The organism is Psychrobacter cryohalolentis K5 (assembly GCF_000013905.1).
Taxonomy (GTDB): Bacteria; Pseudomonadota; Gammaproteobacteria; order Pseudomonadales; family Moraxellaceae; genus Psychrobacter; species Psychrobacter cryohalolentis.
In genome coordinates this window covers 2,133,841-2,191,511 of sequence record NC_007969.1, presented here as the reverse complement: position 1 = coordinate 2,191,511, position 57,671 = coordinate 2,133,841, and the positions used below count along the sequence as shown (strand labels likewise).

49 protein-coding genes, 3 tRNA genes and 2 pseudogenes (2 of these 54 only partly in view) are annotated in these 57,671 nt (G+C 43.3%); 26 read left to right on the top strand and 28 right to left on the bottom strand.

Annotated features, from left to right (window positions below; genetic code table 11):
* Positions 1-740: the 5' portion of a HupE/UreJ family protein gene (locus PCRYO_RS09055; protein WP_011514091.1), read on the bottom strand. The gene continues 1 nt to the left of window position 1, outside the view; the window shows 740 of its 741 coding nt (coding positions 1-740); its start codon is at positions 738-740; its stop codon straddles the left edge of the window (only 2 of its three bases are visible, at positions 1-2).
* Between the two features lie 262 nt (positions 741-1,002).
* Here PCRYO_RS09055 and PCRYO_RS09050 point away from each other — a divergent pair, with 262 nt between their 5' ends.
* The 5 genes and pseudogenes from PCRYO_RS09050 (at position 1,003) to PCRYO_RS09035 (ending at position 6,863) form a co-directional block, all read left to right on the top strand.
* Complete coding sequence (locus PCRYO_RS09050) at positions 1,003-1,281, top strand: metal-sensing transcriptional repressor (RefSeq protein ID WP_011514090.1); 279 nt, start codon at positions 1,003-1,005, stop codon at positions 1,279-1,281.
* Positions 1,282-1,320: 39 nt separating this feature from the next.
* Positions 1,321-2,643, top strand: a complete 1,323-nt coding sequence (locus PCRYO_RS09045) for an MFS transporter (protein ID WP_011514089.1) — start codon at positions 1,321-1,323, stop codon at positions 2,641-2,643.
* 333 nt (positions 2,644-2,976) lie between these two features.
* Positions 2,977-3,099 (top strand): annotated as a pseudogene (locus PCRYO_RS13515) (transposase); the annotation flags it as partial.
* A gap of 437 nt (positions 3,100-3,536) precedes the next feature.
* Positions 3,537-5,894, top strand: a complete 2,358-nt coding sequence (locus tag PCRYO_RS09040; RefSeq protein WP_011514088.1) for a sensor histidine kinase — start codon at positions 3,537-3,539, stop codon at positions 5,892-5,894.
* Between the two features lie 33 nt (positions 5,895-5,927).
* Positions 5,928-6,863, top strand: coding sequence for a response regulator (locus PCRYO_RS09035; protein ID WP_011514087.1), 936 nt, complete (start codon positions 5,928-5,930; stop codon positions 6,861-6,863).
* 9 nt (positions 6,864-6,872) lie between these two features.
* Here PCRYO_RS09035 and PCRYO_RS09030 read toward each other — a convergent pair whose 3' ends face one another.
* Positions 6,873-7,091, bottom strand: coding sequence for a DDE-type integrase/transposase/recombinase (locus PCRYO_RS09030; RefSeq protein WP_011514086.1), 219 nt, complete (start codon positions 7,089-7,091; stop codon positions 6,873-6,875).
* Positions 7,092-7,287: 196 nt separating this feature from the next.
* Here PCRYO_RS09030 and PCRYO_RS09025 point away from each other — a divergent pair, with 196 nt between their 5' ends.
* Positions 7,288-7,620: a hypothetical protein gene (locus tag PCRYO_RS09025; protein WP_011514085.1), complete on the top strand. Its 333-nt coding sequence runs from the start codon at positions 7,288-7,290 to the stop codon at positions 7,618-7,620.
* Between the two features lie 252 nt (positions 7,621-7,872).
* Here PCRYO_RS09025 and PCRYO_RS13185 read toward each other — a convergent pair.
* The 4 genes and pseudogenes from PCRYO_RS13185 to PCRYO_RS13420 all read right to left on the bottom strand — a co-directional run.
* A pseudogene (locus tag PCRYO_RS13185) lies at positions 7,873-7,997 on the bottom strand (IS3 family transposase); the annotation flags it as partial.
* A gap of 58 nt (positions 7,998-8,055) precedes the next feature.
* Entirely contained in the window at positions 8,056-8,388 is a 333-nt protein-coding gene (locus PCRYO_RS09020; RefSeq protein ID WP_041753176.1) for a hypothetical protein, read from the bottom strand.
* A 28-nt stretch (positions 8,389-8,416) separates the two neighbouring features.
* Positions 8,417-8,677, bottom strand: a complete 261-nt coding sequence (locus tag PCRYO_RS09015) for a hypothetical protein (protein ID WP_041753175.1) — start codon at positions 8,675-8,677, stop codon at positions 8,417-8,419.
* Between the two features lie 288 nt (positions 8,678-8,965).
* A complete protein-coding gene (locus tag PCRYO_RS13420; RefSeq protein ID WP_264623020.1) occupies positions 8,966-9,088 on the bottom strand; it encodes a hypothetical protein in 123 nt (40 codons plus the stop codon).
* A 45-nt stretch (positions 9,089-9,133) separates the two neighbouring features.
* Here PCRYO_RS13420 and PCRYO_RS09005 point away from each other — a divergent pair, with 45 nt between their 5' ends.
* Complete coding sequence (locus PCRYO_RS09005) at positions 9,134-9,316, top strand: helix-turn-helix domain-containing protein (RefSeq protein WP_049751814.1); 183 nt, start codon at positions 9,134-9,136, stop codon at positions 9,314-9,316.
* 231 nt (positions 9,317-9,547) lie between these two features.
* Here PCRYO_RS09005 and PCRYO_RS09000 read toward each other — a convergent pair.
* Positions 9,548-9,624: transfer RNA gene (locus PCRYO_RS09000), tRNA-Val, on the bottom strand.
* A 300-nt stretch (positions 9,625-9,924) separates the two neighbouring features.
* On the opposite strand from PCRYO_RS09000, the gene PCRYO_RS08995 reads away from it, so the two are divergent.
* Positions 9,925-10,917, top strand: coding sequence for a glutathione S-transferase family protein (locus PCRYO_RS08995; protein WP_011514082.1), 993 nt, complete (start codon positions 9,925-9,927; stop codon positions 10,915-10,917).
* A gap of 241 nt (positions 10,918-11,158) precedes the next feature.
* Here the strand turns inward: PCRYO_RS08995 and hemB are convergent, their stop codons facing one another.
* The 5 genes from hemB to PCRYO_RS08970 form a co-directional block, all read right to left on the bottom strand.
* Positions 11,159-12,166, bottom strand: a complete 1,008-nt coding sequence (gene hemB / locus PCRYO_RS08990) for a porphobilinogen synthase (RefSeq protein ID WP_011514081.1) — start codon at positions 12,164-12,166, stop codon at positions 11,159-11,161.
* A gap of 255 nt (positions 12,167-12,421) precedes the next feature.
* Positions 12,422-14,224, bottom strand: a complete 1,803-nt coding sequence (locus PCRYO_RS08985) for an efflux transporter outer membrane subunit (RefSeq protein WP_011514080.1) — start codon at positions 14,222-14,224, stop codon at positions 12,422-12,424.
* Positions 14,221-17,523 carry an efflux RND transporter permease subunit gene (locus tag PCRYO_RS08980; RefSeq protein ID WP_011514079.1) on the bottom strand — a complete coding sequence of 1,101 codons (3,303 nt, stop codon included), beginning with the start codon at positions 17,521-17,523 and terminating at the stop codon, positions 14,221-14,223. The genes PCRYO_RS08985 and PCRYO_RS08980 overlap by 4 nt, the downstream gene beginning before the upstream one ends.
* A gap of 35 nt (positions 17,524-17,558) precedes the next feature.
* Positions 17,559-18,905: an efflux RND transporter periplasmic adaptor subunit gene (locus PCRYO_RS08975; protein WP_011514078.1), complete on the bottom strand. Its 1,347-nt coding sequence runs from the start codon at positions 18,903-18,905 to the stop codon at positions 17,559-17,561.
* 547 nt (positions 18,906-19,452) lie between these two features.
* On the bottom strand, positions 19,453-20,382 hold the full coding sequence (locus tag PCRYO_RS08970; protein WP_406626822.1) for a polyprenyl synthetase family protein: 930 nt from the start codon (positions 20,380-20,382) through the stop codon (positions 19,453-19,455).
* Between the two features lie 686 nt (positions 20,383-21,068).
* Between PCRYO_RS08970 and rplU the strand changes: the two genes are divergently transcribed.
* The 3 genes from rplU to lolA all read left to right on the top strand — a co-directional run bounded on the left by rplU (position 21,069) and on the right by lolA (position 22,785).
* Positions 21,069-21,380, top strand: coding sequence for a 50S ribosomal protein L21 (gene rplU, locus PCRYO_RS08965; protein ID WP_011280837.1), 312 nt, complete (start codon positions 21,069-21,071; stop codon positions 21,378-21,380).
* A 94-nt stretch (positions 21,381-21,474) separates the two neighbouring features.
* Positions 21,475-21,732 carry a 50S ribosomal protein L27 gene (gene rpmA / locus PCRYO_RS08960; protein WP_010199200.1) on the top strand — a complete coding sequence of 86 codons (258 nt, stop codon included), beginning with the start codon at positions 21,475-21,477 and terminating at the stop codon, positions 21,730-21,732.
* A 351-nt stretch (positions 21,733-22,083) separates the two neighbouring features.
* Positions 22,084-22,785 carry an outer membrane lipoprotein chaperone LolA gene (gene lolA, locus PCRYO_RS08955; RefSeq protein ID WP_011514076.1) on the top strand — a complete coding sequence of 234 codons (702 nt, stop codon included), beginning with the start codon at positions 22,084-22,086 and terminating at the stop codon, positions 22,783-22,785.
* 108 nt (positions 22,786-22,893) lie between these two features.
* Here the strand turns inward: lolA and scpB are convergent, their stop codons facing one another.
* The 8 genes from scpB to mrdA form a co-directional block, all read right to left on the bottom strand.
* The gene (scpB, locus tag PCRYO_RS08950) at positions 22,894-23,454 is read right to left on the bottom strand and encodes an SMC-Scp complex subunit ScpB (RefSeq protein ID WP_011514075.1); all 561 of its coding nucleotides are present in this window, start codon (positions 23,452-23,454) and stop codon (positions 22,894-22,896) included.
* A 57-nt stretch (positions 23,455-23,511) separates the two neighbouring features.
* The gene (locus PCRYO_RS08945) at positions 23,512-24,378 is read right to left on the bottom strand and encodes a segregation and condensation protein A (RefSeq protein WP_011514074.1); all 867 of its coding nucleotides are present in this window, start codon (positions 24,376-24,378) and stop codon (positions 23,512-23,514) included.
* Positions 24,379-24,410: 32 nt separating this feature from the next.
* The gene (gene trpS / locus PCRYO_RS08940; protein WP_011514073.1) at positions 24,411-25,496 is read right to left on the bottom strand and encodes a tryptophan--tRNA ligase; all 1,086 of its coding nucleotides are present in this window, start codon (positions 25,494-25,496) and stop codon (positions 24,411-24,413) included.
* A gap of 125 nt (positions 25,497-25,621) precedes the next feature.
* The gene (locus PCRYO_RS08935) at positions 25,622-26,713 is read right to left on the bottom strand and encodes a lipid A biosynthesis acyltransferase (RefSeq protein WP_011514072.1); all 1,092 of its coding nucleotides are present in this window, start codon (positions 26,711-26,713) and stop codon (positions 25,622-25,624) included.
* Between the two features lie 264 nt (positions 26,714-26,977).
* Positions 26,978-27,364, bottom strand: a complete 387-nt coding sequence (gene rpsI, locus PCRYO_RS08930) for a 30S ribosomal protein S9 (RefSeq protein ID WP_011514071.1) — start codon at positions 27,362-27,364, stop codon at positions 26,978-26,980.
* Between the two features lie 10 nt (positions 27,365-27,374).
* On the bottom strand, positions 27,375-27,803 hold the full coding sequence (gene rplM / locus PCRYO_RS08925; protein WP_010199223.1) for a 50S ribosomal protein L13: 429 nt from the start codon (positions 27,801-27,803) through the stop codon (positions 27,375-27,377).
* A 211-nt stretch (positions 27,804-28,014) separates the two neighbouring features.
* Positions 28,015-28,701, bottom strand: a complete 687-nt coding sequence (rsmD, locus tag PCRYO_RS08920) for a 16S rRNA (guanine(966)-N(2))-methyltransferase RsmD (RefSeq protein ID WP_011514070.1) — start codon at positions 28,699-28,701, stop codon at positions 28,015-28,017.
* Between the two features lie 36 nt (positions 28,702-28,737).
* Positions 28,738-30,726 carry a penicillin-binding protein 2 gene (gene mrdA, locus PCRYO_RS08915; RefSeq protein ID WP_011514069.1) on the bottom strand — a complete coding sequence of 663 codons (1,989 nt, stop codon included), beginning with the start codon at positions 30,724-30,726 and terminating at the stop codon, positions 28,738-28,740.
* A gap of 624 nt (positions 30,727-31,350) precedes the next feature.
* On the opposite strand from mrdA, the gene PCRYO_RS08910 reads away from it, so the two are divergent.
* From PCRYO_RS08910 to adk, 6 genes are all read left to right on the top strand, one after another.
* Complete coding sequence (locus PCRYO_RS08910; protein ID WP_011514068.1) at positions 31,351-32,685, top strand: membrane protein; 1,335 nt, start codon at positions 31,351-31,353, stop codon at positions 32,683-32,685.
* 240 nt (positions 32,686-32,925) lie between these two features.
* On the top strand, positions 32,926-34,971 hold the full coding sequence (locus PCRYO_RS08905) for a heme lyase CcmF/NrfE family subunit (protein WP_011514067.1): 2,046 nt from the start codon (positions 32,926-32,928) through the stop codon (positions 34,969-34,971).
* 1 nt (position 34,972) lies between these two features.
* Positions 34,973-35,623 (top strand): DsbE family thiol:disulfide interchange protein, encoded by a 651-nt coding sequence (locus tag PCRYO_RS08900; RefSeq protein WP_011514066.1) that lies wholly within the window; start codon positions 34,973-34,975, stop codon positions 35,621-35,623.
* Positions 35,620-36,186 carry a cytochrome c-type biogenesis protein gene (locus PCRYO_RS08895; RefSeq protein WP_011514065.1) on the top strand — a complete coding sequence of 189 codons (567 nt, stop codon included), beginning with the start codon at positions 35,620-35,622 and terminating at the stop codon, positions 36,184-36,186. The genes PCRYO_RS08900 and PCRYO_RS08895 overlap by 4 nt, the downstream gene beginning before the upstream one ends.
* A complete protein-coding gene (gene ccmI / locus PCRYO_RS08890) occupies positions 36,183-37,463 on the top strand; it encodes a c-type cytochrome biogenesis protein CcmI (RefSeq protein WP_011514064.1) in 1,281 nt (426 codons plus the stop codon). The genes PCRYO_RS08895 and ccmI overlap by 4 nt, the downstream gene beginning before the upstream one ends.
* Before the next feature lie 222 nt (positions 37,464-37,685).
* On the top strand, positions 37,686-38,339 hold the full coding sequence (gene adk, locus PCRYO_RS08885) for an adenylate kinase (protein ID WP_187289141.1): 654 nt from the start codon (positions 37,686-37,688) through the stop codon (positions 38,337-38,339).
* Between the two features lie 244 nt (positions 38,340-38,583).
* Here adk and secB read toward each other — a convergent pair whose 3' ends face one another.
* From secB to rsgA, 4 genes are all read right to left on the bottom strand, one after another.
* Complete coding sequence (secB, locus tag PCRYO_RS08880) at positions 38,584-39,036, bottom strand: protein-export chaperone SecB (protein WP_011514062.1); 453 nt, start codon at positions 39,034-39,036, stop codon at positions 38,584-38,586.
* Between the two features lie 197 nt (positions 39,037-39,233).
* Positions 39,234-39,497, bottom strand: a complete 264-nt coding sequence (gene grxC / locus PCRYO_RS08875) for a glutaredoxin 3 (protein WP_011280820.1) — start codon at positions 39,495-39,497, stop codon at positions 39,234-39,236.
* A 291-nt stretch (positions 39,498-39,788) separates the two neighbouring features.
* Positions 39,789-40,244, bottom strand: a complete 456-nt coding sequence (locus tag PCRYO_RS08870) for a rhodanese-like domain-containing protein (RefSeq protein ID WP_011514061.1) — start codon at positions 40,242-40,244, stop codon at positions 39,789-39,791.
* Positions 40,245-40,391: 147 nt separating this feature from the next.
* Positions 40,392-41,495, bottom strand: a complete 1,104-nt coding sequence (gene rsgA / locus PCRYO_RS08865) for a ribosome small subunit-dependent GTPase A (RefSeq protein WP_011514060.1) — start codon at positions 41,493-41,495, stop codon at positions 40,392-40,394.
* Between the two features lie 251 nt (positions 41,496-41,746).
* Between rsgA and orn the strand changes: the two genes are divergently transcribed.
* On the top strand, positions 41,747-42,334 hold the full coding sequence (gene orn / locus PCRYO_RS08860; protein WP_011514059.1) for an oligoribonuclease: 588 nt from the start codon (positions 41,747-41,749) through the stop codon (positions 42,332-42,334).
* A gap of 64 nt (positions 42,335-42,398) precedes the next feature.
* Here orn and PCRYO_RS08855 read toward each other — a convergent pair whose 3' ends face one another.
* The 3 genes from PCRYO_RS08855 to PCRYO_RS08845 form a co-directional block, all read right to left on the bottom strand.
* Entirely contained in the window at positions 42,399-42,749 is a 351-nt protein-coding gene (locus tag PCRYO_RS08855; protein WP_011514058.1) for a pyridoxal-phosphate dependent enzyme, read from the bottom strand.
* A 413-nt stretch (positions 42,750-43,162) separates the two neighbouring features.
* A tRNA-Asp gene (locus tag PCRYO_RS08850) sits at positions 43,163-43,239 on the bottom strand.
* Positions 43,240-43,304: 65 nt separating this feature from the next.
* Positions 43,305-43,380 (bottom strand) — tRNA-Val (locus PCRYO_RS08845).
* A gap of 281 nt (positions 43,381-43,661) precedes the next feature.
* Here PCRYO_RS08845 and PCRYO_RS08840 point away from each other — a divergent pair.
* The 7 genes from PCRYO_RS08840 to PCRYO_RS08810 all read left to right on the top strand — a co-directional run bounded on the left by PCRYO_RS08840 (position 43,662) and on the right by PCRYO_RS08810 (position 54,035).
* Positions 43,662-45,305 (top strand): cardiolipin synthase, encoded by a 1,644-nt coding sequence (locus PCRYO_RS08840; RefSeq protein WP_041753169.1) that lies wholly within the window; start codon positions 43,662-43,664, stop codon positions 45,303-45,305.
* Positions 45,306-45,407: 102 nt separating this feature from the next.
* Positions 45,408-46,907 carry a tetratricopeptide repeat protein gene (locus PCRYO_RS08835; protein ID WP_011514056.1) on the top strand — a complete coding sequence of 500 codons (1,500 nt, stop codon included), beginning with the start codon at positions 45,408-45,410 and terminating at the stop codon, positions 46,905-46,907.
* A gap of 122 nt (positions 46,908-47,029) precedes the next feature.
* Entirely contained in the window at positions 47,030-48,625 is a 1,596-nt protein-coding gene (locus PCRYO_RS08830; protein WP_011514055.1) for a 3-deoxy-D-manno-octulosonic acid transferase, read from the top strand.
* 8 nt (positions 48,626-48,633) lie between these two features.
* Positions 48,634-49,377 carry a 16S rRNA (uracil(1498)-N(3))-methyltransferase gene (locus PCRYO_RS08825; RefSeq protein WP_011514054.1) on the top strand — a complete coding sequence of 248 codons (744 nt, stop codon included), beginning with the start codon at positions 48,634-48,636 and terminating at the stop codon, positions 49,375-49,377.
* A gap of 261 nt (positions 49,378-49,638) precedes the next feature.
* Complete coding sequence (locus PCRYO_RS08820) at positions 49,639-50,763, top strand: Fe(3+) ABC transporter substrate-binding protein (protein ID WP_011514053.1); 1,125 nt, start codon at positions 49,639-49,641, stop codon at positions 50,761-50,763.
* Between the two features lie 69 nt (positions 50,764-50,832).
* On the top strand, positions 50,833-52,518 hold the full coding sequence (locus tag PCRYO_RS08815) for an ABC transporter permease (RefSeq protein WP_011514052.1): 1,686 nt from the start codon (positions 50,833-50,835) through the stop codon (positions 52,516-52,518).
* A gap of 257 nt (positions 52,519-52,775) precedes the next feature.
* Positions 52,776-54,035 carry an ABC transporter ATP-binding protein gene (locus PCRYO_RS08810; RefSeq protein WP_406626782.1) on the top strand — a complete coding sequence of 420 codons (1,260 nt, stop codon included), beginning with the start codon at positions 52,776-52,778 and terminating at the stop codon, positions 54,033-54,035.
* Positions 54,036-54,108: 73 nt separating this feature from the next.
* Here PCRYO_RS08810 and PCRYO_RS08805 read toward each other — a convergent pair whose 3' ends face one another.
* A complete protein-coding gene (locus tag PCRYO_RS08805; protein ID WP_011514050.1) occupies positions 54,109-54,996 on the bottom strand; it encodes a methyltransferase domain-containing protein in 888 nt (295 codons plus the stop codon).
* A gap of 507 nt (positions 54,997-55,503) precedes the next feature.
* Between PCRYO_RS08805 and gyrA the strand changes: the two genes are divergently transcribed.
* Positions 55,504-57,671, top strand: the 5' portion of a protein-coding gene (gyrA, locus tag PCRYO_RS08800; protein ID WP_011514049.1) for a DNA gyrase subunit A. 619 nt of this gene lie beyond the right edge of the window; 2,168 of the gene's 2,787 nt are visible here — the first part of the coding sequence; it begins with the start codon at positions 55,504-55,506; its stop codon lies off the right edge, out of view.

The window sequence follows — 57,671 nt, the reverse complement described above, 5'->3', positions numbered from 1 at the left end:
TATTGAGACATTAAATAGCCAGTGAGCTGCATGCCCACTAAAATAAATCCTGCGCTCATCATGGCAACGTTGGCGGTATAGGCGTTACGGATGAAACTTGACGTGCGTCGCCAGTAGCTCATACCAATCAATATGATCGCTAGAGCCAGTAGTTGCCCAATTTCCACACCCATGTTAAATGCGAGCAGGTTAGGAAGTAGACCGTCAGGTGACATCTCATATTCAAGAATTTTAGTTGATAACCCAAAGCCATGGAAAAGGCCAAATATAAGCACTGCTATTTTGGTGTTTGGTTGATACCCGAACCATGTTTGATACGCGCCAATGTTATCTAAAGCTTTGTAAACAACAGAGAGACCAATAATGGCATCAATCAGATAACTGTTCATACCGATGTTGAAGTACACGCCTAAAATCATCGTTGTGGAATGACCTAGTGCAAATAGGCTCACATAGATACCAATGTGCTTCATACGGTAGAGAAAAAAGATGACCCCGAAGAGAAACAGTATGTGGTCATACCCCGTTATCATATGCTTAGCGCCCAAGTACATAAAGGGTAAAATATTGACTCCTGAAATCTCCTGAATATATCCTTTATCCCCTGCGGTTACAGCATGAGCAAGCGCTTCATTGCTGCCAGTAAGAATACAAATAAGAAGTACTGAGAACACTAACAGACGGGTCTGCCAAGTCGCCCATAGCGAGCTTGAAAGCCTATTTAAAACATGGCTATACATTAAGAATCCTGTGGTCTGAAAATAATGAATGTGTTGCGTGATGCAATGCGATAAGAACAGTTAATCCTAACCAATGGAGTAAGTATGATTTGTGTTACTAAGCATTTTTTTATGGACTAGTAAGTAAAATCGTGAATTTTTCGAATGCAAACTAAGCGATTAAGGAGTAAGATACTATCCCCTAGGGGGGGATAATGTCAACCGTAAAAACTCAAGTCTTATAGGGTATAATTGCGCTCTCTAGAGGAAGGATACTGTCATTATGAAAAAACCGCACATACACGCTTCTCATCCAGCCGTTATCACACGCCTTAAAAAAGCGAATGGTCATCTAAGCAGTACGATAGAGATGTTGGTTGAGGGTCGAACCTGCCTTGATGTAGCCCAACAGTTGCAAGCGGTAGAGAACGCAATTCACCAAGCCAAGAAAATTTTAATCCAAGACCATTTAGATCATTGCCTTGAAGATTTGTTAGGGTCTGTTGATAAAGATCAGCAGAATTCTATCGAGGAGTTTAAGGAGATAACCCGTTACCTATAAGATCAATCGACTGATCTAAAGAAGCATTGGAGACATTGGATGCTCAGTATCTTTGCAAACCGAACTTATCGCCATTTATTTGCCGCGCAAGTGATTGCTCTGATTGGCACAGGTTTAGCTACTGTAGCGCTTGGGCTACTAGCTTTTGATTTGGCTGGTAATAATGCTGGGGTCGTTATGGGAACTGCATTGGCCATCAAGATGGTTGCTTATGTTGGTATTGCACCAATTGCAGCAGCCTTTGCCGAACGGCTGCCCAAACGCACGATGCTGGCAACGCTGGACGTGATACGAGCGGGTGTAGCACTGCTTTTACCATTTGTCTCCCAGATTTGGGAGGTTTACGTGCTGATCTTTGTATTGCAATCTGCCTCAGCAGCATTCACGCCGACCTTTCAAGCCACTATTCCTGATGTTCTGCCTGATGAAGCAGATTACACCAAAGCCTTATCGCTCTCACGCCTTGCGTACGATATGGAGAGTCTGGTCAGTCCTATGTTAGCGGCAGCCTTGCTGACAGTAATGAGCTTTCACAATCTGTTTACGGGAACGGTGCTGGGATTTTTAGCGTCTGCCTTATTGGTCGTATCGGTCACGCTACCAGCGCATGCTATGCCAGCGCGTCGTAGCATTTATGATAGAACCACACGCGGTATTCGTATCTATTTAGCTACCCCTCGACTGCGCGGATTACTCGCGGTCAACGTTGCTGTGTCTGCCGCTGCGTCTATGGTCTTTGTGAATACAGTGGTAATCATTCAGGGTGGGATGGGACTGACTCAGAGCGCAGTCGCATTAGCATTGGCAAGCTTTGGTGCAGGCTCTATGATTGCTGCATTGGCTTTGCCAAGCCTACTGGTTAAGCTGACAGACCGTAGGGTCATGTTAAGCGGTGTAGGGTTGTTAGTGGTGGGTATGTTTGCTGGTACATTGATGATGGGACAAAACTCGCTTATGGCCTTATGGTTCGTGCTAGGTTTGGGTTATTCTGCTGCCCAAACTCCCTCTGGACGCTTGCTATGGCGATCCTCACATCAGGAAGATCGTCCTGCATTGTTTGCCGCTCAGTTTGCTTTATCTCATGTGAGTTGGTTAGTATTTTATCCTTTGGCTGGTTGGCTAGGTGCTCGCTACAGTATGACGGTAGCTTTTGCGGTATTAGGCTGTGCTGCTGCACTAGCAGTATGGGCGGCTTTTAGAGTCTGGCCGTCTATTGATTTAACAGAGATTGAACACGAGCATTCGGATTTGCCAGAAGGTCATGCTCATGCTACTGGATCTCCTACACCCAATGGGATACGTCATACCCATCCTTTCGTAGTCGATGACTATCATCCTCGTTGGCCAAGCTCAGGTCGTTGATTTTGAATCAGTACATGAAGGTTCGCCATTTTATATTGAAAATTACACTGCTATGTACACTGAGCTACCATAAATAACTTTGACTACTGATATAGATAGCCTACAGCTAAACATTTGAGTCCTCACTAGGGTACCGAAATCACTGAATAACATAATACTTGTTATGGTGCTTTAATTGGGTTCAATTCCCTATATGGGAATCGAAATTCTAGTGTTGGATGTGAATTTAATGGCTATGAGGTCGATAGCATGGGTCATCATCATTAAGCTTTATTATTAAAATTTCCTAAGTTAGTTTCTACAGTATTGTCAGCATAGGTCAATAACGCAAGCTTTCATAAACGCGTGCAAAAGCTAATTAATAGGCACGGCGATCGCCTGTTATTTTTACCACCATATAGCCCTGATCTAAATCCTATCCAGAAGAAGTGGGCACAAGCTAAATTTCTACGCTAAGGATGGATAGAGAATAATCTACCTAAACTATTTCATGATATGGGCTGTATCGATTTTATATTAAACTGACTATAGTCGCTTCTCTTCTCCATGGTCCAATTAGAGTGGGCTTTCCCATAATAAGGACTGTCTCTTTAGCTATATTTTTTTCCTTATCTAAAGCAATAATGGCATTGCCAAGCCTGACGTAGGCTCGCAATAAGCGGAATGTCGTTTATGCTAAAAAAGTCGCAAAAATAAACAATGAAGAAATCATATAGCTGCTGCGTATAGACAGATAATAGCTACCATACGGTAAAACACGATTATTGTCATCGTATTGTCATAACGGCATCGTATTCTTGAGCTCACTATAAATAGCGGTTGCGTATCACTCATATCTTTAGTCATTCACTGATTTGTTGATAACAGTTAGCGCATAGATATCAGGTGTGTTTATGAAGGTTGTTGATCGGTTTGGTAGTATCTCCACCCGTATACTGATTATTTTAACATTGGCTTTTTTACTCATTATTTTGCTGGTGTACTGGGTCATCGAAACCCAAGCTAAGCCGCGCATACTGGAGATGACCTCAGAGACAGTGGTTGAAACAGGTAATGAAGCCATCAATAGCATTATGGCGAGTATCAACCATGTCGACGGATTGGCCAAAGCCACCAGTACGATGGCGGGCGGGTTACCAAAACAAGACGCTCTTTATAAAGAAACCTTTGGTAATCTCATGCAACAAATCGATCAACGGATTGTAGGCGGTGGCGTATGGTTTGATCCAAATATGTACGCTGAGGGTAGAGAGCGGCAGTCATTTGTGTGGGCGCGCGATAGCTCAGGCAATATGCAGCCATTAGCGCGCTATAATCAAGCGCGCCAAACCCCGAATCCCTATTATCGTGATTGGTGGTACATTCCTGCAATGTACGCGCGTCATGATCACTGTGTTTGGAGTCGTGCCTATGTCGATCCGATGAGTAATCAGCCGATGATGACGTGTGCCAAGGCATTATACGATAGTCGCAATCAGGCTTTTGATGGAGTGGTGAGTTTCAATCTGCTATTAGACAACCTCGGTGAGGCGATGAAAAAGTGGCAAGATAAGCTCGGTGGTTATGTCTTTTTAGTAGACTTGGATAATCGGTTTTTGACCTTTCCTGATCAATCTATGGTTACGCAAGCGACTGAAGATAATCCCCAAGGCGAAATGGTAACCGCGTATCAATTGGCCGAGAAACATCCTAGCTTTGCCCCTATTGCGGACAGTCTAGATAGTATTAATCAGACACTGATAGATGAGGCAGTAACTAAAGATGAAAGCCGCTATACGCTCGCTGCTCGTAGTATTCTAAGTACGACCAATCTGGATAAAATCAGCGAGCAAGAGTCCAAATTGCTCTCAGCATTATTGCTGTTAAATATCGACCAAACGTTTAATTTGGTAGACAGTCATTTGGTCGACACCATCGCTGTGCCCAATGATTTTGTGTTGCAGCAGCCCGCCACCGCCTTCGTGTTTCGCATGCCTTTTACGTATTGGAAGATGGTCATTGTCAAGCCTGATAATGACCTGATGAGCGTGGCAAATGCGCTGTCCAATAAACTGATTCAAGCCATGCTGCTGGGTTTCATTCCTATCTTGTTGTTGACCGCTTGGGTGTTTCGTCGCTACTTTACGCGGCCGCTAAAGCACATGGCCCAGTCAGTGGCTGATATGGGGTTGTTGATTGAACAAAAAAAATATCAACAATTAAGCGCGCATAAACTGCCTTATTCAAATGTCAGCGAGATTCAAATTATTAGTGAGCAGACCAATCAGCTGATTGATCGCGTCGTCGAGAATGAAGGCGCACTTGCTGAAATCAATGTACATCTAGAAAAACAAGTCGCCGCCCGCACACAAGATTTACAGCAAGCCATGGATGAATTAAAAACCTCGCAAGTGCATCTGGTGCGTTCTGAAAAAATGGCTACGCTTGGCCAAATGGTGGCAGGTGTGGCGCATGAGGTCAACACGCCGCTCGGCTACGTGCGTAGTAACATGGAATTGGTTGGCGATAATCTCATTCGTTTTGATGAGTTGCTACAACATACTGATCAATTATTGCAGGTCTTAAAAGCGCCAACTATCAATCAAGAACAAGTCGAGCAACTGATAGAGCAAACCTTACAATGCTGTGAGGAAATTAAAGAAGATGAGGTCAGTGAAGATTTGGCCGATTTGATTAAAGATGGACTTTATGGCGTTGATCAGATTGCCGAGCTGGTCGTCAGCTTACGCGACTTTTCTCGAATTGATGAATCTAAGGTAAAGGATGTCGATATTAATGATTGCATCAATACCTCATTGATTATGGCGCGCAATAATTTAAAAACTCTAGACGTCAAAACCAATCTAGCCGAACTACCGCCGATTCAATGCAACCCTTCACAGGTCAACCAAGTATTATTGAACCTATTTAATAATGCCGCCCAAGCCATGCCAGCTGATCATAAAGGGACATTGCAAGTCAGCTCTTCTATTGATAACGTGCAGCAGCACATTATCGTGAGTGTCAAAGACAATGGTGTCGGTATCCAAGAAAATACGCTGGCGAAGATTTTTGAGCCATTTTTTACTACCAAAAAAGCAGGCGATGGCACGGGGCTAGGGTTAGCTATTACGGCACAAATCATCGAGCAACATGGTGGATACATCGAGGTTAGCTCAATCGTTAGCGAGGGCACGATGTTTACTATTAGGTTGCCGATACAGTCTAGCGCTCATGAACCTAAACCTTCACAAGCTTTATTTGAAAGTTGAGAGACTTCCCATCACTTATTTAAAGAGAGCGTCATGCAAAAACCAAAAATCGCTTTTATCGATGATGAGCCACGCATTTTACGCAGTTTAAAAATGCATTTTCGCCAGTCACATGATGTATTTATCACTACTGATGCTAGCGAATTGATGAAGTATGTTAGCGAGCATGATGTACAAGTGGTCATCAGCGACCAACGTATGCCAGATAAGCAAGGTACAGAAGTGTTGCGTGATATCAAAGCGGCCTCACCAAATACACTACGTATTTTGCTGACCGGTTATGCTGATTTGAATGCAGTGATTGACTCTGTGAATGAGGGCGAAATTTATCGTTATATCACAAAGCCATGGCAAAATGATGAGCTTAAACAAATCGTCAATAAAGCCACAGAAATTGCTCAGCAAACGCAAGAAATCACCCAAAACACTATGCAAGGTAATGACACTCAAAAAGTTAGTGGTGGCACTGGTAGCAATCGTAATATATTGGTATTAGATGACGACGAGAGCGTCTATCAGCAAATAAAAAGTCATGTTAAGAGCGCTTATACCGTGAGTTGGGCCAGTAACCTTGAACAGGCAGCAAGGTTATTACAAAAAAAACGCTTTGGCGTCACTATTACGGATTCGACACTCAATAAAGAAAATATTACCCCCATTGTTTATGCTTTAAAGAATATTCAGCCAGATTTGATGGTTCTTATGTTGACTGAATTCAAAGATGCCCATATGGTCATTGATTTAATTAATAAAGGTCAAGTATATCGCTGTCTACCACGGCCGACCAACTTCTCTATCATGAGTATCAGTCTGGATCGCGCTTTTGATCATCATGAAAGATTGCTAGAACAGCCGATACTGGCGGCTCGCCATCATGTCGAGGAGGTAACAGAATCGGAGGCTTTGAATTTTTCTGAAAGACTTAAGGGTTTCTTTGCTAAGTTCAGAGGTTGGCGCATTATTAGATAGAATATAGCCTCAGATATAATCAATAATGGCACTCCTAGCTTCAGCGAATGTCTGACTGGTGTGATATGCCATCTGTAGCGCCTTAGCGGTCAGCATACTGTCAGGGCAGTCTGATACAGTAAAGCCCATCATATGCTGGGCATATAAATCTAAAACAACGGCTAGATAGCACCAGCCGCTTTTGATACGAATATAAGTCACGTCGCCCGTCCAAATTTGATTGGGCATAGTTGGGCTAAAATTGAGGTTCAATAGGTTCTCATGGGCTTTATACGCGTCCCTGTTGAGCGTCCGGCAATACTGGAACGGTTCAGTTGAAAGCTGTAATTAATTACATTAATTGTGATGATGTCATTAGTTTGTCACATCAGAAATCTAGTATAGCGAGTTATAAACTCTTAAGTACAAGACAGCGGGAAAGATAATGTTCGCCACAAAAAAGCAAAGTGATATACAAGTTAGTCAGCAAAGTTTTGACGCTATCATGATGTTAGCAATCACTACGGTCTCAGATAATATTGGTAGTGCACCTACCGCCGATACGCCCTTGTTTGATGAGGCGCACGAAGCCTATTGTGCCCAGCTTTTGCAGAGTATCATTGGGTGGCAAGAAGAGAACAATCAAGACCGATTAGTTGATGCCAATGCTACCCAAAGTTACGATTATGCTAAGCGTGAGGCATTGATAAAAGTTGCAGAGACGAAGCTCTACAACGCACTACATAAGGATGATTGTATTAATAAGGAGATGATGTAGTTGTATGTTAACCAAGTTAATAAACTATAAAAAATAAAGCAAGGAAGAGCGTGTTTGTCTAGGTGTTATGATATGACTTAAGCCACGCCGCACTACTGTAGTGTTATATTTTCTATACTGTATGAGTTTCACTAAGTATAGCTAAGCAAGTCCTAAACGAAAGATACCTCTCTGGTTCTTTCGTTTTTTTTATGTTGAGGCGATAATGACCCCTGCCGTCAAATCTGTAGAGTTAAACTTGGGAGATTTTAGTTACGCAGCTTGATGATAAAAGTTAAACCACAACTGTCTTGGCGATCGATAGCCTAAACTCTTTGAGTCCTAGTCTGATTATAGTACAGCTCTATATATTGTGTGATCTCGTTGATCGCTGTAAATCACTTATAAAAGACCGCTAAACTAGTTAAGTTTATTACAACCTATTCATATATAGTACTAAATACTTTGCCGTCCAAACCCTTTTAAGAATTTATCAACGGTTGCTGCCATAGGGCTATCATTAGACATAAGTATGTGTTTATGGGCAATTTGTCGTGATTGAGGTAATACGAATGTCGCGCCGTTGCTATATTCTTGACATACTTTTGGATATATTTGCTGCCAAGAGGGATGGGTAACGGTTTCTGCTTTATTTTTTATGTCTGAAAAGCCAATCCTTCGAGCCGTCTCATAAACCACAGCATGGACATACTTTTGCTGAGCGGCATCAAGATAAGCGTGGCGACTGTTTGGATAGTCTTGCTCACTTGCATCCGCTAATGCCAGCAAGTCACGTGCTGAGCTTGGTGGCCATTCTTCAAGGATAGAGCGCTGCCGAGCTCTTACCAGTTGGCTGAAAATGCATGATGACCGTTGCCCATAATATGGCTTTGTGTATAGGATAGTCCTTAGCTTTTGCTTTATTACCAAAGTTTAGCTGCCATTCACCAAACAACCTCACCAGCTCTTTGGTTATTTCTCGCATCTGTTGATTACCATCAATAGCATCGTCATCATGCCATGCGGTCGAAGTAAGTATCAACGTCTTGTTGTCCTTGATCAAGTATGGCGTTAGCATGGCGCAGATACTCCTTGGGCATTACTTTTATCATAAGCAGGCTTAGAGTTTTGACTGTCACTGCTTTCATTTTTACCTCACCGAGCAGCAGCACCTTTTTTACCTAGTTTTGATTTTATTTTCCTATTATTTGTCGCGGTTTCTTTTTTATCATTAAGATATGAGCTGAATAATAGCTCGCCATTGCTTTCAAAAAGCTGAATACTCAAAAGCAATTTGATAAATATTTTAGATTTATTAGCAGATAGACCAGTGATTGTAGCAATGATTTTGTCATCATGTGGTACCTCACAATTCTTCCAGTAATCCATCACAAGTAAATACAAAGCGTGTGGTCATGGCGAGCGTCTCACCAATATAAACAGGCAACCAAATGCCCACATCATCTGAATTGATAGGTATGGTAATCATCCCAATCATAAGACATTTATCAAATAGAATTAAGCTGCGTGCAGAATGAAAGTTGCAGATTTGATAAGAATAACGGGTATCAGTAAATCGACTATGCCCAAAATTTATAATGAACAAACTTTAAGGATAGACTTCGAGACTATGGATAAAATTTGTGAGGCATTGGAGATTGGAGTGGGTGGTTTGTTCACTTACGTACCCAACGAGTCGGTAGAGAAAGAGAAGTAAATTAATTTTAAGAACGTTTTAGGCAAACTAGAGTGAAGGTCAAAAATGCTATTTTAAAAGACAGGTAGAATTGATAGAAGGCACAATTTAGGCACATAGATTTTTTGATGCAGTTTGGCTATGGCTATAATTGGGCAAGTTTTGATCAAGCCTAGCTTTATATTTCACCTACAGCCCATATTTTACGGACAAAAAAAGCCCCAGTCGTTAGACCGGGGCTTTCTAAATATTTGGTAGGCATAAGCAGACTCGAACTGCTGACCTCTACCATGTCAAGGTAGCGCTCTAACCAACTGAGCTATACGCCTATTTAGGTTGAGTATTCTATCAAGTTTCCACTATTTTGCAAGCCTTTTTTATAATAAAACTGCCTTATTATTGTGATCTTGCGATTTAGCTTTGTATCGACAGTCAAATAAGGATTTTTATGTATTTTTAATTGCTATAATAGAATTATAATTTAGTTTTTATTGTCAATAGCGATGAGTCGCTTCGTACTGGGCAATCTAGTAACACTATTGCAGATAATAGAAAACAACGCTGATGATAATCGAATAGTATCTAATAAAGTTAAGTTAAGTTAACAGTGAAAGGGTTAGGAGCACCGTATGGGTTTATTGGTCGATGGGTACTGGCAGGATAAATGGTATGATACAGCATCTAACGGTGGACGCTTTGAGCGAGAAGATGCAGGCTTTAGAAATTGGGTAACGTTAGATGGTAGTGTTGGTCCATCGGGTCAAGGTGGCTTTCAAGCCGAAGCCAACCGTTATCATTTATATGTCTCTTTGGCATGTCCATGGGCAAATCGCACCACGATTTACCACAGACTCAAAGGTCTAGAAGATATTATTTCGATGTCTGTGGTTCATCCTTTTATGGGCGATAAAGGTTGGACGTTTGCAGAGGGTGTAGGTGTTATCGCTGACCCTATTATCAATGCAAGTTATTTATATGAAGTTTATCTCGCGGCAAAGCCAAATTATACGGGGCGGGTGACAGTACCAGTATTATGGGATAAAAAGATCAATACCATCGTCAGCAATGAATCTGCTGAGATCATTCGTATGTTTAACTCAGCTTTTGATGGCGTTGGGGCAGTAGCTGGCGATTTTTTACCATCCGATGCAATAATAGACATTGATGAGATAAATACGTTTGTTTATGATGCTATCAATAATGGCGTCTATAAAGCTGGTTTTGCGAGCACGCAAGCTGCTTATACAGAAGCGGTCGTTGCGCTATTCGCTGCGCTAGATACGTTAGAGGTGCGTTTGGCAGACCAACGTTACTTAATAGGTAACACAATAACTGAGGCGGATTGGCGCTTATTCACGACCTTAGTGCGTTTTGATGCCGTTTATGTTGGACATTTTAAATGTAATATTCGCCGCATCGTTGATTATCCCAATCTTTGGGGCTATCTGTGTGATTTGTATCAAGTATCGGGTATTAAAGACACCGTGAATATGGAACATATCAAAGCACATTATTACACCAGCCACGCAACGATTAATCCAACTGGAGTGATACCGGCTGGTCCTGTTATTGACTTTGATAAGCCGCATGGGCGGGCACATTTATCGAGTGCTATTTTATAAAATGCTGTTTGAGTTTTTGTGATAAAGAAATAAAAAACCGTACCCGCTGCTATAAAGTCGTGGGTACGGTTTTTTTAGTCTAGTCGGTCCTAAATAAAAGAAATACAAATATAATAAGGTACTACTGGGGTTAATTTTTCTTGCTTGCTGTGCCTACGCAGACAGAGGCTGCGAATAATTAGACCCAGTAGTTCTGTACCCTTTTAAAAGTGGATTAACTATATATAAAAATATGCTGAAATTAAGCGTTATTCAGCTGTCTTGCCGCTTCTAATGCAAAATAGGTCAAGATACCATCGGCACCTGCACGGCGGAAGCCAATGAGTGATTCTAAAATCACCGCATCCGTGAGCCAGCCGTTTTGAATCGCTGCCATATGCATGGCATATTCACCAGAGACTTGGTATGCAAACGTTGGTACACCAAAGGTATTTTTGACTTCACGGATTAAATCCAAGTATGGCTGACCCGGTTTAATCATCACCATATCCGCGCCTTCATTAATGTCCATGGCAACTTCGTGTAGCGCTTCAGCACGATTACCAAAGTCCATCTGATACTGCTTCTTATGCCCACCTTTTAAATTGCCCGCACTACCGACCGCATCACGGAATGGACCGTAATAAGCAGAAGCGTATTTTGCTGAATACGCCATGATAGCGGTATTCACAAAACCTTCAGCTTCAAAGGCATCACGCATGGCTTTGATACGACCATCCATCATGTCACTGGGTGAGATGATATCAGCGCCAGCACGTGCATGGACGAGCGCTTGCTTGACCAATACTTCAACCGTTGCATCATTTACGACATAGCCTGAGTTATCCAGCAAGCCATCTTGACCGTGTGAGGTATAAGGGTCCAATGCCACATCGGTCATGACGACCATCTCTGACACAGCATCTTTGACCGCTTTTACCGCACGTGCAGTGAGAGCGTTTTCATCATAAGCAGACCTACCATCAGGGGTTTTTAGTGAGTTATCAATTACTGGGAAGATATCGATGGTCGTGACGCCTTCACTTAACAAGTCTTTGGCGTGCTTAATGAGCAGGTCTATCGATAAGCGCTCAACCCCCGGCATACTAGCGATTTTTTGACGCTCGTTAGTACCTTCTAATACAAAAACGGGCGCGATAAAGTGCTTGGGATGCAGCTCAACTTCACGAATCATCGCCCGTATATTGTCGTTATAACGCAAACGACGTAGGCGAGTTTCAGGGAATTGGCGGTTAAAAGTATAAGTCATATTGTTTCCTTATCTGAATGGCAATCACGGTTATTTTTTTAATTACTGAGATTTTTAATGAGGTTTCTATTGAGGTTTTTAAAAAGGTACGTCACACAATGTCGATACTATACCCAATACCAGCTATGAAAAGCAAAAGCACTATCAAAAGCAAAAAGCCCTACCGACTTACTATAATGAGTCGGTAGGGCTGATTGTAGTTATCGACTATCAACGCGATAAAAGTACGTCACGCGCTTAGGGCTTTATAAAGATTTATGGCTCAATAATCTGCGTGACTGGTACTTGCTCAACACTGACTTCTTTAATGCGAGTCTCTTTTGAGATGGTTTCTTCAGTAATCACCCCGAGAGCAGCATCAGTCTTGCCATCGTTATTGACATCGACCACAGCCGTTGGCTTAAAGGTCGATTTTTCTACTGGCTGTGCCTGTTTAATGGCGAGGGCTTCTTGAGCAGAAACCACACGTGCAGAACTTGCCGCATCGATAGCATCAGTAGCTTTTGCCTTGTTACTATTGGCAGCTGCATTGACTACTTGTACCAGATTTCTATGGTGCGGTACAGGAATCACGGTTGGTACATCTAGATTGGCACCGCCACCCAACACTTGATAAAGCTCAACTTGACTGATGATTTTCTGTAGCTCTAAATCCAAAATGCCTTGTTGCGTTGAAAATAACGAACGCTGAGCATCAAGGACGTCTAGGTAGTTTGAGATACCTGCTTTAAAGCGCGCATCAGCAATCTGATACGTTTGCTCAAAGTTGTCTTGCAAACGATACTGCCCCTCTAACTGCTCGCCCAAAGTTGCACGGGTGGCTAAGACATCCGACACTTCACGGAAAGCGGTTTGAATTGAGCGCTCATAGCCTGCAAGCGTCTGCTTACGCTCGATTTGTGCCACATCATAGTTGGCATCTAAGCGACCAGCATCAAAGATAGGCACACTAACGCTTGGACCGAATGACCAGCCGACAGAACCACTTTTAAACAGGTCATTTAAACTGCCGCTGCTTAAGCCAATATTACTGGCCAAGCTGATAGAGGGGTAATAAGACGCGCGCGCCACTTCGATATTCGCACCAGCTGCTTTCAGATTATATTCTGCTTGCAACACATCAGGACGATAGCGTAGCAGCTCACTTGGCAAGCCAGCACTAAATACTTGCTGACTTGTGATATTACTGACCGCAGGCGTTGGAATCAGATTGGTTGGAATCGGTCCACCAACTAAAAACTGCAATGCATTACGTGATTTTAAAATACTGCTTTGGGCACGTAAAACGGCAAGTCGGGCATTTTCAAGTGAGGCGCTAGATTGCAAAGAGGGCAGCTTAGGATCAATACCAGCTTCAAAGCGTTTGCTAGCAATAAATAGCGATTTCTCACGGCTCTCTACAGTCGCCTCTGCCAGTTGTAGCTGCGCCAAGCTATAGCTCAAATTGGCATAGCTTTGAGCAATGTTGCTAATCAGACTGATCTGGGTCGCGTCTTTTGCCGCTGTCGTTGATAAAAAGTTCTGCAACGCTTGATCTTTTAAGCTGGCAATTTTACCCCAAAAGTCGAGCTCATAATTGGCAAGACCAAGGTTAACATTATAGTTATCGCCTGTTTGTCCGCGTTGACGCGTGCGCGAATAGCCAGCATTACCATCAATGCGAGGTAGATCATTGATATCAGTAATTTGATATTGTGCACGGGCTTTTTCAATCGCTAAACGAGCACTTTCAAAGTCTTTATTGTTCTCTAAACCTAGAGCAATCAGACCCTTTAAACGCTCATCGCTGTAAAAGTTCTGCCAGCGTTGACTAGCAAGACTGGCTTGCTCAGCGCTACTAACGGTCTCTTTATCAAACGCGCCATAGGTTTGTTCGATCGGAATATTAGGCACCGCCAATACAGGACGTGTATCAGCCTTTGGAATGGTATTACAAGCCGCCATGCTCATCGCTAAGGCTGTTAGACCTATTAAACGTCCACTATTTTGGCGAACGCGGGCAGTCAAAGAGACTGCCTTAGTTACTGAGTTGGGGGTAACAAAATAACGTAAACTCATTGTGTATTATCTCCAAAGCTTGCAGACTGAGCGCTCTTAGAAAGCGTCATGTTTTGCATATCGTCGTCAACGTGTGTGATCGGTGGTTCATTATACTCTGTTGGTCCAGCAGGACTGTCTGGATTATCAGGGTTAGAGCCGCCAGGCGTACTGCCACCATTATTTGGCTTGTTGTTCTCATACTTGTGAGGGAACACACTGCGTATCCAGATATAGAACATCGGAATAAAGAAGATGCCTAGTAATGTTGCAGAGACAACACCACCGACCACACTGGTACCAATGGCATTTTGACTGCCTGAACCTGGACCGCTCGCCAAGAACAATGGCACAACACCTAGACCAAAGGCAAGTGAGGTCATGATAATGGGGCGCATACGTTGGCGTGCTGCTGTCATGACGGCCTCTTTTAGACTATAGCCTTCCTCTTGATGCTCTTTAGCAAACTCGATAATCAAGATGGCGTTTTTGGCCGATAGACCTACGACGGTAAGCAGACCTACTTGTAGGTAAATATCGTTGGCGAAACCTCGTAACCACGTAAATATGACTGCCCCTAATACCCCAAGTGGAATGACCAGTAGGACAGAGAAGGGAATAGACCAGCTTTCATAGAGGGCTGCCAAACATAAGAACACGACTAAGATTGAAAGTGCGTAGAGCATCGGTGCTTGAGCGCCTGACTTTTGCTCTTCTAGTGACATACCTGTCCACTCGTAACCGATACCTTCAGGTAGCTTTTCGATCATCGCTTCCATCGAGCTCATCGCTTCACCAGTACTTAGACCGGGCGCAGCACTGCCTTGGATGTTCATAGACGGTAAGCTGTTGTAGCGGGTCAGACGTGGTGAGCCTGATTGCCATTCACTGGTCGAAAAAGCATTAAATGAGATCATATCGCCCATTTCATTTCGTACGTACCATTTACCAATATCATCCGGATTGGTGCGGCTACTCGCTTCACCTTGAACAAAGACGCGTTTAATACGGCCACGATCAATGAAGTCATTCACGTAGCTTGAGCCCCAAGCGGTGGAGATAACGCTATTGATATTACCTAGTGACAAGCCATAAGCGGCGGCTTGCTCTTGGTTGATATTCACCTTAAGCTGCGGTGAGTCTTCCTGACCGTTAGGGCGTACACCAGCGACTTGATCGTTTTGCGCTGCCATGCCTAGCAGCATGTTTCGTGCTTCAAGTAGCCCGTCGTGACCAAGGTTACCATTATCTTGAATCATTAAATCAAAACCACTGGCGTTACCAAGTTCGGTAATGGCTGGCGGTACAATCGCAAAAACTTGCGCTTCATTTAATTGGGTAAAGAAGTAACCCATTGCTCGACCAGCAACAGCCTGAGCAGTGTTCTCATCACCGGAACGCGCTTCCCAATCTGACAAGCGAACGAATGCCAGTCCCATATTTTGCCCTTGACCTGCAAAGCTGAAGCCTGCAATTGTAAAGACGGAGGCGATATTATCAGCTTCTTGTGTGGTGTAATAGTTACTCACTTTATCGAGCACTTCTTGTGTTTCATCTAACGTCGAACCGGCAGGAAGCTGAACCAAGGTAAACATAATACCTTGATCTTCTTCTGGTAAAAATGAGCCGGGAATACGTAAGAATACCACCACCATGACGCCAATAATGGCCGCATAACCAATCAAATATAACCATTTGAAGCGAAAGCTTTTACCGACAAAGCCTTCGTATGAACGACTAAGCTTAAAGAATGAGCGGTTAAACCAGCCAAAGAAGCCTTTTTGCTTTTCTTCGTTGCCTTTTTCATGGCTCTTGCCACGTTTTAATAAGGTCACGCATAGCGCAGGGGTGAAAACAAGGGCGACAATGGCTGATAACACCATAGCAGTAATCAAAGTAATGGAGAACTGACGGTAAATTACGCCCGTTGAACCCCCGAAGAAGGCCATCGGTACAAATACTGCTGATAGAATCAAAGCAATACCGATAACAATCTTACTAATCTCACCCATCGATTGAATGGTCGCGTCTTTAATAGAAATATGAGGATCTTCTTCTAAGATACGTTCAACGTTCTCTACCACAACGATCGCATCATCGACCAGTAGACCGATGGACAGTACCATCGCAAACATGGTCAGCACGTTGATACTAAAGCCCGCTACATAAAGCACTGCGAACGTGCCCAGTAAAACGACAGGTACGGCAAGCGTCGGAATAATAGTTGCACGCCAGTTCTGTAAGAAAATGAACATGACGATAAATACCAACACAATCGCCTCAATGAGGGTCATGACGACTTGTTCGATAGACAAGCGTACGAATGGCGTGGTGTCATAAGGAACGACTGAGACTAGACCAATTGGGAAGTTTTTTTCTAGCTCCGCCATACGTGCGCCAACGGCTTCACGAGTCTCAAGCGCGTTAGCACCACCTGCGAGTGAAATACCCAAAGCGGCAGCTTCTTGACCGTTATATAGCGATACTACACTATAGTCTGCACTACCAATTTCGACATCTGCCACATCGCCTAAGCGTACTTGGGCGCCTGAGGTATCTGTTTTTAACAGAATATTTTGGAATTCTTCAGGTGTTTGTAGATAGCTTTGCACTGTAACGGTGGCATTGATAACCTGTTGATCGGTATCAGCAGGTGCTTGACCTAGCTGACCAGCAGATACTTGCGCGTTCTGCGCTCGTATTGCATTGACGACATCAGACGGTACCATGTTATAGCTGCGTAGGCGTGAAGGGTCAAGCCATACACGCATCGCATAGGTAGAACCGAAGACTTGAACTTCCCCCACACCCTCTACACGACTGATCGAATCGACGACATTGGAGTTAATGTAATCGGCAATATCCGCTCGATCCATAGTGCCATCTTCAGAAATAAATGCTTGCACCATCAAAAAGCTGCTAGACGATTTATTGACGTTGACGCCTTGACGCTGAACAGACTCAGGCAAGGAGCTCATCGCTGCTTGCAGTTTGTTCTGTACTTGTACTTGTGCGGTATCAGAATCAGTACCATTCTCAAAGGTAAGCGTCACTGAGGCGCTACCATTTGACGAGCTCGATGACGACATATACATCAGACCATCAAGACCCTTCATACGTTGTTCAATGATCTGTATGACTGAGTTCTCGACAGTTTGTGCGTTAGCACCAGGATAGCTGGCACTGACTGAGATGGTCGGTGGTGCAATACGTGGATACTGCTCGATCGGTAGGTTAATAACCGATATTATCCCGATAAGCATGACTAAAATAGCCATCACCCATGCAAAAATAGGGCGATCAATAAAAAAACGTGACATAGTAAATCCCTAAGTCTTCCTAGCTTTGAATGGAATTATTTGGCGGCTGATTGTGCAGCTTGCTGCGGTGTTTTGGCAGCAGCTTCTTTTGCAGCAGGCGCAGGGTTTGGATTTTCTAATGGCTTCGCAATAACCTCTTGTTCAGGCTTCACTTTTGCGCCGCCGATAATCACGACTTTGTCGCCAGCTTGAAGACCGTCAGTGACTACCCATCGTCCTTGATAAGTACCATTAATCGTGACCGGACGAACTTGGATTTTGTTGTTTTCATCGACGATATAGACTTGCGTTTCACTCTTAGGTGTACGTGTGACTGCGCTTTGCGGAATTAATGCCGCATTGGTAATGACGCTTTGAGTTAAGCGCGCAGTGACATACATACCGGGTAATAAGATATTGCTGTTATTTGGGAAGATGGCACGTAAGGTCACTGCCCCTGTTGATTCATCGACTTTCGCCTCTGACAATGCCAACTCGCCACGTACAGGATAGGTTGAACCATCCTCTAACACCAATTCAACTGAGTTCATGCCAGTTTTTGCTTTGCCTGCAGAGATCTGCTGACGCAATTTAAGCAGCTCAGAGGATGATTGACTGATATCGACATAGATAGGATCTAGGCGTGAGATAGTCACTAAAGGAGTAGGTTGACCTGAGCTAACCAATGTACCGGCAGTGACGCTCGAGCGATCTGTACGACCTGAGATAGGCGCACGTACGATAGTACGATTGAGATCTAAAGTGCTCGCTTGCAACCCAGCCTTCGCCGTTTGGATACCTGCTTTTGCGCTTTCAATACCGGCTTGTGATTGACCGATAGCAGCATTGGCGCTTTGGACAGCTGCTTGTGCAGTACGCACAGCGGTTTGTGCTTGATCGTATTGCTGCTTTGAGATGGCATCAATAGCCACCAAACCTTGCAGACGTTGCAAATCATTTTGTGCTTGTGATAATGACGCTTGACGGCTGGCCAAATCCGCTTTTGCATTGGCATTATTAGCCAATGCCGTCTGATAGTTGGCCTCTGCTTGGGCTATTGCCGCCTGACCACTGGTAATAGACGTCGCATAGTTATCCGTATTAATGCGATATAAAGGTTGACCTTTTTTGACGTTGCTGCCCTCACGGAACAACACTTCGTCGATAATGCCGTTTACCTGTGGGCGGACGTCAGCGGTTTGATAAGCCGCTGTACGTCCAGCAAAAGTCTGTACTTGTGGTACGGTATCAAAAGTAACAGTCTGAACGTTGACGACGGAGGGCGGCATTTGTTGCTGTGCCGCCGCCGCGTCGCCAGCGGCATCCTCTTTTTTGTCACAGCCAACCAGTACAGCTCCAGATAGTACAGTTGCTATTACAAGCGCAAGATAAGAGTGCTTCATCAATGTCCTCGGCAATATAAATATCATATAATAATAAATAGTGACAATATAAAAAGTTTATGGATACATCTTAACGTAGAAAATATAAAAAACTATTAGGCATTTATCGTTATCACAGTACATCGAATACTCAATAACCGGATAAGTAAATTTAATAAGAGATTATAAACTATAGGGTATACCCCACAGTCAAGGCGAAAAAAACCGTTTCTGGCGGCTATCATTGCCGTTTATGATAATAAAAGATTAGAACCTATTGAAAACACAAGCATTACGCTAAAAATGAAGGGCAAAATTTACATTGGTTAGTTAGTGATAACATTGTTAAATTTTGTTTATTTAAAAAATATAGAAGTGCATTATTAATAAAGGGAGACACATAAGAAGCAATATTTAGTCTGTTCAGAAAAACATTGCTATAGCAATAATTAAGTAAAAATTTAGCAATAAAAACATTTAACTGCTTATATCAATATAAGCAGTATCGATTTGAGTCTTATCAATGTAGTAGCAATATAAATAATAACTAAGCGTTGTTATTTGATAATTATAATAAGCGAGCACTGGCAAGTTCAGTCAACTGGTATAGGCCCTGACGATAGCGATTATCCGGCAAACTGCTGAGTGCTTGTTGGGCAAGCTTTGTTTCTTCTAAAGCCCGCTGTTTACAGTAATCTAGTGAGCCTGAATGGCGTACTAAGGCGATTAACTGTTCTGCATTGGGGGTTTTGCCCGTTTGGACGGCGATACGCAGCTGCTCATAGCCTTCTTTGTTGCTGTCTTTGAGTAGTTCGAGTGCTTTAATAGTAGGTAGAGTAGGTTTGCCTTCAGCTAGATCATCGCCGAGATTTTTACCCATCAGCGCACTATCGCCACTGTAATCAAGCACGTCATCGACAATTTGAAAAGCATTGCCAAAGTGCTGACCAAAATTAGCCAATGCTTGCAAATGCTGCGTTTGACCTTGCAAAATCGCAGCGCCTTGAGTTGCCATCATAAATAATCGTGAAGTCTTACCATCGATGATATTGAGGTAATCTTGCTCAGTTGCTTCAGGATTATGCTGATGCTGCAGTTGTAATACTTCACCTTCAGCAATATCACAAGTACCGTCTGAAAACACTTGCAATAGTGGCAAGCTTTGAAAGCCCACTAACAAATTAAAAGCGCGAGCAATCAAATAATCGCCGACCAAGACAGCTGTCGCATTATCCCAAGTGGCATTGGCAGTAGGCTTACCACGGCGCTGTCCTGATTCATCAATCACATCATCATGTACCAAGGTTGCCGTATGCAGCATCTCAGTAATCGCTGCCAAATGCATGGCTTGCTTCGATGGCTCATCATTAAGCATTCGCGCGCATAACAAGGTAATTAATGGGCGCATACGTTTGCCGCCAGCGTTAATCACGTGCTGTGAGACATTCATCACCAGCTTAACTTTGGAATTAAGGCTGCCAAACACTTGTTTGTCCATAATATCGAAATCATCAGCCACAATGCTCTGGATATCAGCATAGGTTGGTGTAGACGATAGATTGATTAATGGCGCAGCGGTTTTAGATAAAGGAGTACAAGTCATAATAGATAATCATACCAATAAAAATAAAGAATATTTTAATAGCGATACTTTTAATAGTGATACTTAGCAAAGCCAGCGTTTTATGCATGATAGCATAGCTGTCTAGTGATATTGTTGATTTAAGTATAGCAAAATACGATACGGCGCTTGAGGTTCAGGCGAATATTACAGCGTTTATTATGGTGAAAATCAGCAAATCACTGGTAAGTAGCTATTAGCAGCTAAGTGATCTAAACAACGATGACTAATGAATAGATACTTATTACATGTCTATTTACAAAAAACTGTAAGTATCTGATTAGATAAGCTATAATAGCCGCTGTTGGATTTTAACCACTATCTCTGCGTGTTATTAGGCGGTCTGTATTAATAGCGATATACATTGCGCTGATTAATCAATGACATTGTGTCTGATACGAGTATAGATTTTTGGTATCACCACCATACAAAAACAAGAGGTGCGGCTTGCTTTTATCAGCGAAAAGCCGTAAAATCTTGCCTTTAATTTTTCCCTGTCGTGTTCGTCGTCGAAGTGTTGGTATGATATCAGCCACGGCACACGGGTTAAACGGAGTCATACAATGTACGCAGTAATCAAAACTGGTGGTAAACAGCACCGTGTAGTCGTTAATGAATTGCTTAAAGTTGAATTACTTAAAGCAGAAACAGGCGAAACAATCAAATTTGAAGATGTGTTGATGATTGTTGATGGTGAAACTGTCAAGATCGGTCAGCCTATCGTTGAAGGCGCTAGTGTTGAAGTTGAAGTTGTTGAGCATGGTCGCGGCGAAAAAATCCGTATCGTCAAGCACAACCGTCGTAAGCATTATCACAAAGAGCAAGGTCACCGCCAATGGTATACCTTGTTAAAAATCAAAGCGATTAATGCTTAATTAATGATTGTCAGTTTATTGATGATTAATAACGCACTAAAAGCTTAAGAGTTGTCGCATTAGCGATAAGTCACATTAACAAGGAGATTTTCTCATGGCACATAAAAAAGCTGCCGGTTCAAGCCGTAACGGTCGTGATTCAAACCCAAAAATGCTAGGCGTAAAAATATTTGGCGGTCAAGCCATCGTCGCTGGTAACATCATCGTTCGTCAACGTGGTACAGAATTCCACGCCGGCGAAGGTGTTGGCATGGGTCGTGACCATACTTTATTTGCACTAAATGACGGTGTGGTAAAGTTTGCGACCAAAGGTAAATTTAACCGTCGTTATGTGATGGTTGAAAGCGCCTAGTTGCCCATCTAGATTATTTTATCTTTTAGATAAAATAATTTGATGACTAAAAAAGCCCTTATTACCGTTTGGTAGTAGGGGTTTTTTATGCTTATAAGCTTATGTTAACCACTGATTAAAACTAGAATAAAGGCTATTTATTACTTTGTAACTGTTGTATTTACAAGCCTGTATGCCAGCAGTAGTAATGATTGCAAATCATGACTAGGCGCGTAATAAAAAAACTGGCACACTGTCCTCATTGTTTTATCACACCGGTTTTGTACTCGTATGATAAACATTTACCGAAAACAAAAATTTGATAAAACGTTTTATTTTTATGCTATTTTGCATTTTTAGAGAGGATTTATAATGACTTTATTAACCAACCAATCAACTAAACAGACAACAACGCTAAAACAAAAGATGATGGGCGGAGCATTGGCAGGCGTCTTAATGACTACGCTTGGCGTCGCAGCGCCTATGATGGCGATAACGCAATCGGCGATGGCAGCGCCAGCTGACAATATAACGGCAGCTAAGCGTTTAAACAAGCTGTTGACCAATACTAAGAGCATGACGGCCAACTTTAGCCAGACGACTAAAGGCGCTAATAGTGGTACGTTCAGTGGTACCATGAGCGTGCAACGTCCAAATAATTTCCGCTGGGAAACCAAGTCACCGTCAGAACAGCTGATTGTGGCAAATGGTAGCTCGATGTGGGTTTATGATAAGGACTTGGAGCAAGCCACTAAACAAAACGTAGACAGCCAAGTGGGTAATACGCCAGCGCTATTACTATCAGGTGATCCAAGTAAAATTGATAAGAACTTTAAAATCACCCAGCCGTATGCCAATAAAAACTACTATGTGCTGTATCCAAAGTCAGATAGTGCTAGCTTTAAAAGCTTATCAATGAGCTTTAGCGGTGGCAAGCCTGTGATGATGGTGTTAAATGATAGCTTAGGACAGACTACTTCTATTAAATTTAGCGGTATCAAAATGAACCCAAGCATTAGCAGCAATCAGTTTAAGTTTACCCCGCCAAAAGGTGTTGATATTATCAATCAGTAGAAGTGATCAGCATTTTATTCATTAAGCTAGCTGATTAGAATAATAAAAAAGGACATACCTAATAGGCGTGTCCTTTTTTATTGAGCAAGAGTATTTTATCGGATTTATTTAAGAGGATGCTCTGATACTGTCTATCTCTGGCATGGGCGGTAGCTCATCTAAATGGCTCAGTCCAAAAGCATCTAAGAATTGAGACGTAGTATGCAGTAATGCCGGACGCCCTAAAGTATCTTTGTAACCATTTTCTTCAATCCAGCCTTTATCAAACAATTGACGCAATATATTGCTCGATAGCGTCACGCCGCGCACATGTTCTATATCGCTACGTGTCACCGGTTGCTTGTAAGCAATCACGCTCAAAGTCTCTAGCAAGGCTTGGCTGAGACGTTCTTGACGCTGGGGAAAGACATTCTGTATTAAGGCGCTATGGCTATCAGCGATTTGCAAACGATAACCACTGGCAGTATGATGCAAACTTAATACGCCAAGATTTAAGCGTTGCTTTAGCAGTTCTAGTGCCTGCTCTAACTTATTAGTCGTTAAGAATAAGTGTTTTTTTAAGTGATTAGTAGTTAAGGGTGCTTCTGAAGCATGAAGTAAAACTTCAATCTGTTTACTTATGTCTTCAATAGATAGTAGGTGGTCTTTAGGGTCGTCTATATCTGCCATTTCAATATAATCTTCTTCAGTTTAATGATTTTAGACTTACTATAAAGCCAGTTAGGATTATGCTAACCATTCTAACGTCAATTTTCCGAGTAAATCGTTATGAGTGGGCAGGCTGATATCAGCGTTATTTGCTGTGTTAACATGATTGTCCGTACTATTAGCAACCACACCAATCAGTTGGCGCTTGATTAATTCAAGCACCGCGACAAAGCTGACAACCACACCTATTTTGCCTTGAGTTTTATCTAATAGTTCATAAAAAGAGCGCGCGCCGTCCATACTCAGTTGGCGACTGATACTAGCGATACGATCAGCAAGTGGCACAGCATCGACCTTGATGCTATGCATCTGATAGTCGGGTTGCAGCTGCATCTTAAACAAGCTATCAATCAATAGAGTAGGTGAATAGCTTGGCAGCTCAGCATTCATAATGTCTTGGCTTGGCATACTGACCATCGCCAAAAACACATCGCGCTCAAGTCGAATTAAATTGTCTAAACGTTGACTGGCAGCTTTGACTTGGGCGTATTCTTCAAGACGCTCAATCAGTTCAGCTTTTGGATCGCGCTCATCGGTAGGCTTTTCTGGTTTAGGAAGTAACAACTCAGTCTTGATCGCAATCAAGGTTGATGCCATTAGTAGATAGTCACCGGCCAACTCAAAATGATTGGTGTCCAATTCACTGATATAAGCCAAATACTGCTCTGTAATCGGTAATATCGGCATTCGTGTCAAATCAACGTTGTTTTTCTTAACCAAATACAATAAAAAGTCTAATGGCCCTGCAAACTGCTCAAGCCAAATAGCAAACGCTTGTGGCGGCACATACAAATCTTCTGGCAAATGCTGTATAGGCGTCTGATAGATACGCAGAGACATATCATGAATCTCTGCGCTAGACTCAATTAATCGCTTACTTTGCATGATAGCAATCTATGGTCATCGTAAATAATAATTTATTTAAGTTTGGCAAGTGGACGGATACCAATAGCGCGGCGGGTCTTATCTAGTTGCTTACGACTATGACGGCGGGCTTTTTCTGCACCCATCTGTAGGATTTCTTCTAGCTCTTTTGGATTTGCCATCAGTTCCTCATAACGTGCGCGGAATGGGGCAACTTCATCATTGATTTTATCAAACAACGCTTGTTTGGCATCGCCCCAGCCAATACCAGCGGCAAACTGCGCACGCATATCGGCAATCTCAGTAGGCGTTGCAAAGGCTTTATAAATCTCGAAAATAGCAGAGTCATCAGGGTCTTTTGGCTCAGCAGGCAACTGCGAGTTGGTGACGATCTTCATGATGGCTTTATGCATCTGCTTTTCAGCACTAACTTGTGGATTTAGATCACCAAATAGGGGAATGGTATTGCTATAGCTCTTACTCATCTTACGACCATCAAGACCTGTGAGTAGTGGGATATCGTCATCTACAACAGCAGATGGTAGCGTAAACAGTGGCTTATAGCGATGATTAAAAGTACCAGCAATATCACGAGCCATCTCGATATGCTGAATTTGATCACGACCAACAGGCACATGCGTAGCATTGAACATTAAGATATCGGCTGCCATCAGTACCGGATAGCCGAACAGCCCCATGTTAATACCTTGATCGGGATCAACATCTTCCTTTTCCATATTAATATCGACTGACGCTTTATAAGCGTGCGCACGATTCATGAGACCTTTTGCACATGAGCAGTTCAATATCCACGCAAGTTCTGGGATTTCAGGCACATCTGATTGACGATAAAAAGTCACGCGCTCAGGGTCAAGACCGCAGGCAATCCAAGTTGCTGCAATGGCTTTGGTCGATTCATGAATAATATCAGGGTCATAACAACCAATAATACCGTGATAATCTGCTAAAAAGAAAAATGCTTCGTCGTCACTGTTTTGGATAGACTGAATCGCTGGACGAATCGCGCCAACGTAATTACCCAGATGTAGGGTGCCAGTCGGTTTGATACCAGTAAGGATGCGTTTGGCTGCTGAGCTATTAATAGTAGGTTGGCTGTCAGAAATCTGATTATTACTCATGGGAAATCCGTTATTTATTGATCAAATTATTATAAATTCATGATTATTTATCTGCTGATAATAGCAAAAAATATTAGCTGTAAATTATAGCAAATTTTGCCAGTGATTTTCGTCGGAATAAAAGCTTACTTATAGATATCTCTACGACCTTCGGGAACATTTTTAAAACGGCGATGGAACCACATCCACTGAGTGGGATCAATACGAATCAAGCCCTCTAGTACTTCATTAACGCGAGTCGCGTCAGCCACTTCGTTATCACTTGGATAGTTCTCCAGCTCTGGCGTAATCGTCAGATGATAATGGGGGCGTTTGCCACTTGGCAAATTATCTGGCGTCTGTCGATAAGTATGCAGCGCCATTACGGCTGGTGGATGCACTTTATTGCCTAAGGTTGCCAATCGCCGCGTTGCCGTCAGAGTTGCTGCTGGTACACCAAAAAATGGCGCCATGACCCCTTGTTTTAGACCATAATCTTGATCCGGTGAATACCAAATCACACGACCCTTTTTAAGAGAGCCAACGAGGCTACGCATATCACGGTTGGAGATTTGTTTACTCAGAATACTTGTGCGCCCATTATAAATGAACCAATCAAGCAATGCGTTATTTTGCGGACGATACATACCATCCATTGGGAAGAACTGGGTACAGAGCATACCGCCTAGATCAAGCATCGTATAATGGGCACCCAATAAGATGACCGCGCGACCCTCATTTTGTGCATTCACAAGATGCTGTAACCCTGAGATAGACACAGTGCGGGTAAAAACATTCGGGCGGAACCAAGCGCATAAGGTTTCAAATACGCCAATGCCCTGATTGACAAAGACTTGTTTTGCCATGAGCTCACGTTCCACTTCTGGCTTTTCTGGAAATGCCAGTTTGAGGTTAATTAAGGTATCACGGCGGCGTGAGCCTACGACACTATAGATCAAAATACCAAGCTTGCGACCGAGCCAAAATTGCCACCGTAGCGGTAGATAAATCAGCGGCAAAAAAATAGCAAATAATAGCCAAATACCCCAATATTTAGGCATTAAAAACTGCCATTCAAAAGGTTTCTTTTCTGCTTGATCGGTCTGCTTATGCGTTTGGGTAATCGTCGGTGTGCCAACAGGTAGAGCCGGAGACTTAGCAGGCGGCTGTATACTTGGTGGCGGCATGCTGCTCTTTGAGGCAGATTTGCTAGGATCGTATTGTTCAGGCGCTTTCATAAGACTGTTACTAGTAATGAAAAGTTATGATTATGATGGGGTAGTAAGCGAGACTTTGCAAGGTGATTTATACTTTGTTAAGACAGATTTATAGGCAAGATAGTTATATATGAAAATCGTTTTTTATAAAAGCATCAGGCATAAAAAAACCTTATAAGCTGCGGACAGCTTATAAGGTTTTGCAAATCTATTCTTATATTTAATGCTGCAGCTGTTGCTCTGAGATAAAGACAACAGTTGCAGAAATATAAGAGATAGCTTTGATTAACGTTTTGAGAATTGTGGACGTTTACGTGCTTTACGTAGACCCAATTTCTTACGTTCAACTTGACGTGAATCACGAGTAACAAAGCCAGCTGCTTTTAGAGCAGGTTTGTTAGATTCGTCAAGCTCAATCAATGCACGCGTAATGCCGTGACGGATTGCGCCAGCTTGACCACTAATACCGCCGCCTTTTACAGTGATGTAAAGGTCATAAGCAGTAGGTGTGTCAAGTAATTCTAAAGGCTGACGAACAACCATGCGCGACGTTTCGCGACTGAAATACTCATCAAGTGGTTTGCCGTTAACAACGATGCTACCAGTACCTTTCGCTAAAAAGACACGAGCGGTAGAAGTTTTGCGGCGACCAGTTCCGTAATTGCGTTCCATAAGTGTATCCTTAGATGTCTAGTGCTTTAGGTTGCTGTGCTTCATGTGGATGTTCAGTACCCGCATAAAGTTTCAGCTTCTTGATCATCGCATAGCCAAGAGGACCTTTTGGAAGCATACCCTTAACCGCTTTGTGTAGAACATCTTCAGGCTTATGTGCAAGCAGTTTACTGAAGTTGGTTTCTTTAATACCACCTGGGTAGCCACTGTGACGATAGTACTTTTTATCTTGCGCTTTTTTACCCGTTACCGTGATTTTGTCAGCGTTGATGACAACAATAAAGTCACCAGTGTCAACGTGCGGCGTAAAAGATGGCTTATGCTTGCCACGTAAGCGAGTAGCGATTTGAGTGGCTAAGCGACCAAGGGTTTTGCCGTCAGCATCTACGACATACCAGTCATGGGTCACTTCAGCTGGTTTTGCACTAAGTGTTTTCATGATAAAACCTTAAAATTAGAATTCGTTGAGAGTTTAGCTGGGAACGGGGCTCTCAAAAAACAGACTGCACATTATAAGCAGTAGCGCCTACGCTTGCAAGCTGCATTGGGGTTTATTTTCGCCTTATATACATTAAACTGCAGCGTTGGCCAGTTTTTTAGCGGTTTTAAACATTTATAAATTTTATTAACAGAATTCATTAACCGGACAATTATGACGATAATAGGCGATAAAGTCCAGCAACAACTTGTCCAACTTTGGTCTGTTTCAGACAATCAAAATACAATGTTTGTGATTCATCGTTTTTTTGCAGCGCTAGCGTGGTATTAAAAACCGTTGCCAGTTGGCTCAATTGCTCATCTAAATCTTTATCCGCTTCTAGGTAGATAAGCGTGTCTGTATTGATTAGATCTTGGGTAAACAAAGTGGTCAAAATAGATTGCCATAAATCCTTAGCATAAGGTGGATCTATAAAAACAATATCAAAGGGACGCGTTACAAGCTGCTTTTGTTGTAGAACTTGTTCGGCTGTACCCTGAATGATTTTATGGCTGTCACTATCAAGACGTAACATCTCGGCACTTTGGCGTAGCATTTGAGTTTGGGCGGCATTCATTTCGATAAAAATACAATGAGCAGCACCGCGCGATAAGGCTTCAAAACCTAAGACGCCGCTACCGGCGCAGCTATCGAGCACTTGAGCGTCATGAATATCAGAAATCAGCCAATTGAATAAGGTCTCACGTAGCCGGTCTGGGGTCGGACGTAATCCTTCTGCATCAATAAAACGTACGATACGGCGTTTAAACTGACCACCGATAATACGTACATCACCAGCTGCAGTAGATTTGGTTTTTTGGTTTTTACTAGGCTTACGCGCGCTTGAAGATTTTTTCATAAAATTAGCTTAGTTATCTACTCTATACTGAATATGTTAGTCAGAAGTCGCTGTCGTTGTAGCGGTTTGAGCCTGTTCTTTTGCGGCTTCTAGTGCTTTGTATTCTTTTTCACGTATCGCATCACGCATGGCTTTCTCAAATGCTTTTTGCCGTTTAATAACCTTTAGCTGATCAGCAGTGGGCGGCAAAATAGGATTGGTGTCGCGCTGTAATACCCAATAATCAAACAAGGCTCGCCCAATAGGCGCAGCAACGACACTACCGCCACCGCCGTTTTCGACCAATACCGCTAGGGCGATTTGTGGATCCTCTACTGGCGCAAAGCCATTAAACCAAGCGTGATCCCAGTGGCGCTTATCCAGCGCGGATTTGTTATAGCTTTTACCCTGAGCAATGGATTTTACTTGCGCGGTGCCCGTTTTACCGGCGATACGATAGCGCGGTGTGTATATACCGCGTCCAGTACCGGCTTTGACCGTTTGCTCCATAGCATCATGCATACGCAGCCAATCAGAGGGTTTGCCATTATAATCAATCTTGCCATCCGGTTTGGTGATGACATCGACTGCTGCTGCACCGTCGCTACTCTTTAAGAGATGCGGAGTAATATGAAGACCTTTACTCGCTGTCATGGCCGTTGCATTGGCAATCTGTAGTGGCGTCGCTAAGAAATAGCCTTGACCAATACTGACAGAGATGGTCTCACCCGGCAACCAACCCTTATCGTACGTGTCTTTTTTCCATTTTGGTGAAGGCATAATTCCGGATTTTTCATTGGGCAAGTCAATGCCAGTTTCTTCGCCGAAGCCAAAACGTACCATCCAGTCATGTAAGCGCTGAATGCCCATCTCATACGCCAATTTATAATAATAAGTATCGACTGACATCACGATGGATTTTTTGAGATCGACGGTACCATGACCACCTTTTTTCCAATCACGAAAGCGGTGGGAGTCACCTGGCAGGCTAAAATAACCTGGGTCGTAGATAGTGGTTTCCCAGTTACGTAGACCATAATGAATACCGCCTAGGGCTTCAAAGGGCTTGATAGTTGAACCCGGTGGATAAGTGCCTTGTAGGGCACGGTTATAAAGCGGCTGATCCAAATCTTCACGCAGATCATCATAGTCTTTAAATGAGATGCCGGAGATGAAGGGGTTTGGGTCATAACTTGGATTACTGACAAAGGCTAGTACATCGCCGGTTTTGGGGTCTATTGCCACAATGGCACCGCGCCTGCCATCAAGCTGCTGCTGCGCCACAACCTGCAACCCATAATCTAAACTTAAGGTGATGTCGTTGCCGGCGATTGGTGGCTTAGTATCAAGTTGACGTAGCACATTGCCGTGCGCGTTGGTTTCTACTGACTGATAACCGGGTTGTCCAAGTAAAATATCTTCGTAATAATCTTCGATCCCAATCTTACCGATAAGGTCGGTACCGGCATAGCGATCTTTATTGATTCTCTTCGATTCTTTGTCGTTAATACGTCCGACATAGCCAATAACATGGGCAAAAAGTTCATCATAAGGGTATGAGCGTGTGAGCTTACTTTGGATGCTAACACCGCGAAAAAAAGGTTTGCGTTCACTAAACTGCGCCAATTGCGCCTCGGTTAAGTCAATCTTGATGGTTACCGGATCATTTTTACTTTTACTCACACGCGCCAAAATATCGGTGATATTTTCATCCGTCAAATCAAAGATGGGCGCGAGTAATTGTAAGGTACGCTCAGGGTTTTCGACTTCATCAGGGCTGAGCATAGCGGTAAAAACCGGCTGATTGTCAGCGAGGATAACGCCGTTGCGATCATAAATATAACCACGACTTGGTGGGGCAGAAATCAATTTGATGCGATTGTTGTCTGCTTGGGTCGTATATTTATCGTGAGCAAAAACTTGCAGAAATCCATAACGTACTATTAGCCCTAGTAAGCCCACAAATATGATTAATCCAAGAATAAGAATGCGACTGGTAAAAATGCGATTGACCTGTTCGGTATCAGGAGTGAGCGGTTTGTTCATATAAAGTCAGTACCCAAACAGTCAGTGAGACAATAAATCAAAAAGTTATCAAAAGAGGTATTTATAAAGTAGCAGTCGACCATGTCAAATATCATGTAGACAAAACGAGGTGAGCATAAAGGATAAGCTAAGGACTTTCAACAACATAGCGTGATATAAGAAGCATTTAATATCTGAAATATTATCATCATAGATTACAAACATCTCGCAAACCACAACGGCAAATTATAACAGATCAAAAGCGATGACGCAGTAGACAGTCATTTATTTTATCGCTGTTATAAAAGGTGGCATCATTATGCATACGACTGTGGTTGGTGACTCATTTCACAACGGATCTAATCACCGAGTAAATTCGAAAGAAGTAGTTATTAAATCGGTTACTGGTCATACGCCAGTAGATTTTTTTAAGGATTTTTTGTGCCACAGTAGCAGTGTAAAACGTGTCATCTCTAGTCACAACTTGCCTAGGGTCTACATGTGCTAATGGATGGCAAGTATGCTAAAATCAGGCGATTTATTTTGTAGTAGTTATTGGGAAGAGGGCTTCTTATTGCTAAGCATTGTTAATGTGCTCAGAATATTTGGTCAACATCGATTATCACGGCAAGGATACATAAAGTCATGGATGTAACTTCATTGTGGCAAACAATCGCTGAGCACCCTGAGTTTTTTGCCATGCTTACCATTCCGCCGGTGACAGCATTTGTGACATGGATTCATGTCTGGATGGCGCTCAAGATGTTGTTTTATCCGATTAAGTTTCGCGGTATACGCATCCCTAATTTCCCATTCTTTGGGCTACCAGGTCTTGGCTGGCAAGGTATTGTGCCAAGAAAAGCGGGTAAGATATCTGGCGTGATTGTTGACCAGACGCTATCTAAGCTTGGCTCGCTTGATGAGTTTTTTCAGGCTATGGAACCAGATCAGATGGCGCTGTTCATCACTGAGGCGGTTGATAAAAACCTTGAAAACTTGATTGATGAAATTATGCTTGATCATTCGCCAGCACTGTGGGGCAATCTGCCTTATGCGCTCAAGCGCCGTGTCTATGCCCAAGCGCACCAAGAGCTGCCAAGCATTATGCAATCTTTGGTGACTGACTTGACCTATCATGTCGAAGATTTGGTCGATATGCGCAAGATGATTGTCAATAAGATGGAGAGTGATCGTCGTTTGATGGTCAATATGTTCTTAAAAGTCGGACAAAAAGAAATCAATTTTATTTGGCATATTAGTGCTTTGATTGGGCTGATTTTTGGCATTATCCAAATGTTTATATTCTTGGTAGTGCCGCAACATTGGACAGTACCGTTTTTTGCGGCCATTTGGGGCTTTTTGACCAATTGGATTGCGATTTGGATGGTATTTAATCCTGTAGAGCCGCATTTTATCCGTTATGTGAAGTTTTTTGCGCTACAGAGCCGTTTTCCTTTTATCAAGCCACAATTACCGCATATTGCTCGATATCGACTCCAAGGCGGCTTTATGAAGCGCCAAGAAGAGGTATCTGAAGTATTTGCTGAGATTGTGGTCAAAGATTTGGTGACGCTTGAGAACATCATGAATGAGATGATGTATGGTGACCGCGCTATTGAGACGCGTGAATTGATGAAGTCGCATCTGTATAAAGTCTTAGAGTCACCAGTGATTAATACGACTTTACGATTGGGACTGGGTCGCCGCGAGTTTGGGCAATTAAAAAATACCATCATTGATAAATCTATCGTTGCAACGATGGTGCCACTAAGGGATCCTGAGCTCAATGAAAGTCGTGCCAGTAAGATATTTGGACTGTTTCGTGATCGCATCCGTGCGCTGACGCCTGATGAATTCCAAAACTTATTACGTCCTGCCTTTCGTGAAGATGAGATGACGCTAATTGTGCTTGGTGGCTTGACGGGATTTTTGGCAGGTTGGCTACATCTGGTATTGGTGTTTTTCCCAGCCATGCAGTGATAAGCAATGTTTTATGTTTTTTATACACATCGCATACAGAGTGGATACAGAAACGTGACAAGTTGACGCTAATGTACCATGTTGTAAGCGCCCTAAGCTGCAATGGCTTAGGGCGTTATTTAGATAATAATAATCGCTTAAACTACAAGCAGTAACAAGTATTGGATACTTTCGATTATCCTGCAATACCAATCCCTAAAATAAACAATGACCGTATTAAGGTAAACAAGGTTAGACCGTATGTTAATCACAGAATTGGGTTATTTTGCCGTGCTAGCCGCCTTTATGTTGGCGATTTTGCAGGTAGTATTACCAACGATAGGCGTTATGCGTGACCATGTTGCTTGGCAGCGTTTGGCACCGAGCTTGGCATGGGCGCAGTTTGCCGCCATGATTACCTCGTTTGGCGCATTGATGGCAGGCTTTTATTTTAATGACTTTAGCCTTGTCTATGTGTCGCAGCACTCGAATACTTTGCTGCCTTGGTATTATAAGTTATCAGCGACGTGGGGCGGGCATGAAGGCTCGCTGCTACTATGGATGACTATTATGGCAACGTGGTGTGCCTTGGTCTCATACTTTAGTCGTGGTTTGCCATTGTCGATGCGGGCGCGTGTATTGGTGATATTAGCCGCTGTACAGATGATGATGCTGGCAATGCTCATCTTTACCTCGTCACCGTTTGACCGCACTTTGCCAAACCTGCCCGTTGATGGTGCTGACTTAAACCCTGTCTTACAGGATTTTGGTTTAATTATCCATCCACCGATGCTGTATATGGGCTATGTCGGTATGGTAGTGCCGTTTGCGTTTTGTATGGCAGCACTGTGGGAAGGTCGCTTAGATGCGGTATGGACACGCTGGTCACGTCCATGGGCATTGGCTGCTTGGGGCTTTTTAACGATTGGTATTGCACTGGGTTCGTGGTGGGCTTATTACGAGCTTGGTTGGGGCGGTTGGTGGTTTTGGGATCCAGTAGAAAACGCTTCGCTATTGCCTTGGTTGGCAGGTTTGGCATTGCTCCATTCACTGGCAGTCACTGAAAAGCGCGGTGTTTTTAAAGCGTGGACGATTATGCTGGCCATTTTTGCTTTTGCCTTAAGCTTACTTGGGACATTCTTAGTTCGCTCTGGGGTTATTACCTCAGTACATTCATTTGCCGCTGATCCCACACGTGGTTTAGTGATTTTAGCAATTCTTGGCATTATTGTGGGCGGTGGTCTCTTGATGTTCGCTGTACGTGGCTGGCGTCTCACGATTGAAAGTCAATATCAGCTGATTTCACGTGAGTCGTTTTTAGTCATTAACAACGTCATCATATTGATTGCGACCTTAGTCGTATTACTTGGTACGCTCTATCCTATCATTGCTGATGCCTTTAATTTAGGTCAGGTATCCGTAGGTCCTCCGTACTTTAATGCGCTGTTTGTGCCATTGACTTGGCTATTAATGATAGCAATGGGCATGGGTTCCAATATCCGCTGGAAACAAGACAGTCGCCCGCTCTTAGGCGCTGGCATGGTCATTGCGGCAAGTAGCCTTGTTTTAGCAGCAGTCATTACCTATTTTGTTAGCCCATCTGCCATGCTCAATATTGGTGTGACGCTAGCAGTAAGTTTTTGGGTATTGTTATGGATGGTGGTCGATTTTAAAGACAAAACCAAAAATGCCCCAAGCTTATTCAAGGGCTTAGCTAAGCTCCGCTTGAGTTACTGGGGTCAGCAGACCGCTCATATCGGCGTTATTATAGCGGTCATCGGTGTTGCGTTTACCAGTACCTTAAGCATCGAGCGCGATGTGGCACTAAGGATTGGTGAAACGGTTAATGTCCAAGGTTATGACTTTGCATTAACCGATTTAAGAGAGACGAGAGGCAGTAACTTTGACGCAACGCAAGCTGAGGTCACAGTCACTAAGAAGGGCAAGGCAGTAACGATACTTCATCCTGAAAAACGGACTTATATCATCAGTACGATGCCGACGACTGAGGCGGCAATTAATGCCAACCTCATGCGTGACTTGTATGTCGCACTTGGTGAACCTATCGCTGAGGGTAGCAATCAATGGGCAGTACGTATTTATGTGAAGCCATTGATTCGCTGGATATGGCTCGGCGCTATTATTATGGCATTAGGTGGTCTATTGAGTATGCTTGATAGGCGCTATCGTCTCAAAACAACTAAGACGCCCGCTCAAATTACAGCAAGCAAGTCAGGTTTCGCGACCGTTGCTGACTTAGATGGCAACAATGCGACAGATGCCACGGCAACAATAGGGGAGAAATAAGATGACCCAATCAGAGGAGTCTCCTCAAAAAGGTACTGATAAAAAAGGCAATCAAACGATGAAAAAAAGCCAAATCAGAATATGGTTTTTGATTCCGTTGATCATCTTTGCCGCTTTTATAGTCATGCTGTATTTCCGTTTAGGTCAGCCGACCGAAATCGTAACCAATACCGCTCTTGAGCGTCCGGTGCCCGCTTTTGAGCTGCCGTTATTGTCTGATACCAGTCGTATTATGACCAATGACAACCTGCCAGATCAGCCGTTTTTGATGAATATTTGGGGCTCTTGGTGCCCAACTTGTATCATTGAGCATCCTTTTTTAATGCAGTTAGAGGAACGTGGCGTCAATCTGGTGGGCGTCAATTATAAAGATGATATTGGCGACGCCCTCGGTTATTTAAACCGTGGCGGTGACCCTTTTTCGATGTCTATCCAAGACTTATCTGGTCAATTTGCCTTAGATTTGGGTTTGACCGGTGCACCTGAAACCTTTGTGGTTGATGGTGAAGGTATTATTCGTCAGCACATTGTTGGTGAGATTAATGAGAGTAATTGGCAGAGCCGTATCACGCCTTGTCTGATGGTGCTCAATGAGGCTGATAAAAATAATGTCAGCCCTGATCTTGACCAAGTTAAGGAGGCGTGCAAATGATTATGATGCCATTAAAATCTATCACGAAAAATTTGGCAAGTTTGATCATTACTTGTCTTTTTGGCGTGCTTAGTATCAATGCTTATGCCGCCATTGATGTCTACGACTTTGACTCAGTGCAGCAAGAAGCCCAGTATCGTGGTCTTATCGAAGAACTGCGCTGTCCAAAATGTCAAAACCAAAACTTGGCAGGTTCTGATGCGCCGATTGCCCAGGATTTAAAGCAAAAAACCTATGACATGATTAAAGAAGGTCGTAGTGATGGTGAGATTCGCGCTTATATGCAAGAGCGCTATGGCGATTTTATTACTTATAAGCCGCCAGTACGTCCTTCAACGTGGATATTATGGTTCTTCCCACCACTATTACTAATTGTATTAATTGTTGGCTGGTTTTGGCAAAGTAAACGCAGTCAGCGTATTGCGCGTGGTCAAAGTGGCATCTTGGTAGACAGCGCTGCTGCGTTATCAGCAGTAGAAGAAGCGGAACTTGATCGTCTGTTATCACGAGCTGATCGCAATAAAACAGATCATGACATCACAAGCATAGAGGACAAAAAATGACCCTATTTTCTACTTTTGGCTTATTTATTGCCCTAAGCTTACTGATTGCACTCGTACTGGCAGTGATCGTTATCACACCTTGGCTAAGAGCTTCAAGGTTACGAGAAAATCCTGTTGACAATCAGCTACTAGACATCAATATCGGTGTATTTCGTGAGCGTTTGACAGAATTACAATCAGACAAAGACAACGGCACAATTGATGACGCCCATTATCAAAATCAAAAGATCGAGCTTGAGCGTCAGCTATTGGATGCACAGCGTGAAGTCACCCCAATGGTCGCGCCTGGTATTAAGAGTCGTTTGATTATCATGGTATGGGTGCCTGTGCTGGCAGCATTGGCTTATTTCTTGGTCGGTGATCGTACACCAGTATTTGATTTGTGGGCAGCAGAAGACAAAGTTGCTCAAGTGGCAGATGACTTATTGACCGGTAAGATTGACCAGCCACCCGCTTGGGCGATTGAAGATGGTACTCAATTGATCAGCGCGATGCAGACTAACGTCTATCGTCATGCCGATGACCCTGATCGCTGGATGCGTTTATCAGAGCTGTTCTTATCTTTGGAAGCCACTGACTCAGCGATTGAAGCTTTGTCTCGTGCTTATCGTCTGTCGCCTGACAACGAAGAAATCGCCACCACTTATGCGCAGATTAGCTTTTTTGCTAATAAAGGTCAGCTTGATGCCAATAGCCGCCGTGTGCTGCAAGATGTTCTTGCCAAAAATCCGCAGCACGAAGGTGCGCAAATGCTGATGGCAATGGGCGAGGCGCGTGGTAATAATTTTGAACAAGCGCAAGGTTGGATTAAGCGGTTACGTAAGAGTATTGCTGCCAAACCAGGTGACCATACCCAAGCATTGAGCAGTCTTGATGAGCTAAGTGCCAATGTCACGGCACAAGAGCAGCAAGCATCTGAAGGGATTGAAGTTACCATCTCTATTGATCGGTCATTGTTGCCCCTAGTGAAAGCTGAAGATGTATTGTTTGTCGCGATACGTGATGTGAAAGGTGGCCCGCCATTTGCCGCCAAGCGTTTACCGATTAGCGTGATTAAGCAAGGCGAAGCAACTGTTAGTCTAAGTGATTTAGATGCGATGATGCCAGAGCGCACATTAAAATCTGCGCGTGATGAAAAAGTTCAACTCGCTGTCATTGCTCGCATCAGTCATAGTGGTACTGCCATTGCCGAGTCAGGTGATCTATCAGGTAATCCTGTGGTGATAAGCGTCGAGCAGAATCAAGTCAATGTGGCCATTAATCAGCAAGTTCCTTAACTCGCTGAGTCCAGAATATCATCCTACATTTAGTGCGCGCTATCGTCTCATCTATGGCGCGCAACCTTCTCTCATGAACAGATAAGTCATCATATGTTGCTGCATCAATACTAAAAATACTTGAGGTTTTGAAAGCCACAAGGTAAGGTAAGCTCTGCAAACCACCAATCCCTAAGTTTTATTAGTCCCAAAATCCTATTTATTAAGGAGAATCGTGTAATGATGCGTATTATTTTGCTAGGTCCACCAGGCGCCGGTAAAGGTACCCAAGCTCAGTTTATTTCTAAAGAATATGATATTCCGCAGATCTCAACGGGTGATATGCTGCGTGCAGCAATCAAAGAAGGCACTGAGCTTGGCAAACAAGCCAAAGACGTGATGAACGCTGGTGGTTTGGTTTCTGATGATCTAATCATTAACCTCGTGCAAGAACGCATCGCTAAGCCTGATTGTGTTAACGGCTGTATTTTAGATGGTTTCCCGCGTACCATTCCACAAGCGCAAGCGCTTGCAGATGCCAACGTGACGATTGATCATGTAATTGAAATCAGTGTACCTGATGATGAAATCGTCAAGCGATTATCAGGTCGTCGCCAACATGCTGGCTCTGGTCGTGTATATCATATTGATCACAATCCACCAAAGCAAGAAGGCATTGATGATGTTACTGGTGAAGCGCTTATCCAACGTGAAGACGATAAAGAGTCAACCATTCGTGACCGCTTAGCTACGTATCATGAGCAAACATCAGCCCTCGTTGGCTTTTATCAGAACAAAGCTAAAGAAGGCGGCGATGCGCCTAAGTATGATAAGTTCGATGGTACCCAAGGTATTGATGACGTTAAGCAACAAATATTTTCTGCCCTAAAAGGCTAATATTTATACTGACGCTAGAATATAGCGGATTAATCGAATAGTGTTATGAAAGACCCTGCCGCTAGTAATAGCAATCAGCAGGGTTTTTTAATGGGTCAAAAATAATGACCAATAACAACATAAATCTAAATGATTAAAAATAAACTCTAAAAATTTCCATAAAAAAGCCGCTTACTCATAATAAGTAAACGGCTTTTTTATTAAAACGTCTTATTGATACAGCCAGTAGCGTTTAATTTAAAACTTAAGCGTTACCTTCAGCATCAACTTGTGCTTGCTGCTGACTTTGCGCAAAAGCTTGGTCAAAGTTAACTGGCGCAAGCAATAACTGCGGGAAGCTACCACGCGTTACGATATCGCTGATGACTTCACGAGCATATGGGAACAAAACGTTCGGGCAATAAGCACCTAGGATTTGACCAATTTGATCTTCTGGGATGTCTTTTAATAAGAAGATACCTGCTTGATGAACTTCCGCGATAAACGCCGCTTCTTCAGCATTTTTCGCAGTGACACTAACGGTTAATACAACCTGATAATGGTCATCGTCCAGTTTTTCGGCATTGCTAGAGAGATTAATATCAAGCTCAGGGTTCCACTCTTTGGTGAATACGCCAGCGCCTGGGACTTCAAGTGACATGTCTTTGACATAAATACGTTCTAGTGCTAATTGCGGTTGAGCTTGTTCTTCAGCCATGATAATTCCTCTAAAAGTTAATCAAGTGATTGGGCAAACTGTTATTTTAGTAAAATAGCATTGTAATATAATTCGAGACAAAAGCTCGATATTTTTTATCAAAGCCCTTTATAGCTGTCCCTATCGTTACTTATATAAATGACTCACATATAGACTAGTAAAATAAATAAAGACAGCCAGAATAGCAAGATAGCAAATTAACCCGCTAATAGCTCGTCAAGTTTGCCTTGTTGGTTCATTTGATTGAGCTCATCAAAACCACCGACAAAGGTCTCACCAACGAAGATTTGTGGCACGGTGCGATAGTTATTGGTCTTTTGCATTAAAGCACGGCGATCATCGCTGCTCATATCGTGCATGCCAATCTCTTCATAATCAACGCCTTTTGATTTCAGCAGTTGCTTAGCGTTTGAGCAATATGGGCAGATAGGAGTAGTATAAACTTTAACAGATACAGTCATGATAAATCCTTATTTATAAATGTATAGAGCAATTGTTATCGGATAGGTTATAGGATGGAAAGTAATATTATAAAATTTGCCTATAGAGGCTGCAATCAAGTAAATCACAAGCCTATATTCTATTATGCTCACTATAAAGTGGGGATAGGCAATGTAAATTCAAGCCAAATAAATACAAAAGCGTCGTCAGTATCATAAATGCCACATAAAAAAAACACCCTATGAAGAGGTGTCTTTTTTATTCACTACCGATAGATAGTAAGTCATAGTTTAATAAAGCGCGCTATCAAACTACTTATGCAAGCTCGGTTTTGCTTTGACTTTAGTCTTCGGCTTAGTATCCTTTATGCCAACAAGTGGCATTCCAGCAGCTTGCCAGCCACCAACACCGCCTTCTAAGCGATAGACGTTTTCTTTACCAATCATCTGAATGGCAGCACCTGCTTGTACGCCCATATCGCAGATAATAATCACTGGCTGTTCAATCGCACGAATTTCCTCAATGCGGTCTTTTAGCTCAGTAAATGGGATATTGCGACTGCCTTGGATATAACCGGTGACAAACTTCTTTTTGGCACGGATATCGATAAGCTGCGCATTTTGCGAGTTCACCATCATACCAAGGGTATTGGGTGAAATCTTTTTACCGCTACGTTTGTTTTCAATAGCAAAAAATAGCACGGCTAGTACGGCTAATATACCAAATAAAAACGGGTGGTTGCCCACAAATTCCAGCGCACGATCCAAACCATACCTCCAAAAAAATAAGTGTTCTATTACGCTGAGAAGACAGCCTAATGGATTGAACAAGGCGCTATTATACCGATTAGCCTATCCATAGTAAACGTGTGATGGTCATCATCGTGATTAACAGTGGATAAGAATTAATAAGGCTCAATAAGGCTTGGTATCTGCCTCTTCTCTTAGCGTCACGAGGTTTTCAACGCGGCGCTGCAATACTTTGCCATCAGCAACTGCTTCCCATAACGCGCAGCCTTTACTATTATGAGTATGGCGACAGTCGCGGAACTGACAGTCACCAGATAATGGTGCAAGCTCAACAAAGCCAGAAATAATGTCATCAGGCGTCAAGTGCCAAATACCATACTCGCGAATACCAGGGGTATCGACGATGCCGCCTTGGGTCAAATCGGCTGGATTAAAGGGCAGTAAGCGACTGGTGGTGGTAGTATGTTGACCAAGCTTTGAATTATCAGAGATGATATTCACGCTTTGTGCTGATTCAGGTAGCAGCGCATTGATCAAGCTGCTTTTACCGACCCCAGATTGCCCTGCAAAAATAACCAGCTTTTTATCTATATAGCGTTTTAGCTCATCAAGTCCTTCCTGGTCATCGCTATCCGCGACGTTTTCAGGACAGTCAACTGAGGTCAAAACGCTCTCATAACCAAGTGCGGCATATTGCGCCAATAACTCATTGGTATCGACGCCTTTTTCTTGAGCCAATAAATCGGCTTTATTGAGCACCAATAAAGGCTTGACCCCAGCATGATGGCAAACGACTAAATAGCGATCTATAAGTGTCGGGGCGGCAGCAGGTAAGGGTGCAAATACGATCGCCAAAATATCGACATTGGCGGCGACAGGCTTAAGCTTATGATAGCGGTCAGGTCGGGATACCAATGACGTACGTGGTTTGACTGATTCTATCCGACCAAAGCCTGTATTAGAGTCAGCATTCCAGCGCACTTGATCACCTGCTGCTAGCATCGGTAGATTGGTTCGTACATGGCAGCGCCAAATATCACCGAGTGCCAACTCTTGCCAAAACGGCTCAGGGTCATCAGGTGCAACCTCAGGCTGCAAAGGTATGAATGATGGTAAGCTGGTCACTTGCACTTCCAATTGCTTGCCATAATGCGCCATGACCACACCATCCATCAAACTGTCATCGATACTATCTTGACTTAATAATTGCTGCTTATCGATGCGCCGAATCTGTTGTTTCGTTAGTTTGCGTTGTCGGATTAATGCCATGGGTTGGTGACCTATTATAAAATATTGCTCAGTGTAGCGTGAAAATTTGCTAACATACAGCCTAAAGCGCCTGCACTGGGCAGAGATTTTGTAATATTTTAGTATTCATAAATTCTAAGTGAAATTCACAGCTGCCTAATTACAAATATTTTTTGCACTGAGATAGTTAGATAGGCGCATTATTTTATTCACATTGCTATTAAAGCATTGCTTGTAAGTTGTCTCAAACTTTATTGACCATAGGATATTTTATGACCACCGGCGACCATCCCAATAAAATTAAAATCAGAAACCAAGGCAAAAAAGGGCTGGTATGGATTGATTTAGAAATGACCGGTCTTGATACTCTAAATGATGAGATTATCGAGATAGCGACTGTTGTCACCGATGAAGATTTGAATGTCCTTGCCGAAGGACCTGTCTTTGCGATCAAAGTATCAGATCAAAAGTTAAATGGTATGGATGACTGGAATACCAAGCAGCATGGGCAATCAGGGTTGGTTGACCGTGTACGCCGTAGTACGGTGACATTGGCTGAGGCGGAAGCTGAAACCATTAAATTTTTGAATAAATGGGTCGATAGTGGTAAGTCGCCAATGTGTGGCAATTCAATCTGCCAAGATCGCCGCTTTATGGCGCGTCAAATGCCTGAGCTAGAGCGGTTCTTTCATTATCGAAACCTTGATGTGTCGTCTATTAAAGAGCTTTGCTTCCGCTGGCGCCCTGATGTCCTCAAGAATTTTGAGAAAGGCGGCAGTCATTTAGCGTTAGATGATATTCGTGACTCAATTCGTGAGCTTAAGCACTATCGTCAGCATTTCTTTAAACTGATACCTTAAAATCGGCACCTTAGAAAAAAAGCTATCAAGAAAGCCTTCAGATGAATCAAGCGCTACGATTGGGCTAATTTGTTTGAAGGCTTTTTTGTATTAAATAATCCAAATTATAATCTAGAGGTGTTATTTGAGTCATGATTAATAAGGCTGTCTTAGTTTTTAACGCAGCCCATGCAACGCCAGTACCATGATTACCTACTATTGCAGTAGCAAATACCAAAGGTTTACCAAGCTTAGAGTCGACCGTTGCTATATCAATATCGACTATATCTATATTAAGGTGTTTTGCTAATATGCATCCTAGCGCGTAGGAACCACCTAGAGCTTTATAGGCATTAAGTCCAAAACGCTTTGATTCATCTTTTACTAAAGTTGATTTAACGCCGAGTTTAGTTGCCAGCAGTGGTAACGAGACCAAAGGTGTTGGTTGCTACCCATCAATTTAACAATGAAATGCATGAGCTGGCTTAGCAATTTTTACAGTGAATAGAGGTGAGTTCTGACCAGTATAAAAATTATTTTTAGCGACATTTAGTATAAGACTCTCTTCCATGAAAATTGACCACATCATGAGTATGTCATGTAAAAGGATAAGGATGGTCATCGTTTAATCACCGACTATTCAAATGGCGACTTTAATAATAGTAATTATTTATTATTGAAGATAGATAACGGAGGAGAGTAAGGAGCCAGTGAGCCACGGGAGGACAGAAGATTTAAAAGGCAGGGATTACCTATAATAGAGGTTTAGGTAAATAATAAACACAAAAAAACCTCAAACAATCTAATGTTTGAGGTTGAAACTTTTGTATTAAAACTAAGTTTTAAATATGGCGCAGCGGACGGGACTCGAACCCGCGACCCCCGGCGTGACAGGCCGGTATTCTAACCAACTGAACTACCGCTGCTTAGGTCATACTTAGTTTATTTAACCACTTAGCTTACTACTTTAGAGTAACGCTATACTAAATAGTGGTGGGTGATGACGGATTCGAACCGCCGACATTCTGCGTGTAAGGCAGACGCTCTACCAACTGAGCTAATCACCCTTCGAACAATTGCTAGGCAATTTATTCAACATCAACTGAGCTCTAAGTTTGTCACTAAGCTCTGCTGCTGTGGGTGTGTATTATATAGATTTACACATGGCTGTCAAACACTATTTTACATTTTTTAAAAAATGATTATTAAAAAGGCGTTTGAGAGTATGGCTAGATGATGTAACAGCCCATATGACAACTACCTAGTCAACGAATAGTTACCTATTGCGCGGCGGATAAAAGCTACTATACTTGATTGGTCGTATTTGATTATATTGTGCTATTACCAGTTGGAGGCGAAAACAATAGAAGCTTTATCTACTACTGAGCAGCAAGTGGCAGCATGGTCTTGGACAGACTTTGCTGGGCTAGGTCTGATATTTCATATTATTCTTATGATTGTGATGACGTTGCGTATTGTCTCGGTACAGCGCAATATTGGGGTGGCAATTGCATGGATAGCGGTTTTGTTTACTTTGCCCGTATTTGGCTTGATTGCCTATGTGCTGGTTGGTGAGCCGATGATAGGTCGACGTTATCGCCAGCGAATGGATCAAGCGCGACTACTGATGAATGAGATGGCACAACGGGAGCGCTTGGTGTTTGATGAAGGGCAAGAGGTATTGCCGACTCATTACCGTGGGGTCAGTCATATCGGTACGCGCTGGACAGGGTTTGGGGTATTCTCAAACCATGATATGCAACTGTTGACACACGCCAATATTATTTTTAAACGTTTGATTGATGACATCAATGCCGCTCAGCGCAGTATCTTGATGGAGTTTTATATTATTTATCCTAAGGGGCAGGTGCTTGATGTTATAGAATCGTTAATGGCAGCCGCTCAACGCGGAGTTGAGTGTCATATTCTGATTGATAGTGTGGGGAGTTTTAGTTTTTTTAACAGTAAAGCCCATCGAAAATTAGAAAAAGCAGGCGTTTTTGTCCATCAGTCATTGCCAGTAGGGTTGTTTAAAACGTTATTTAAGCGTTCAGATTTGCGTAATCATCGTAAAATCGTAGTTATTGATGGTTATATCGGTTATATCGGTAGCTTTAATTTGGTTGATCCTAAGTTTTTTAAGCAGAATAAAGACGTCGGTGAATGGATTGATGTGGCGATACGCAGTGTCAGTGATAATGACATTAGCATTGCGACTGCAATGGCAAAAGTGGTGGTGACCGATATCGGGGCGGAAAACAGTGACAATCTAGATGCGCTGCATCAACGAGTCAACAGCTACACACGTAAGCTATATGTGCGCAATCCGACGATTAATGACATCAATAGTCGCATCAAAGTATTGGATGATGGGATAGAAAATGTAGAAACCCCCTGTACTGGTGCGATGTCGACAGTGATTCCGCAGATGCCGGTAGTAAAAGGCGTGGTCGCGCAGTTGATTCCTTCAGCGCCACAAGTGACCGCTCACGTTATTTATAATACCTTAGTAACCGTTTTACATCGTGCTAATCACTGTATTTGTATCACAACGCCGTACTTTGTACCGGATGAAGCTTTGTCAGGCGCGCTAGTGACGGCAGCCAAGCGCGGGGTCAAAGTTACGCTGATTATCCCTGAAAAGGTTGATTCATTCTTAGTTCAGCACGCCTCGCAAGCGTATTACCAAGAGTTGTTAGAAGCGGGTGTTACCATTGCTCTGTTTAAGGGTGGTCTGCTGCATGCCAAAACAGTAGTTATAGATGACGATTACTGTATATTTGGCACCGTCAATATCGATATGCGCAGCTTTTATCTGAACATGGAAGTCAGTTTGGCGATTTATACGCCTGAAATGGTCGCGCAAGTTGCTGCTTGTCAAGATTCGTATTTACAAAGCTGTCGTTTTTTAACCTTGGATCAGTGGCAACGGCGTCATAAGGCTGAACGCTTGTTTGATAATGTGATACGCTTATTTAGTCCATTATTGTAGCCTTACATATTTTAAGTTAAGGTAAGCACTATATTTTGCACAACTGCTTTTAGTTCATTGCCTCTATGATTAATTTACTTTTTTAAAGGATACGCGTTTCTTATGTCTGCATCGCCCTTAACGCCCCTTGATTATATTGCAGCAGGTTATTGGCAAGATTTTTTGGCAAGGCGTGCTGTCGCAGGCGGTATCGCTTACGAAGTGGATTTGCATCACTGTGGTTTGGATGAATCGCTGTCAAGCTTGCAGCGCATAGATACGCTACTGTCTCAGATACGCCGCGATATGGTCAAAACAAGCATTTGGGATGAAGCAACGTTATTAAAAGATGAGCGCTATCGTAACTTTATGGTGTTTTTGGCGTTTTATGCAGGACGAGTATTGGCGCAGCAATGGCAACAATCGCCGCGTTGGTTTGGTCAGTTTGAGCTAGATGCCCGCTATCCTAAGTTAGGACTGACGACCGATGATTTTTATCAGCATATGGCAATGTTTTATGGCGCTGATACTGATGTTAATACCAAAGATAGCAGTGATAAAGCTAATACCTCGCTTTTCTTTGCTTTAGAACCGATAGGGATGCGTTTATTTGGTCATATCGACCGCGCGTTTAAATCGGCGCAAGGTGGTGAAGTCGCTAGCGGCTTATACCAAGCCGTTAGTGACAGATTGCCAAAATCTGTAAATCATCAGCCTCATTTGGTTAATACGACCATAGCAGATAAACCAAACACTCAAACAGCAAATGAAAAGGCATTTATTGAGAAAGTAAGCCCTGAAAATAGTAGCACATCCTTTTATTCGAATAGTAAGTCGTCCATAGACATGGCGACAAATCAACTTTCATATGACAAAGCGGGTAATGTATCGTCTACAGCAGCTACTACAATTACATCAATGCCATTAGCAGAAGATATAGAAATAACAAACGCAACGGCAGCACCTATAGTAGAACCAGTAAAAACCACGGCAGTCGCAAAAAAACCACCCACGCCAGAGATTTTTAGCCAACTATTAACAGAGCTACATGAGATAGAAGTAACACAGACCACGGGCGAAACTGAATATGAGAAGGCGTGCAAGGTTTTAGATCAGTTTGAACGTCATATTGCCAAGCAAGAAAAACCCCGTAAGCAAGTCGTCTTTTCAGAGGCGCATCTGCAAGCAAAGCAGCAGGCCTTGTTGGGATTAGAAGACGCTGCAAATGCAGGAAACAGTGCTGCGATGTTGCGCTTGGCGATGTATGGGCTGCTCGGCGAAGGTCTGATAGCAAATGAAGGCGCTGATAAAGTCGCTGGTATAGAGGCTGGGGTTGAATGGGTGCAACAAGCGGCAAGTAAAAATGACAGTCGAGCCCAGCGCTTACTGAGTAAAATGTATTATCAAGGCGTAGGGGTTACGCAAGACCTTAAGGTCGGTAAATATTGGCTCGAGCAAGCGGCAGAAAATGGGCACATCGAAGCGGCAAGCTTAGTCGATCAGTGGCAACAAGCACAAACGTTAATCAACACCCAAAAGCAAGAGCAGCATAGCCTTAAGCGCTATCAGCTACTGTTTGCAGTCATTATCGTAATAGCCTTACTCATTATTATTTTGGTCTAAAAAACGATGACCAATATCCTTGAATTTAAAAACGTATTGTTTGGTAATAAATTCAGGTAGAATTGGTGCGTTTTTTGTGCGCGACTCCTATTATCTGCTCCATTAATTATCTAGGCTTTTGCATGCCATCTTCTGACACCTCAAAAAATCTTTCTATTCAGGCACAGCCTCTGCAAAGCCATGCGGTATATAAGCCACCTGTGTATTATCAAGTCGGCATAAGCTTATTAAAGCCGTTATATCGCCTGCAAGTATGGCGCCGCTCGCATGCGCGCGATAATTATAAGCAAGAAGTTGAACAGCGTTTTGGTAAGCGTTATCCTGCGCCTCCTATAGCCACAGAAACGTATCTGCCAGCTGCGGATTTAAACAGTAGCATCAATGTTAATAAGCGAAATAAAACCATCTGGTGCCACGCGGTCTCTTTGGGAGAAACCAATACCGTTGCGCCATTATTGGATGCACTATTGTCTCGTGGTTATCGGATATGGCTGACCAACACTACCCAGACTGGTTTTGCGCGCGGTGCCAGTCGATTTGCAGAAGACATTGCGCAAGGTCGATTGAGTCACAGTTATGTGCCGGTTGATAGTCCGGCGGTGATTGAGCGCTTTTTGACTCATGTACAACCTGTTGCTGCCTTATTTGTAGAAACAGAGCTATGGGCAAATATTTTAACCAAATTATCTGAGCATCATATCCCAAGTATTCTAGTCAATGGTCGACTATCAGCATCCTCTTTTAAAAGCTATCAAAAAATTGGCGCAGTCAGCACCAGCATGATGAAAAATTTGAGTTTAATCATTGCGCAGGATAATGACTCCGCCAAACGCTTTCGACAATTGGGTGCGCATAGCGCCCAAATCCGTGTGGCAGGCTCGCTAAAATGGGTCATTAATACGCCTAAATTGTCTAATGTATATGAGCCAGATGATGACATGACTATCGATGTCGATATTGAAAATAGCGAGCAGACAGAGTTAGCAAAAAAAACGAGTGTGACGGCGAGTGATTTGGGCGTGGTCAATCGCCCAATTTGGGTGGCAGCAAGCACTCATGGTGGTGAAGAGGATACGGTACTGTCATGGCAGCAGCAATTACTGTCAAACCCTGCATTGGCAGAGGCGCTACTTATTATCGTCCCACGCCATCCAGAGCGCTTTGATGAAGTGGCAGCACTGATTCAAAATTCAGGCTTGACCATGGCACGGCGCAGTGCAGCAGAAGCTATCGACATAACTACCCAAGTCTATCTGGCGGATAGCATGGGTGAGTTAATGAATTGGTATGCTCTTGCCGATGTGGCATTGGTTGGCGGCTCATTGGTCGAGGTGGGCGGACATAATCCAGTTGAGCCGGCAAGTGTGGCGACACCCGTGTTGATGGGTATCCATACGCAATCTTGCCAAAGCGTCGTGGATAAATTAGCAAGCGTAGGGGCGTTATATCAGCCAAACAACCCTTTTTATCAGGCGATTGATCATACTAATAATCATGATGAACAAGCGAACGAAAACCAAAAATTTGCCGATGATGAGACGCTGATTTATCAGCAGCTAAAATATTGGATGAGTCATTTAGCATTGGCTAAACAGGCAGGGGAGGCGGGCGCGCAGATGACCGATCAGCAGCAAGCAGTATTGAGTCGTCAATTATCGATGATAGAAAAAGTCATCGAGCAGCATGCTCTTCAAAGTGTTAGCCAAGATTTAAATTAAGAGCCACTATGAACTGTATTTTATTACCGGCTGCAAACTTTTCTAATGAATCTGCATATATCAATGCAGTGGCGCAAATTGAGCATGTCAACCAAGTTCTGGGAGCGAAAGTAGGCGACACCCTAAAAATTGGGCAGTTAGAAGGCAATCTTGGCACTGCTATTATTGCTGATATAACGCCTGAGCGTATTGATTTATGTGAGATAAGTTTCGTCACAGCACCGCCGCCTAAGCTTGATCTCACTGTGGTATTAGCATTGCCACGCCCAAAAGTATTGCGCCGTCTGATTATGGATATGACCGCGCTTGGTGTCCGCGATATCATATTGATTAACAGCTATCGTACGCAAAAAAGCTACTGGCAAAGCCCGATGCTGAGTCGCCTTGATGAGTTCGTATTAGAAGGGCTGCAACAAGGCATTGATACCGTCGCGCCGCGTATCAGTTTGCAAAAACGCTTTAAGCCCTTTGTTGAAGATGAGTTGGCAAACTTAATCACCAATCGAGCTATTGTCGCTCACCCTTATGCGGAATTATCGTTTTCAGAATATGTGCAACAACAATTAGAAAGCTCTGAATCACCTCAGAAATCGATACTACCAAGCATGGTTTTTATCGGTGCAGAAGGCGGCTGGATTGATTATGAAGTTGAGCTGCTTGCAAAGCAAGGCTGCCAAGCGGTACATATCGGTGCACGAATATTGCGCACTGAAGCGGCAGTCAATGCTATTCTGGGGCAATGGCTATTGTAAGATAATAACTGATATAAGTCTTAGTTGGAAATGCGGCAAGATTCATTACAACGGTATTAAAACCCCATTAAAAAACCATTATACACAGCATTAATTGTTGATTATTTAACTAAATAATCGGGCTAAATAAATGTATTGATAATTAATATCATTTCCATTAGTATATGCTTTCCAGACATTAGGGTCTTTTTAATCCTATCAATCCATGATTTTTAATGTCTTTTTATTCTACCTATCTGCCGCGCTATTATGGGGAAAACCATGTCATTGAATGTAATCAGTGCAAATTTATCTTCTGCTAAACTTACTTTACCGGTTGCCGTATTTGGCATGATGTTGGCGCTGGCTGGCTGTAGTAAATCATCGACGCCAGAAGAAAGTGTTGATGCCGAAACGCCAGCACCAAGCACTGAGCAAGAAGTAGCAAAAGACAACGCAGCGAGTGCTGATGGACAGACAGTGACTATCTACTCATCACGTAATGAGCAGCTAATCAAGCCATTGTTAGATCGTTATACTGAACAGACGGGTGTGAAGGTTGAGCTGGTTACAGACAAAGATGGTCCACTGATGGCGCGTCTGCAAGCTGAAGGTCAGAATACCCCAGCTGATATGCTTTTGACAGTTGATGCGGGTAACTTATGGCAAGCAGCTGGGCAAGGTTTACTGCAACCTGTTGCTTCTAGCGTTTTGGAAGCAAATGTACCGGCTAAGTATCGTGATCCAGAAGGTCGCTGGACAGGTTTGTCATTGCGCGCCCGTACGATTTTTTATGACCCAAGTAAAGTAAGCGCTGATCAATTATCCACTTATGCAGATTTGGCGGATCCAAAGTGGAAAGGCAAATTATGTCTACGCACCTCGAAAAAGGTTTATAACCAGTCATTGGTTGCGAGCATGATGGAGCATTTAGGCGCTGAAAAAACAGAAGCGGTCATCCGCGGTTGGGTTGCTAACTTAGCTACTGATGTTTTCAGTGATGATACCAATCTACTAGAAGCTATCGCTGCTGGTCAGTGTGAAGTAGGTATTGCCAATAGCTACTACTATGGTCGTTTGCTTGATGAAAAGCCTGATTTCCCAGTAAAAATATTTTGGGCAAACCAAGGTACGACAGGCACGCACGTTAATATCTCAGGTGCTGGCGTAGTAACGGGTTCAGACAATGCAGATGGCGCATTGAAACTGATGGAATGGTTGTCATCTGATGACGCACAAGGTCTTTATGCTAGCGCTGATAAAGAATTCCCAGTCAAAGTTGGGATTGATGAGTCAGAGATGCTTAGATCTTGGGGTCAGTTCAAACCAGACGATATCAATGTACAGAAATTTGGTGCATTACAAACCCAAGCCATTCAAATGATGGACAAAGCAGGCTATAAATAAAAGTCTGCCAGTCATTTAATCTGTCAGTTATTTAATAGAGTTATGATGCGTATGACACGGTAACAACTTATGATAACAATGCCAGAATCGTCTGCAAGTCAGAACAATACTGTCAATGAAAGTAATGAGACAGGCAATACGAGTAAATCTATTCGCCAAGACCATGCTACCCGTAAACGTGTCATCTCGAAATCAGTCTTAGGACTGATTTCGTTGTTTATGCTAATACCGATTTTAATCGTGTTATTGTCATGGACACAGCCCGTCGCTGATATTTGGGGGCATATGCGTGAGTACGTATTGCCACAAGTCCTCAAAAATACGGCTATTTTATTATTAATGGTCACAGTAATTTCTGGCACGATTGGCACGGCATTGGCATGGCTTACGAGTATGTACCGCTTCCCTGGACAGCGGTTTTTTTCGTGGGCGCTGATGTTGCCGCTTGCTATGCCAGCTTATGTCTTAGCATTTGTCACAGTTGGTATCGTTGATTTTAGTGGACCATTACAAACCGCATTAAGAGATTTTGGGGTTACGACTGCCATTCCGTCGGTACGTAACGTCTGGGGTGCAGGGCTGATCTTGTCATTGGCTTTTTATCCTTATGTTTATTTGCTGGCGCGCCAAGCCTTTTTATCTCAAGGTAGGCGAGCTATTGAAGCTGGGCAGATGCTTGGCTTAAGTCGTGGTCGAGTGTTTTTTCGGTTGGCATTACCGCAAGCATTACCTTGGGTCATCGGTGGTTTGCTACTGGCAAGTATGGAGACGCTAGCAGACTTTGGCGCGGTGTCAGTATTCAATGTTGATACCTTTACTACTGCCATTTATAAAGCTTGGTTTGGGTTTTTTAGCTTGACGACAGCGGCACAGTTGGCAGCACTATTAATTGGTGTGGTCTTCATCGTTGTCTTATTTGAACAGTATTGGCAAGCAAAACGCGGTAATACTATTACCCAAGGTAGTAGCCAACGTTTTGAGGTCAGTAAACCAGCTAAGCTTGCTATGACGCTGCTTTGTACGCTGGTATTTTTGATAGCATTTTTGATCCCGTTTGCACAGCTTATCTATTGGACAGCGGCAAATTTTCAGCAAGATTTTGATGCCCGCTATATTGATTTTGTCACCAACAGCCTCATGATTGCTAGTATTACCACTGCGTTTATTGCGGTCTTAGCGATTATGATTGCGTGGATTAAGCGTCAATATCCGGACAAATCTACCAAGCTTATGACTACTTTAGCTAATTTGGGCTATGTGGTGCCGGGTACGGTATTAGCGGTCGGGATCTTTATTCCGATTGCGTGGCTGGATAATCAGCTGATTGCTTATGGCATAACCTCCACGCAGTTTTTATCTGGGAGTGTGATCGTAATGCTGCTGGCTCTATCGACCCGTTTTATGACGGTCAGTTTTCAGCCGGTAGACCGTCAGCTTCAGCGCTTGACCGTCAATCAAGAAGCGGCTGCTAAATTGCTTAGCGATAGCCCTTTTCAGCGCTGGCGGCAAGTGATGTTGCCCGTATTGAGCCCAGGGGTGTTAACGGGTTTGTTGATGGGTTTTGTCGAAGTGATGAAAGAGATGCCGATTACTTTGATGACGCGGCGTCAAGGTTGGGATACGCTAGCCGTTCGGGTATTTGAGATGACCAGTGAAGGCATGTGGGGTCGCGCTGCATTACCAAGTTTGTTGATTGTATTGGTCGGTCTTATTCCTGTTTGGATATTACTGCGTCAAAGCGATAAGCAGGGTTAAGGTGTTTTTTAATTAAAGTATTGTGCTTAAATGATCAACGGATTCTAATTGGTGCTTCTTACGTTATTCACACTTTTAAAGTTTCATGTTTTTAACGTCTAATATTTTGAATGTTGTGACGCTGGATTTTCTTCACTAATAGCTTATTGGTACTGTCTATGTATACTGACTTGATGAACGATTCCATAAATCCAGCAGACTCTGATTCTGTAGAACCTCAGAGTAAAGCACGACAAAGTAATGTGAAAAAGCCACCTATGACTATCATAACCAAAGCGCAAATGGCGCAAGCTGTAGCGGAAAGAGAGTTACAACAAGGTGTTGCTAATTTAGATAGTACCTTCATTCAAAATCATGAAACCGCTGCCACTCAGCCATATTTTAGTGTACAGGACTTGGTGGTTGGCTATGACGACACCATAGTAGTCAATGGTTTGTCACTGAACCTACAGCAAGGTGAAATTGGTTGCTTTTTAGGTTATAGCGGCTGTGGTAAGACCACGGCATTAAGAGCGATTGCAGGGTTAGAAGAGAGTCGTAGCGGCAAAATCACGCTTAACAATCAGCGACTAACAGAGCAAGCGGCGCGTGTCTCATTTGCCGTTGCACCTGCCAAGCGCGGCATGGGGATGGTATTTCAAGACTATGCGCTATTTGGTCATTTAAGCGTGGCAAAAAATATCGGCTTTGGTCTCAATAAATGGTCGGCTGCCGACAAAAAAGCCCGTGTTGCTGAGATGCTAGCGCTGGTAGAATTGTCTGAACATGCCGATAAACGCCCAAGCGAGCTCTCAGGTGGACAGCAGCAGCGGGTGGCATTGGCTCGTGCATTGGCACCGAAGCCTAAGTTATTACTGCTCGATGAGCCGTTTTCGAACTTGGATGTAGTACTGCGTGAATCATTAGCTATGAATGTCCGCGATATTCTAAAGCGCACCAATACCACTGCGATTTTGGTCACTCATGATCAAAATGAAGCGTTTGCGCTCGCTGATAAAGTCGGCGTCATGCATAAAGGTAAGCTGGTACAGTGGGCAACCCCAAGTGAGCTATATCATGAGCCGGTCAGCCCATTCGTCGCTGAGTTCGTCGGTGAAGGCGCGATGATAGACGGCATCATCAAAGAAGGTCATGTCGAGACGGCGCTTGGTGATATTTATCGGCGGATGGAAGTCTATGATGCGTCCGGTCAGCCGCAGTATTGTGAATACGACTATCCGAATGGTACGCCGATTAAGGTATTGGTGCGTCCCGATGACATTATCCATGATGATGACAGTACGCAGACCGCCTTAGTGGTTGGTCGGGTATTTCGCGGTGCCAATTATCTCTATCGCTTGCAACTAGATGATGGTCAAACGGTATTGTCATTGGTCGCCAGTCATCATAATCATGAAGTCGGCACCCAAATCGGTATCTTGCCGATACTGGAGCATGTGGTGGTATTTGACGAAAAGGATATCAACGCTACCACGTGGTCAGAGTATGATAGGTCAGAGCGGTTTGAGGACATATGATAGCGTTTATTAAGTTGTCTTTACCGAAAGGATGCATGGTGTCGAAGTTTTAAAGCTTTTAAGAGGCATGTGTTTAAGAGACACGTGTCGCTAGAAGATGTAAGTAGCGCCCAAGCCACTTATAGGGATCCAGTTGCGAGTAGCGTAACTCCATACGTATGACCGCTTCAGGATCGTTATGCCCACCACGTTTTAGCGGCGAATAATCATGGAATACGCGCAGACCGCTGGCGATCAGAGTCTGATAATCATGCGCCTGTAGCCAAGCTTCAACCTCTTCCTTTGCAACCGGATGATTGGGCGTCAGGCTTTTTTTACTATCGGCTTTATATTCAGTGTTATCTAATAAGTTGAAATTACCCATTATCAAATTACGATAATCAAAACTTGCTGGATTATAAAAGCACAGCGATAATGCTCCATTATCGGATAATTGCTGGTCAAAAAAGTCCATTACCGCGGCAGGCTCTGCCAACCATTCAAGTAGCGCGTGACACATGATTAAATCAAATTTCTCCGTCTTATCAGCCAGCTTTTCTTCAAGCTCTTGATACGGGCATACATACCACGTAATATTCAATTTTTCATCGTTTGCACTACTTTGTGCAGCGCGCTCTTGCGCCTTATCTAACATATTGGCCGAGATATCATTGATGACCAGTATATGTCCTTGAGTCGCAAGCTCAATCGCAATTTGCGCAAGCCCTGCACCCACATCCAAAATACGTAAAGGTCGCCCAAGTTTGTGGCTCGTCTGCGCGCAGTATTCAAAAAGATCACGGCGCAATACTGCTAATCGAATGTCTCCCTTTAAGCCACCATAGACCTTTTTCTCAAAATGATCGGCAATCGCATCAAAGCTGCGGTCAGTACGCACATCTTCTTTTAACGCTTGTACTGTCACATTTTCTGTAGAGTTTACCGCATCGCTATTATTAATATATTGAGGATTGGTTGGCATAAAGATTTGTCTATATTGGAGGATGTATGGTGGCGTATCGTACAATAAAGCAGGGCGCTAATCTAGCGTTGACGTCTTTTTAGGATTGTTTTTAAATTGCGTCAACACCCAACTCTGATTATGCGCTATTTGAAAAAATGGGCGTTAAATGGTATTGGCTAAATAACGGTCTTCATATATATCAATGGCAAAATTAGCCAGTGATATCAATGCTGTCGGGAAAGGTTTTTAAATCATGGTAATTGATGCAAAAAGTAGCAACTAATGAACTGTTTTGCTTGATTTTAATAGCACCTAGAACCCCCTAAATCAACAAATTTGTGCTAAAATAGCTTCTTTTATTCAACATTAAAACTATCGCTAATTCTCTATAGATTTGAATGGTTGCTAAGCCTTTTTTGATGGTCACTATATTTATTATATAACGGCGCTTTGGTGCCGTTATTGTCGCCCATTATGGCTTAGATATGCCAATGCTAGAGAGTAGATGTGAGTGAGGGAGTGTATATGAGCGAATCGGTCAGTCCTATTGCCATTGTGGACGAATTAAAGCAGTCCTATTTGGATTATGCGATGAGCGTGATCGTCTCGCGCGCGCTGCCTGATGTGCGTGATGGGTTCAAACCAGTACACCGCCGTGTGATGTATGCGATGCATGTATTGTCTAATGACTATAACAAAGCCTACAAGAAATCTGCACGTGTGGTCGGCGATGTCATTGGTAAGTATCACCCACATGGCGATAGTGCCGTCTATGATGCCATCGTACGTATGGCACAGGATTTTAGCTTGCGTTACCCGATGGTTGATGGTCAAGGTAACTTTGGCTCAATTGATGATGATCCTCCGGCAGCGATGCGTTATACCGAAGTGCGTATGACCAAGTTGACCCATCAAATGCTTGCTGACTTGGATAAAGATACCGTCGATTGGGAGGACAACTACGATGGCTCTGAGCGTATGCCAAGCGTGTTGCCTGCGCGTATTCCTAATTTATTGATTAATGGTGCTACCGGTATTGCAGTTGGTATGGCGACCAATATGGCGCCGCATAACCTGACCGAGGTTATTAACGCTTGCTTAGCTTATGCTGAAAATCCGCAAATATCTGCTGAAGAGCTGATGTCGCATATCTCAGGTCCTGACTTCCCGACAGGCGGTATTATCTATGGTCGCGCCGGTATCTTAGATGCTTATCGTACTGGTAAAGGTCGCTTGCATGTACGTGGTCGATATATTATTGAGCCGATGAGTGAGACGGGTGTCAACCGTGACCGTGAGCGTATTGTTTTCACCGAAGTGCCTTATCAAACCAATAAAGCCAAGCTGATTGAGCGTATTGCAGAACTTGTGCGTGACAAAAAAATCGAAGGTATTACCGAGATTCGTGATGAGTCTGATAAAGACGGCATGCGTATCGCTATTGATTTACGTCGTGGCGAAACAGCGGAAGTGATCGTTAACAACTTGTTCCTGCAAACGCCCCTTGAGTCTAGCTTTAGTATCAATATGGTGGCGCTCGATAATGGTCAGCCGAAATTATTGACTTTGCGTCAACTGATTGCGGCATTTGTCCGCCATCGTCAAGAAGTGGTAACGCGCCGTACCATTTTTGAGCTCAATAAAGCCCGTGTCCGTGGTCACTTATTAGAAGGTTTGACCGTTGCACTAGCGAACATTGATGAGATTATTGCGACGATTAAAGCGTCTGCAAACCGCGGCTTAGCTCGTGAAAACTTACTGAGTAATACTTGGGGGTCAGGTAGTGTTGTAGCGATGCTAACCGCTGCAGGCAGCCAGTCGGTACGTCCTGACTTTATCGAAGGCGAAGATCCAAAAGCGCCATTTGGTCTGATTAATAATCAAGAAAGCTATCGCTTATCGCTTGAGCAGGTCAATGCGATTTTAGACATGCAACTACATCGTCTAACGGGTCTTGAGCAAGATAAATTAACTGAAGAATACCAAGACTTGTTGCGTGAAATTGCCCATTTAGAATCGATCCTTGGTGATTTTGATAAGCTAATGACCATTATCTCAAACGAGATGATTGAAATCCGTGATAATTTTGGTGATGAGCGTCGCACTGATATTATTGATTCGCGTATGGACTTTAACCGTGAAGACTTGATCCCAGAGCAAACCGTGGTAATGACGGTATCGCGTACTGGCTATGCCAAAACTCAACCCATTGACGACTATGTGGCGCAAAAACGTGGCGGTAAAGGCAAATCAGCGACGGCGATGAAAGAAGACGATGTGATTGATCATTTAATCGTGACTTCAACGCACGCAACCGTACTGTGCTTTACCGATACGGGTCGTGTCTTTAGTTTACGTGGTTTTGAAGTGCCAATTGCCAGCCGCGGCGCCCGTGGTCGTCCACTGGTCAATCTTATTGGCTTAAATGCTGATGAAACGGTCACAACGATATTGCCTATCCCAAAAATCGTAGAAGAGTTATCTAGCAAAGGTGAGACATCAGCAGATGTCACACTAGATAGTGATGATCTATTAGACGATAGCACGCAAGCAGAGCCGCCTTTTGTATTTTTTGCAACGGCAAATGGTACAGTGAAGCGTGTCGAGCTGAAACAGTTTGCCAATATTCGCTCGAACGGTTTGATTGCAGTTGGCTTAGAAGAAGGCGATAAATTGGTGAGCGCTCGTATCAC

Bases quoted from the DNA above. Each gene is read 5' to 3' on its own strand.
- PCRYO_RS13420 (WP_264623020.1), bottom strand. From the start codon at position 9,088: ATGATTACCATACCTATCAATTCAGATGATGTGGGCATTTGGTTGCCT.
- PCRYO_RS08820 (WP_011514053.1), top strand. From the start codon at position 49,639: ATGTCATTGAATGTAATCAGTGCAAATTTATCTTCTGCTAAACTTACT.
- PCRYO_RS08945 (WP_011514074.1), bottom strand. From the start codon at position 24,378: ATGCAAAGTAAGCGATTAATTGAGTCTAGCGCAGAGATTCATGATATG.
- PCRYO_RS09025 (WP_011514085.1), top strand. From the start codon at position 7,288: ATGTTCGCCACAAAAAAGCAAAGTGATATACAAGTTAGTCAGCAAAGT.
- grxC (WP_011280820.1), bottom strand. From the start codon at position 39,497: ATGACTGTATCTGTTAAAGTTTATACTACTCCTATCTGCCCATATTGC.
- PCRYO_RS08830 (WP_011514055.1), top strand. From the start codon at position 47,030: ATGCCATCTTCTGACACCTCAAAAAATCTTTCTATTCAGGCACAGCCT.
- PCRYO_RS08975 (WP_011514078.1), bottom strand. From the start codon at position 18,905: ATGAAGCACTCTTATCTTGCGCTTGTAATAGCAACTGTACTATCTGGA.
- PCRYO_RS08815 (WP_011514052.1), top strand. From the start codon at position 50,833: ATGATAACAATGCCAGAATCGTCTGCAAGTCAGAACAATACTGTCAAT.
- PCRYO_RS09040 (WP_011514088.1), top strand. From the start codon at position 3,537: ATGAAGGTTGTTGATCGGTTTGGTAGTATCTCCACCCGTATACTGATT.
- rplM (WP_010199223.1), bottom strand. From the start codon at position 27,803: ATGAAAACACTTAGTGCAAAACCAGCTGAAGTGACCCATGACTGGTAT.
- PCRYO_RS08825 (WP_011514054.1), top strand. From the start codon at position 48,634: ATGAACTGTATTTTATTACCGGCTGCAAACTTTTCTAATGAATCTGCA.
- PCRYO_RS08970 (WP_406626822.1), bottom strand. From the start codon at position 20,382: ATGGACAAACAAGTGTTTGGCAGCCTTAATTCCAAAGTTAAGCTGGTG.
- PCRYO_RS08805 (WP_011514050.1), bottom strand. From the start codon at position 54,996: ATGCCAACCAATCCTCAATATATTAATAATAGCGATGCGGTAAACTCT.
- lolA (WP_011514076.1), top strand. From the start codon at position 22,084: ATGACTTTATTAACCAACCAATCAACTAAACAGACAACAACGCTAAAA.
- adk (WP_187289141.1), top strand. From the start codon at position 37,686: ATGCGTATTATTTTGCTAGGTCCACCAGGCGCCGGTAAAGGTACCCAA.
- rpsI (WP_011514071.1), bottom strand. From the start codon at position 27,364: ATGGAACGCAATTACGGAACTGGTCGCCGCAAAACTTCTACCGCTCGT.
- PCRYO_RS09005 (WP_049751814.1), top strand. From the start codon at position 9,134: ATGAAAGTTGCAGATTTGATAAGAATAACGGGTATCAGTAAATCGACT.
- PCRYO_RS08900 (WP_011514066.1), top strand. From the start codon at position 34,973: ATGACCCAATCAGAGGAGTCTCCTCAAAAAGGTACTGATAAAAAAGGC.
- scpB (WP_011514075.1), bottom strand. From the start codon at position 23,454: ATGGCAGATATAGACGACCCTAAAGACCACCTACTATCTATTGAAGAC.
- PCRYO_RS08935 (WP_011514072.1), bottom strand. From the start codon at position 26,713: ATGAAAGCGCCTGAACAATACGATCCTAGCAAATCTGCCTCAAAGAGC.
- mrdA (WP_011514069.1), bottom strand. From the start codon at position 30,726: ATGAACAAACCGCTCACTCCTGATACCGAACAGGTCAATCGCATTTTT.
- PCRYO_RS09030 (WP_011514086.1), bottom strand. From the start codon at position 7,091: ATGCCCAATCAAATTTGGACGGGCGACGTGACTTATATTCGTATCAAA.
- PCRYO_RS08810 (WP_406626782.1), top strand. From the start codon at position 52,776: ATGACTATCATAACCAAAGCGCAAATGGCGCAAGCTGTAGCGGAAAGA.
- rplU (WP_011280837.1), top strand. From the start codon at position 21,069: ATGTACGCAGTAATCAAAACTGGTGGTAAACAGCACCGTGTAGTCGTT.
- hemB (WP_011514081.1), bottom strand. From the start codon at position 12,166: ATGACTTATACTTTTAACCGCCAATTCCCTGAAACTCGCCTACGTCGT.
- PCRYO_RS09050 (WP_011514090.1), top strand. From the start codon at position 1,003: ATGAAAAAACCGCACATACACGCTTCTCATCCAGCCGTTATCACACGC.
- PCRYO_RS08905 (WP_011514067.1), top strand. From the start codon at position 32,926: ATGTTAATCACAGAATTGGGTTATTTTGCCGTGCTAGCCGCCTTTATG.
- trpS (WP_011514073.1), bottom strand. From the start codon at position 25,496: ATGAGTAATAATCAGATTTCTGACAGCCAACCTACTATTAATAGCTCA.
- PCRYO_RS09035 (WP_011514087.1), top strand. From the start codon at position 5,928: ATGCAAAAACCAAAAATCGCTTTTATCGATGATGAGCCACGCATTTTA.
- PCRYO_RS09045 (WP_011514089.1), top strand. From the start codon at position 1,321: ATGCTCAGTATCTTTGCAAACCGAACTTATCGCCATTTATTTGCCGCG.
- PCRYO_RS08895 (WP_011514065.1), top strand. From the start codon at position 35,620: ATGATTATGATGCCATTAAAATCTATCACGAAAAATTTGGCAAGTTTG.
- PCRYO_RS08995 (WP_011514082.1), top strand. From the start codon at position 9,925: ATGGGTTTATTGGTCGATGGGTACTGGCAGGATAAATGGTATGATACA.
- rsgA (WP_011514060.1), bottom strand. From the start codon at position 41,495: ATGGCATTAATCCGACAACGCAAACTAACGAAACAACAGATTCGGCGC.
- PCRYO_RS09015 (WP_041753175.1), bottom strand. From the start codon at position 8,677: ATGCTAACGCCATACTTGATCAAGGACAACAAGACGTTGATACTTACT.
- PCRYO_RS08835 (WP_011514056.1), top strand. From the start codon at position 45,408: ATGTCTGCATCGCCCTTAACGCCCCTTGATTATATTGCAGCAGGTTAT.
- rsmD (WP_011514070.1), bottom strand. From the start codon at position 28,701: ATGAAAAAATCTTCAAGCGCGCGTAAGCCTAGTAAAAACCAAAAAACC.
- PCRYO_RS08910 (WP_011514068.1), top strand. From the start codon at position 31,351: ATGGATGTAACTTCATTGTGGCAAACAATCGCTGAGCACCCTGAGTTT.
- PCRYO_RS08985 (WP_011514080.1), bottom strand. From the start codon at position 14,224: ATGAGTTTACGTTATTTTGTTACCCCCAACTCAGTAACTAAGGCAGTC.
- rpmA (WP_010199200.1), top strand. From the start codon at position 21,475: ATGGCACATAAAAAAGCTGCCGGTTCAAGCCGTAACGGTCGTGATTCA.
- secB (WP_011514062.1), bottom strand. From the start codon at position 39,036: ATGGCTGAAGAACAAGCTCAACCGCAATTAGCACTAGAACGTATTTAT.
- PCRYO_RS08980 (WP_011514079.1), bottom strand. From the start codon at position 17,523: ATGTCACGTTTTTTTATTGATCGCCCTATTTTTGCATGGGTGATGGCT.
- ccmI (WP_011514064.1), top strand. From the start codon at position 36,183: ATGACCCTATTTTCTACTTTTGGCTTATTTATTGCCCTAAGCTTACTG.
- orn (WP_011514059.1), top strand. From the start codon at position 41,747: ATGACCACCGGCGACCATCCCAATAAAATTAAAATCAGAAACCAAGGC.